Consider the following 56,502-nt stretch of genomic DNA (forward strand, 5'->3'; position numbering starts at 1 on the left):
GGGGATTTGGGTGAGAGGTGGGGGTGGGGTACAGTGGTCATAACCGAAGACCGCTGGTCATCGTGTGCGCGCGAGTGCACAGGATCGAAGCTCTGCATCGCAGGGGCCCGCGCAGGTGTCACGAACTTCCGAGCTCCGTGCGCTTGCGCCGGAGCTCTTCTCTTTTGCAGGGGGTCGGAGGCCGGCGCCCCACCACCGTGCGGCGCCTCGTACACACCAAGGAGTGACCATGGCGCAGAAGGATGCATCGGTCAACGAGCTCACGAAGTCATTCGAGAACTCGAACGCCGTCCTGCTGACCGAGTACCGCGGTCTGACGGTTGCCCAGCTCAAGCAGCTGCGCAACAGCATCCGTCAGGACGCTGAGTACGCCGTGGTGAAGAACACGCTGACCAAGATCGCCGCCAACAAGGCAGGCATCTCCGCGCTGGACGACGACCTCAAGGGGCCGTCGGCTGTCGCGTTCGTGCACGGTGACTTCGTCGCCACCGCCAAGGCTCTGCGTGACTTCGCCAAGGCCAACCCGCTTCTCGTGATCAAGTCGGGCATCTTCGAGGGCAAGGCCCTCACCGCCGACGAGGTCAACACGTACGCCTCGCTCGAGAGCCGCGAGGTTCTGCTGGCGAAGGCCGCGGGCATGATGAAGGCGACGATGGGCAAGGCTGCGGCCACCATCGACGCGCTTCGCGAAAAGCTGGAGACCGCCGAGGCCGCGTAAGCGACCGGCGATCTCGTCTACAAACCCCATCTATCTAGGAGATACATCATGGCGAAGCTTTCCACCGAGGAGCTGCTCGAGCAGTTCGCCGGCCTGACCCTCATCGAGCTCAACGAGTTCGTGAAGGCGTTCGAGGAGAAGTTCGAGGTCACCGCTGCTGCTCCCGTCGCCGTCGCCGGTGCCGCCGGTGGCGCGGGCGAGGCCGCGGCCGAGGAGGAGAAGGACTCCTTCGACGTCATCCTCGAGGCCGCTGGCGACAAGAAGATCCAGGTCATCAAGGCTGTCCGCGAGCTCACCTCGCTCGGCCTCGGCGAGGCCAAGGCCGTCGTCGACGGTGCTCCGAAGGCCGTCCTCGAGGGCGCCAACAAGGAGACGGCCGAGAAGGCCAAGGCTGCTCTGGAAGAGGCCGGCGCGACCGTCACCCTCAAGTAATTCCAGCGCACCAGCGCTTCTGCGAAGGCCCCGGGTTCCGCCCGGGGCCTTCGTGCGTCTGCGGGGTCAGCGCGGCGCCGCGGTCGAGCTGCGGACGACGAGCGCCGAAGCGGCCTCGACGTGCTCGACCGGAGCGTCGGGCTCGCTCATCCGTCGCATGAGCAGGCGCACGGCCTCCCGGCCCTGGTCCCGCGGCGATTGCCCGATGGTCGTGAGGGCGAACATCTCCGCGTGCTCGTGGTCGTCGATGCCGACGACGCTGAGTTCGGTCGGCACCGCGATGCCCAGGCGGCGGGCGGCGATCACGGCGCCGATGGCGGCCTCGTCGCACACGCCGACGATGGCGGTCGGTCGGTGGCGACGGTCGCCGAGGAGTCCCGCCGCCGCGGCATAGCCGCCGGGCATCGTGGGGGCCGCCCCGGCGATGCGCGCGCGCGGAGTCAGCCCCGCCGCGTGCAGCGCCTCCCGGTAGCCGGCCAGGCGTCGGGCGTCGCCGTAACTGAGGTCGGTGTCGTCGGTGGCGCCGCCCACGAAGGCGATGTCGGTGTGGCCGAGCTCGATCAGGTGCTCGGTGGCGATCCGGGCGGCGGCCGCGTCGTCGATCGACACGGCGCTCGATCCGGCGCTGTAGGGCCCCACGCTGACGAGCGGGCGCCCGGTGCGGTGCAGGCGCTCCAGCTCGCGGGCGCTGGGCTGGATGCCGACGGCGATGATGCCGTCGAATCTCCGACCGGGCAGCACGCTCTCGAACAGCCGCTCCCTGGTCTCCGAGCGCTCAGGGACGCCGTACAGCGACAGGTCGTGGTCGCGCACGAGCAGCGCCTCCTGCACGCCCGCCAGCAGCTCCGAGAAGAACCACCGGTCGACCGGTGGCATCACCAGGCCGATGGTGCCGGTGCGCCCGGTCGCCAGGCTGGTGGCGGAGGAGTGCGCGACGTACGCGAGGTCGTGCGCCGCCTCCTCCACGCGCTGTCTCGTCTCCTCCGAGACGTAGCCGCGGCCGCTCAGGGCGCGGCTCGCGGTCGCCTTGGACACACCGGCGCGCGTCGCGACGTCGGCGATCGTGCTCATCGTGTCCTCCTCGACCCGGTTCCACGACGGCGAGCCATCGGGCGCTCGCCGGGAGCCATCGTAGCCGTTCCACACGCGAGGAGGAACCGGTTCCAGACCCGTGGAACTGGGAGCGCTCCCACCACACGGAGGGCACCGACCTCAAACGGTTGTGATCTTGTAACCTTCCCCAGTTGTACGGCGCGAAGGAACCCGAGTAGGTTGGCCTGGAATCGGTTCCCCAATGGATGTGGCGATTGCTCTCCTTGGGCGGACTGAAGATCCACCTGAAGAGGAGAAGTACATGGCTTTGTCACAGCGATACCGCCTGCTCGCCCCCATCGCACTCGTCGGCGTCGCGTCTCTCGCGCTCGCCGGCTGCGCCGAGGGCGGGGGCGATGAGGGCGGAGAGACCAAGGACACCGTCCGGATCTCCGGCGGCATCACGGGCGTCGAGGCCGATGACCTGAACGCCTCCTTCGAGCAGTTCACGAAGGACACCGGGATCAAGGTCGAGTACACCGGCGACAAGGGCTTCGAGGGCAACATCGTCACCAAGGTGACCGGTGGCGACGCCCCCGACATCGCGATCGTCCCGCAGCCCGGTCTGCTCAAGACCCTCGTCGACACCGGCAAGGTCATGCCGGCGCCGGAGGCGGTCGAGTCCGCCGTCGACGAGAACTGGTCCGAGGACTGGAAGAAGTACGGCACGTTCGACGACACCTTCTACGCGGCGCCGATGCTCGCGAACCTCAAGGGCTACGTCTGGTACTCGCCGAAGCAGTTCGCCGAGTGGGGCGTCGAGGTCCCGGAGACCTGGGACGACATGATCGCCCTGACCGACACGATCGTCGAGAAGACCGGCGGTCCCGCCTGGTGCGCCGGCTTCGCCTCCGAGGCGGCGTCGGGCTGGCCGGGGACGGACTGGATCGAGGACCTCGTCCTGCGCCAGTCGGGCCCCGACGTGTACGACGACTGGGTGGCCGGCGACGTGAAGTTCACCGACCCCGAGATCAAGCAGGCCTTCGACGCCGTCGGTGAGATCCTGCTCAACCCGGAGTACGTCAACGCGGGCTACGGCGACGTCAAGAGCATCAACTCGACCGCTTTCGGTGACGTCGCCAACGCGGTGGCCAAGGGCGACTGCGCGCTGACCCACCAGGCGTCGTTCCTGTCGGCGAACTTCCTCGACACGGAGACCGCGGACGGCAACGTCCCCGAGGTCGCGCCGGACGGCGACGTCTACGCGTTCATCATGCCGGGCGAGACCGCCGGTGAGCTCCAGGTCGAGGGTGGCGGCGAGTTCGTCGCGGCCTTCTCCGACGACGAGGCCACCCAGCAGGTGCTCGAGTTCATGGCATCGCCGGAGTTCGCCGACGCCCGTGTCGAGCTCGGTGGCGTCATCTCCGCCAACAAGAACGCCGACCCGAGCCTCGCCTCGAGCGAGTTCCTCCAGGAGGCGATGACCATCATGCAGGACGACGCGACGACCTTCCGGTTCGACGCTTCCGACCTGATGCCGTCGACCGTCGGCTCGGGCTCGTTCTGGAAGGGGATGGTCGACTGGATCGACGGCAAGGACACCGACACGGTGCTCTCCGACATCCAGGCCGGCTACGAGAACTGATCGCCTCGACGCGATCTTCTCAGGCTGAGCGGGGCCGGGCTGCACAAGCCCGGCCCCGCTCCACCCATCCATACTGCGCGGGAACCCAGCACGATCCAGAAGGGGACGTTCATGTCGCACGCGACCATCGAGAAACCCGTCGAGGCTGACGCGCCGCCGACGACGCACGGCACCGACGAGAAGGGGAGGAAGACCACACGCACGATCCTCGCGATCGGCTTCGTGGTCGTCGTCGCGCTGGCTCTCCTCCTCGTCTTCACCGCCCCGACCGAGGAGTCCTCGCGGATCACGATCGGGTTCTCGCTCAACAGCTTCTTCCTGTGGCTGGGCGGTCTGAATCCGCTGGTGCAGATCCCCGCCGTGCTGCTCGTGTTCGGCGTGGTCGTGGCGATCATCCTCGTGCTGATCGAGTTCGCGCCCCGCCCTGGTCGCGGCTACTTCATCATGCGGCTGGTCGCGTGCCTCGTCATCCCGGTGCTCGCGCTGCTGCTGCTCCGTCCCTACGCGAACGCCGTCGTGTACGTCGTCGCGATCGCGCTCCTCGTCGGGGCGCTCCTCTTCTTCGCGGACTTCCGCGCGCGGCAGGGAGCGGGCTATCTCTTCCAGCTCGTGCTGTTCATGGCCCCGGCGGCCATCATGCTGCTGCTCGGCCTCATCTACCCGGCGATCTCGACGATCTTCAAGTCCTTCTTCGACAAGACCGGCGACGAGTTCGTCGGGCTCGAGAACTACATCTGGGTCTTCACCAACCCGGTCGGCACGTCGTCGGTGATCAACACCATCATCTGGGCGCTGCTCGCTCCGGTCATCTCCGTGGTCATCGGCCTCGCCTATGCCGTCTTCATCGACAGGGCCCGCGGCGAGAAGTTCCTCAAGGTGCTGGTCTTCATGCCGGTGGCGATCTCGTTCGTCGGCGCCGGCATCATCTGGAAGTTCATGTACGACGCCCGGCAGGGTGACCAGATCGGTCTCCTCAACGCGATCGTGACCGCTTTCGGCGGCGACCCCGTGCAGTGGCTGGCGATCAAGCCGATCCTCAACACGCTCATGCTGCTCATCGTGTTCATCTGGACCCAGACCGGCTTCGCCATGGTCATCCTCTCGGCCGCGATCAAGGCCGTGCCGGTGGAGCAGATGGAGGCGGCCGAGCTCGACGGCACGAACGCCTGGCAGCGCTTCCGCAACGTGACCGTGCCCGGCATCCGGTCGTCGCTGATCGTCGTGCTCACGACCATCACGATCGCCTCGCTCAAGGTGTACGACATCGTCGCCGTGATGACCGGCGGACGGGACGAGACCAGCGTCCTCGGCTTCGAGATGGTCAACCAGCAGCAGCGGTTCCAGAGCTACGGGCACTCGTCGGCGCTCGCCGTCGTGCTGTTCCTGTTCGTGTTGCCGCTGATCATCTACAACGCCCGATCGATGGCCAAGCAGAGGGAGATCCGCTGATGAGTGCAACGCAGGCCACCGTCGTGGACAACCGCACCAAGCGCCAGGTGGCGCGGGACACGCGCCGCAACGAGGCGACCGCCCACAAGAAGCTGACCTCGAAGGGGGCGACGATCGCGGCCGCGGTGATCGCGCTCTTCTGGACGATCCCGACCTTCGGTCTCTTCGTGACGTCATTCCGCCCGGGCGCCGACACGCAGAACAGCGGCTGGTGGACGGTCTTCTCCAACCCGGAGTTCACGTTCGACAACTACGTGCAGGCGTGGAACTCGGGCGGCACCTCGACGACTCTCGCGACGGCGTTCATCAACTCGCTGGCGATCACGATCCCCGCGACCGTGTTCCCGATCGTGATGGCGTCGCTCGCCGCGTACGCGTTCGCATGGATCGACTTCAAGGGTCGGAACATGCTCTTCATCTTCGTGTTCGCGCTGCAGATCGTGCCGCTGCAGATGGCCCTCGTGCCGCTGCTGAGCCTGTTCTCGGACGGGCTGACGATCAACGACGTGCCGATCTTCCCCGGGTTCGGGCTGAACGAGGTGCAGTACAGCTTCGCCCGCGTCTGGATCGCGCACGCGATCTTCGCGCTGCCGCTGGCGACGTTCATGCTCCACAACTTCATCTCCGAGATCCCCGGCGAGATCATCGAGGCGGCCCGCGTGGACGGCGCCGGACACGGTCAGGTCTTCTTCCGGATCATCCTGCCGCTGGCGGCTCCGGCGATCGCGTCCTTCGCGATCTTCCAGTTCCTCTGGGTGTGGAACGACCTGCTGGTCGCGACGATCTTCGCCTCGCCCGGTGCCCTGCCGATCACGCAGGCGCTGAACTCGCTCTCCGGGACCTGGGGGAACAAGTGGTTCCTGCAGTCCGCGGGAACGTTCATCTCGATCATCGTCCCGCTGATCGTGTTCTTCGCCCTGCAGCGCTTCTTCGTGCGCGGCCTGCTGGCCGGCGCGACGAAGGGCTGACCCTTCGACGGGCTCAGGCCCTTCGACAGGCTCAGGGACCCAGGTTTCTGGGTCGCTGAGCCTGTCGAAGCGGCGCTGAAACACAGCCCCGCAGGCGAGGGCCCGCGCCGTACCCTGAACAGATGAAGTACGCAGACTCGATCGTCGACCTCGTCGGCGACACGCCCCTGGTGAAGCTCCAGCACGTCACCGAGGGCATCGCGTGCACGGTGCTCGTGAAGCTCGAGTACCTGAACCCGGGCGGGTCGGCGAAGGATCGGATCGCCGCACGGATCATCGACGCCGCCGAGGCCGCGGGCGATCTGCAGCCGGGGGGCACGATCGTCGAGCCCACGAGCGGCAACACCGGCGTCGGGCTCGCCCTTGTGGCGCAGCAGCGCGGCTACCGGTGCGTCTTCGTGCTCCCGGACAAGGTGGGCGAGGACAAGATCGACGTGCTCCGCGCGTACGGTGCGGAGGTCGTCGTGACCCCGACCTCCGTCCCGGCGGACAGCCCGGAGTCGTACTACAGCGTGAGCGACCGGCTGGCACGGGAGATCCCCGGGGCCTTCAAGCCGAACCAGTACGAGAACCCGAACGGGCCGCGCAGCCACTACGAGACGACCGGGCCGGAGATCTGGCGCGACACCGACGGGCGCGTCACGCACTTCGTCGCCGGCGTGGGGACGGGCGGCACGATCACCGGTACAGGACGCTACCTGCGCGAGGTGTCCGACGACGCGGTGCGCATCATCGGCGTCGACCCCGAGGGCAGCGTCTACAGCGGCGGCACCGGTCGGCCCTACCTCGTCGAGGGCGTGGGCGAGGACATCTGGCCCGGCGCGTACGACCCCGCCGTCCCGCACGAGATCGTCGCGGTCGGCGATGCGGAGTCGTTCGCGATGACGCGGCGCCTGGCCCGCGAGGAGGGCATCCTCGTCGGTGGCTCCAGCGGCATGGCCGTCGTCGGGGCGCTGCGGGTGGCGAAGGACCTGCCGGCGGACGCGGTCATGGTCGTGCTCCTCCCGGATGGCGGACGCGGCTACCTGGGCAAGATCTTCAACGACGGCTGGATGCGCTCCTACGGGTTCAGCGAGGTGGAGGAGGGGGAGACGGTCGCCGACGTGCTCGCCGCCCGGGCCTCCCGCCACGGCCTCCCCGACCTCGTGCACGCGCACCCCACCGACACGGTGCTCGAGGCGATCGGCATGATGACGGAGTACGAGGTCTCGCAGCTCGTCGTCCTCAGCGCGGAGCCGCCGGTGATGATGGGCGAGGTCGTGGGCACCGTCGACGAGAAGGGCCTTCTCGACCTGCTCTTCCGGGGCGACGCCGAACCGAGCGACGCCGTCGGCGCACACGTGGGGGAGCGGCTGCCGCTCATCGGCATCCACGCGTCGGTCGCGCAGGCACGGGCCGCGCTCGCCGACGCCGACGCCCTCCTCGTCACCGAGGACGGCAAGCCGCACACCGTGCTGACGCGACAGGACCTGCTCGGCTACCTCTCCCGGTGACGCGGGACGTAACAGGCCGGCACCAGTCGGAGGGCCCGGACGTAGGCTGAGGGCATGTCCGACCACGACCTCGACCACGCCTTCGCCACCCGAGCCATCCACGCCGGACAGGCGCCCGACCCGATCACCGGGGCGATCATCCCGCCGATCTATCAGTCGTCGACGCACGTGCAGGACGGCATCGGCGGCTTCCGGGACGGCTACGAGTACAACCGTGCGGGCAACCCGACGCGCTCCTCGCTGGAGACGCAGCTCGCCGCTCTCGAGGGCGGGGTCGGGGCGCTGTCGTTCGCGTCCGGTCTCGCGGCCGAGGACGCGCTGCTGCGCGGCATCCTCAAGCCCGGCGACCACGTTCTCCTCGGAAACGACGTCTACGGCGGCACCTACCGACTGCTCACGAAGGTCCTCGCGCCCTGGGGGATCGACACGACCACGGTCGAGCTCTCCGACGTCGACGTGATCCGCGCGGCGATCCGTCCCGAGACGCGCATCGTGTGGCTGGAGACGCCGAGCAACCCGCTGCTGAAGGTCGTCGACATCGCGCTCATCGTCGAGGTGGCGCACGCGGCCGGTGCCCTCGTCGTGGTCGACAACACGTTCGCCTCGCCGGCTCTGCAGCAGCCGCTCGCGCTCGGCGCCGATCTCGTCGTGCACTCGACGACGAAGTACCTAGGCGGGCACTCCGACGTCCTGGGCGGTGCCGTCGTCTTCGGTGACGACCGCTTCGTCGAGGCCGTGAAGTTCCAGCAGTTCGCGGTGGGTGCGGTCTCCGCGCCTCTGGACGCCTGGCTGACGACCCGCGGCATCAAGACCCTCGCGGTGCGGGTGCGCCAGCACTCCGAGAACGCGCAGGCCATCGCCGAATGGGCCCAGGCGCGGCCGGAGTTCGCGCAGGTGTTCTATCCCGGCCTCGCGTCGCACCCCGGTCACGAGATCGCGGCGCGGCAGATGAGCGGCTTCGGCGGCATGCTGTCGCTCGGTCTCGCCGCGGGTGCGGACGCCGCCCGGGCCTTCGCCGAGAGCACCCGCGTGTTCCAGCTCGCCGAGTCGCTCGGCGGCGTGGAGTCGCTCATCGGCTACCCGCCGGAGATGACCCACGCGTCGGTCCGCGGTACCGAGCTCGCCGTCCCGGAGAACGTCGTGCGTCTCTCGGTCGGCATCGAGGACGTGGCCGACCTCATCGCGGATCTCGAGGAGGGTCTCGCCCGCATCGCCCGCTAACCGGCACGGCGACCCGCGATCGCGGGGGCGTCCGTCACAATGGGACGATGAATCGACGGATGCTGCTGTGGTGGGGCGTCGCCTGCCTCGTCCTCGCCACTGCCCTCGGCGCACTCGTCGTCTTCGTGTATCCGCAGACGCCGGGGCTCGACCAGTGGTGGAACGACACGATCGCCGCGGTCCGCGCGGACTGGATGCTGAGCTTCGCCCTCGCGCTGAACTGGATCGGCGGTGGCTGGGTCGCCATCCTCGCCGTGCCGCTGGCGACCATCGCCGTCCTGGTGCTCCTGCGCCGATGGCGGGGGGCGCTGTTCGCCGCGTTGTGCTTCCTCGTCAGCGCCGGTGCCGTCCAGCTCCTGAAGAACGTCTTCGGCCGCGCCCGCCCGCACGACATGCTCGTCGTGAGCGACTACGGCTCGTTCCCGTCCGGTCACACCGCGAATGCGGCGACCATCGCCCTGGTGCTCTGGGTACTCTTCCCGCGGGTCTGGGTGGCGATCGTGGGGGCGGCCTGGATCGTGCTCATGGCCCTGTCGCGCACCTTCCTGTCGGTGCACTGGGCCACGGACACGCTCGGCGGGGCGTTCGTCGGCGCCGGCGTCGTCCTCGTGCTCGCCGCCTGGCTGGTGCCGTGGGTGCGACGCGACGTCGAGGCGACCGCCCGCGCCGATAGGCTGAGCGGAACCTGACCCGTCCGAGGAGCCCCCGTGTCGCGCATCCGTCCCTACCGTCCGACCGATCGCCCGGCGATGTTCGAGATCTGCCTGCGGACGGCCGACGCCGGGGGAGACGCCACCGGGGTGCTGTCCGATGACGAGCTGTGGGGGAACCTCTTCGCGGTGCCGTACGTCGAGCGGCACCCGGACCTCGCCTGGGTCGTGGAGGCCGAGGACGGGCGCACCATCGGCTACATCGTCGCCACCGACGACACCGACGCCTTCTACGCCTGGTTCCGCGACGAGTGGTGGCCGGGCCTGCACGCGCGCTATCCGCGATCGGCGGACCCGCAGACGCGCGAAGAGAAGCTGATCGAGTACGGCTACACCAGGGAGCCGGGGGTCGAGCCGCATGCCGCCGAGTACCCGGCGCATCTGCACATCGACCTGCTGCCGGAGACCCAGGGGCAAGGACTCGGTCGCGGTCTCATCGAGACGCTCTTCGCCGAGCTGCGTCGGCGCGGTGTCCCGGCGCTGCACCTCGGCATGGACCCCGCGAACTCCGGCGCGGCCGCGTTCTACGAGCGGCTCGGCATGACCGTGCTCCCGTCCGCGCCCGGTGGTCTGACGTACGGGGTGCGCTTCGAGGGCTGACGCCGCCCGAAACGAGAGAAGACCTCCGCGATGCGGAGGTCTTCTTCGTCTGTGGCGGTGACGGCGGGATTCGAACCCGCGGTTGCTTGCACAACACACGCTTTCCAAGCGTGCTCCTTCGGCCGCTCGGACACGTCACCAGGGAACAACCTGTCCATCCTATCCGATGTCCCGGGGGCCTCGTGACATACCGGCGATCCAGGCCTGCGGTCGTGAAAGCTGTTATATTGCACCTCGTATGAGGCCTGGATATCTTCATATGAAGACGCAACGGCGTCAGACGGATCCGGTTCTCTGGGGGGATCATGGGGACGAGTGCGACGACGGCACGGCAGGACGACGGGTCGACGGGCGAGGACCCGCTCCTCGGGCCGCAGGCCCTGCGGGCGTGGGTCACGGGCGGACATGCGGCACGCGGTCGCGTGTTCCTGCGCGAGGCGGAGGCCGGGGCTGAGGCCCTCGCGGCTGCGGCCGACCCCGAGGACGTGATCCTCGAGCCCGCAGGATCGGTGCCTCGGTCGGGGGCGGCGCGGGTCGTCGGCTACGGAGGACGGCTCGCCGACCTCGGCGACGAGCTCTTCCTGGGGGAGCGCGGCGTCGAGCTCCAGGACTACATCGCGGCCTCCTTCGTCCAGATCGTCGGACCGACGGCGATGCGCTTCTTCGACGAGGCGAGCTGGCGTGCCTTCCTCGACGACGCCAACCTCGCGCGCGGCACCGGGGTCTTCGCCGCCGCGATGCTCGACCCCCGGGTGCTGCTCGCGGACCGCTCCGCTCTCGCGCGCCCGCAGGAGGTGGAGGCTCCGCGCGCCCTCCGCATCGACGCGGACGGCGGTGTGCATCTCGGAGTGCAGGGGGAGGCGATCGGCGACGTGGACGACCTCCCCGCCGCCCTCGGGAAGGCCCTGCCCCTGGCGTCGGCGCTGGGCGGCGTGCCCGGCTCGGCGGACCTCATCGTCGAGCTCGACCGCCGGCCGTGGCTCCGCCGGTACCTCGACGCGGCCGATCTCCGGAAGATGCTCCGCCTGCCGAACGGCGCCGCTCGGATCGCGGGCTTCGGGTGGGCGCTCCTCGATGACGACCTCGCGGACGCGGAACCCTTGACCGACGACCCGTTCCTGCTCGACACCGCCGAGGGGTTCCTGCTCGCCGATGTCCGGACGCTCCGCCGGCACCTCCTGTCCCCGCTGACCGCTGCGGTGGTCGACGCGATCCAGACCTCGAGCACACGCGGGCGGGCGGCGGCGCGCGTGGCCCGCGCCTGCGGAGTGCCCGATGCCCGCGCGCGGCACCTGTGCCTGGAGGCGCTCGCCGCGCTCGGCGTCCACCTCGGTGCGCGGACCGAGGACGCCTCGGGGGGAGGAGCACGATGAGCGCGCCGCACGCGCTGTGGACGTCGATGCTCCCCGCCGACACCGCCTTCCCTCCGGATCGGGTGGCGGTCGGCGCCTCCGGGCATCGCCTCTTCTACGCCGACGGCTCCGACCGCCTCTGCGCGACCAGCGGCCTGTGGAACGTGCCCCTCGGCTTCGGCAACCCGGCGGTGACCGAGGCCGTGAGCAGGGCGACCCGCGACGCCTCCTACCTCTCGCTGTTCCGCGCCCCGCACCGTTACGCCGAGGACGCCGCCGATGCCCTCATCGCCCTCGCGGGTTCCGAGCGCTACCGGCGGGTGATCTTCTCCACCTCCGGCGGGGCGGCCAACGACGCCGCCATGAAGCTCGCCCGGCAGTACTGGGCGCAGCAGGGCGCGGGCTCGCGGTCGCTCGTCGTCGGCCTGCGCGGCAGCTATCACGGCACGATGTACGGAAGCCACGTGCTGAGCGGCGACGACCTGCTGCAGTCGGTCTACGGCGTCGACCGGCGCACGGTGCGGCACGTGTCGCACGCCGACGACGGGGCGGAGCTCGAAGCGCTGCTGGAGCGTGAAGGCTCCCGCGTCGCCTCCGTCGTGGTGGAGCCCGTCCTCGGCAGCGGAGCCCATGCCTTGTCCGACGTCTTCGTCCGTCGTCTCCTGGAGCTGAGGGAGCGGCACGGGTTCCTGCTGGTGGCAGACGAGGTGGCGACCGGTTTCGGGCGCACGGGCGCGATGTTCGCCACCGACCGCTGGGCGGCCGCGCCGGACGTCCTCCTCGTGTCGAAGGCGCTGACGAACGGGGCGATGGGAGCGGCGGCGCTCCTCGTCGGCGACCGCATCGCGACGGCGTTCGCCCGCGGCGGATGGACGTTCGTCCACGGGGAGACGCAGGCGGGCACGCCCGCCTGCGCGGCCGCGGTCCTCGCCGTGATCGACGAGCTCCGCCGCATCGACGTCGAGGCCACCACGCAGGCCCTGGCGTCGACGCTGCGCCGCCTCGCGCGGACCTGGCAGGAGGACGGGATCGTCACCGACGTCACCGGCAGCGGCTGCTTCGTCGGGGTGGGGCTCCGCGGCCCGGACGGGTCCCCGCTCTCCGGGACCGACGTCCTGGAGGTGGTGTCCGCCATCGCCGACAGCGGCGTCGTGGTGCACCCCGGTCCGAGCTCCATCCAGCTCATCCCCGGCTACGGCTTCACCCCGGCGGAGGTGGCCGAGACCGACCGGGCCGTGCGAGGCGGCCTGGCACGGGTGCGGGAGGCGGCGGCATGACCGGGCCGTTCACCGCACGCGTCCCCACGCTGTGGCACGGGCCGTGCGCACGAGAGACGATGGCGGGTCTGACAGCGGGACGCGACACGCTGGTGATCGCCGACGCGGCCGTCGCGCACCCCCTTCCCTCCGCAGCGTCCGCCCGGACGATGACGGTGGACGCCTCGGGGGCGGACGAGCTCGGCGTCGTCCTGATCGCCGACGAGCTCGTCCGACGACCGCCCGAGGTCATCGTGGCCGTTGGCGGCGGAAGCGTCCTCGATGCGAGCAAGATCGCGGCCCTCGCGCTCAGCCCCGGACGCCTCCTGGACTTCGCCCTGCGGCACGCGGAGACCTCGGCGCTCACGATCCTGCCCGACGCGCCTCCGCCGGTCGACATCGTCGCGATGCCGACGACGCTCGGCACGTCGTCGGAGACGAACAGCGTCGCCATCCTCCGGAACCGCTGCGGAGCCCGGCTCCTCGTCGGTCGCTCGCTGCGTCCGCGCCACGCCGTCCTCGATCCCGACCAGCTCGCCACGCTCACCCCCGCTGCCGTGCGAGAGGGAGCGCTGGAGGCGTTCCTCCGGGTGGCCGGCGCCTCGACGAGTCCACGGACGGCGCGGGCCGACCGCGACGCGCGGCTCCTCGGCCGGGCGCTGCTCGAGGCGGCCTCGGCTGACGTGATGTCGACGACGGGACGGCTGCGCCTCGCGCGGCTCAGCGCCGCGACCCAGCGCACGGCCGCCCTCCGCGGGCCCGATCCGTACAGCGCCCGCCACTGGTACCTCGCGAACGAGGTCGCCTTCCATCTCGGCGTCCGCAAGATGACGGCCACGGCGGCGGTCATCGCCGCCGTCTGGCGGCGGATCGGTGCGGGCGATCCGCGCTGGGGCGACCGCGCCAGCCTCGACGCCTTCTGGGCCGGCGTCGCGGCGGGGACGGCACTGCCTCGTGACCCGGCCGCCGGCATCGCCGCCGTCGTCGACCAGGGAGGGCTCCCGTCACCGCCGCGCCCGAGCGCACGGGAGATCGATCGGATCGCCGCCGCCGTGGAGACGGCGTGGGGGGATCACCGCCCCATGCTGCGCGGAGTCCGCGCCGCGGACGTCCGCGCTGTGCTCCACGACTCCCGGTGGAGCCCGTCCCCGGTCGGCGATCGCCGGCCCGAGCAGCGGAGAGGAGGTGATGGGAATGAACGAAAGCACGGAGATGAGCATCCGGTTCCAGGAGCTCGACCCGATGGAGGCGCCCAGCTGGGACAGCTTCTACCAGGGCGTGATCGGCGCGCTGGTCCTCATCGGGATCGGTGCGGCAGCCGCCACGTGATGCCGTCCGGCAGCACCCGATCGGAGAAAGGAAGGAGGGACGCATGACCGCAGCACTGCCGGCGCTCGAGTTCACCGAACTCGAGGCCATGGACGCGCCGGGCGATGCCGATGACTACATCCGCGGCTTCGCCGTGGGCGTGATCATCGGAATTCTCGCTCTGACCTAGGAGGTGCACTGTGCAGTCCACGTCGCTGGAGTTCCTGGAACTCGAACAGATCGACACCCCGCTCGAGTGGTGGGAGCACGCGAGCTACATCATCGCGATCATCGGCGGAGCCGCCGCCATCGCGACCTGACAGCGGGTGCGGGCGGGATCGTCCGCCCGCACCCCCCGACCATCCAGCCGAGGAGAGGCGATGCACGGATGACGTCCCTGATCACCGAGACCGTGGCGGCACGGCTCGACCTCGTCGGCGCGACCGCCAGGGCACAAGACCTGTACGCCGGAGCCGGCACCGACTTCTACGACCGGCTCGTCGGCCCGGACCGGGCGGAGATCCGCGAAGTCCTGGCACTCGCGCGTGCGGTCCCCGGACCCGTCCTGGACCTCGCCGCGGGAAGCGGACGGCTGACGATCCCGCTCGCACGCTCGGGGCATCGCGTTACGGCGGCCGATCTCTCCGCGGACATGCACGCGCGCCTCCGCGGCGCCGTGCCGCACGGGGCGACCGTCGAGTGCGTCGTGGCGGACATGCGCGACCTCGCGCTCGGCGAGCACTTCGGCCTCGTCGTCCTCGGGGCGACCTCCATCACGCTGCTCGATCGCGAAGACCGGGCGCGTCTCTACGCGGGCGTTCGACGTCATCTGGCCTCCGCCGGCGTCTTCGCCCTTACCATCGCGGACGGGGCGTCGGCGGACGCTCTCGCTCTCCCGACCGACCGCGAGATCACAGTCCCCGGCAGCGCGGGAGACGAGCCCTACCTCTTCGCGCAGCAGGTCGAGGACGACGGCGCCGTGCGGCTGGTCAACTGGGTCCGCCTCGCGGACATCGCCCCGCGCGCGGAGGTGCCGGTCCTTACGAGTCGCCTGCACGTGCTGAACCCCCGACTCCTGGCCGACGAACTCGTCGAGGCCGGTTTCGCGGCGCCCGAGACGTCCCCGGTGCGGACGCCCGTCGGCGTGGAGATCCTCCTCCTCACCACCACCCGCGCCGAGGATGGAAGGGGCGGGCGATGACGACGGCAGGACCACGAGCCGTGCGGCGACGTCGCGGACGAGGACGGGACGCCCTCACCGCCGAGTCGTGTCCGACCCTGGCCGCCGGCGTCGCGTTCGAGCCGACGGCGGAGGGCTCCGGGTGGCTCGCCACTGTCCAGGGCGTGCCGTCGGCGCGGCTGTCCCGACCGGTCGTCGACCTGCTGACGGCGATGGACGGCCGCACCGCGGTCTCCGCGCTGCGCGCCCGTTTCGCGGCGGGGGAGACCGACGAGAGCGTGCTGCGACTGATGGAGCGCTTCCGCGACAATGGGCTCCTGGACGGGGGTGCGTCCCGGCTGCCCGGCCGGGTCACGTATCGACCGCCGTTCACCGTGCAGTTCGCGACCCTCCGCGCGTCCGCGCTCTTCGCGCGTCTCGACCGTGTGGTCGTGCCCGTCCCGCGCCGTGCGGTCCTCGCGATCGTCGCCGCGGTGGTCGGTGCTGGGATCGTCGGCGCGGCCCTGCACCTCGGCGAGCTGGGTGCCGTGCTCGCCCGTCCGGTGCCGCTCGCCGGCTTCGCCCTCGTCGTCGTGACGCTCGGTCTCGCGACCTTGGTCCACGAGACCGCGCACGGGCTCACCCTCACCCGGCTGGGAGGCCGGCCGCGGCGCGCGGGGTTCATGCTCCTGTACCTCACGCCCGCCTTCTTCGTCGATGTCACGGACGGCTGGCGGCTCCCCGACCGCCGGCATCGTGTGGCGATCGCCCTGGCCGGCCCCGCGGTCCACGCCACGGTGGCGGCGGTGGCGATGCTCGCCGCTCTCGCCCTGCCGTCGTCGGCGGCCCGCGAGACACTGCTGCTCCTCGCGATCTCCTGCACGGTCGTCGTGCTCGTGAACCTGATCCCCTTCGTGCGCTTCGACGGGTACCTCGCCCTGATGAGCGCCCTGGACGAGCCGAATCTCCGGAGGAGGTCGATCCGCGACGGCGCGGGCTTCCTCGCCCGCCTCGTGTTCGGGGCGCCGCGGCAGCCGCGGGCGCTGGAGCGGTGGTGGAGCGTGCCGTTCGGTCTCTGCTGCCTGGCGGCCCCGGTCGTCATGGTGCTGTTCGCCGTCGTCCGGACCGCGCAGCTGCTCGACGGAGCCGGCCCGGCGGCGAGCCTCTTCGTGCTCGCTCTGGAGGCCGTCGTGGTCGTGGCGGGCGTCCTCCTCCTGGTGCGCGCTCTGCTCCAGGTGTGGCGATCCGGTGCCTCGCGGTTCCGCCTCGCCGGCGTGACCGCCGCGCTCGCGGCCGGAATCGTGGCCGCCGGCATCCTCGTCCCGGTCCCGACGGCCGCGGTGCTGGGGTTCTCCGTGGACGACGACCGGGTGGTCCTGGTGCGGGGCGGACGGGATCCCGGCACCCGCATCCCGGACGGCGCCCCGGTCGTCCTGTCGACGCGGGGCATCCTCGCCAGCGAGTACCGCGGCGAGGGGACGATCAGGACCCGACCTGCGACGGAGATCGAGGTGCCGGTCGAGGCGCTCTTCCCGGTCAGGACGCCCGGGGCATCGATCCCGGCGACGGCCGTGGCGGAGGTGGAGGTGTCGGGGGAGCGCAGCGCCCTCCCGGCAGCGGGACAGGCGCGCGTGGAGCTCGGCACGGTGCCGCTCTGGCAGGCGCTCTGGGCGGCGGTCGCGTCGCCGCTGGCAGCTCTCACGAGCGAGGAGGAGAGAGGATGACCATGAATCAGCACGCCATCGAGGTACGCGGCCTCACGAAGAGGTTCGGACGCCGCACCGCTGTCGAGGACCTGTCGTTCGCGGTGCCCCGCGGGGCGATCGTGGGGCTTCTCGGCCCGAACGGCGCGGGGAAGTCGACGACGCTGCGGGCGATCGTCGGTCTCGTGCGGCCGACCGACGGCGAGGCCGTGATCGACGGGGCGCCGTTCGGGGCGCTGGACAACCCGGCCGCGCACGTCGGCGTCCACATGGACGGGTTCGGCTTCGAGCCCGGCATCTCCGGGCGACGGCACCTGGAGATCTGCCGACTCGCAGCCGGTGCGCCGCGCGGCCGCGTCGACGAGGTGCTGGACGAGGTGGGCCTCGCCGCCGATGCGCGCCGTCGTGTGAAGACCTACTCGACGGGCATGGCGCAGCGGCTGGGCCTGGCCGCGGCGTTGATCGGTGCGCCGCGGACGCTCATCCTCGACGAGCCGGCCAACGGTCTCGACCCCGACGGCATCCGCTGGCTGCGCGGGTTCCTCCGCGGCTTCGCCGAACGGGGCGGCACGGTGCTCGTCTCCAGTCATCAGCTCTCCGAGCTCGAACAGGTCGTGGACGAGGTGGTCGTCATCAAACGACGCGCGCTCTTCGCCGGGAGGCTGGACGACCTCGTCACGGGCGGGGCCGACTCGCTCGAGAGCCGGTACTTCGATCTCGTCGAAGGAGCCCCCGCATGAGCGGCGTGATCCGGGGCGAACTGCTGCGCGCGGTGAGCGGGCTGTCGATCCTGGCCGTGTACCTCGTCGCGGTCCTCATGCCGGCCTTCGTGCTCTTCTCCGACGGCTCCCGTCTCGCGGTGGACGGCCTCGACGCGGGCGCGGCGACAGCCCGGCTGCTGGAGCCGCTCGCGTGGTCGGTCATCTCGGCGGCGTTCGTCGGCGCGTACCCCGTGACGCGGGAGTACTACTACGGCTCCATGGACCGGACGCTCACGGCGGTCGGGTTCCGCCGCGCCTTCCCGGGGAAGCTGGTCGCCGGCGTCGTCATCGCCCTCGCGCTGGCCGTGGTGGTCGTCCTGCTGTGGATGCTCGGCATCTCGGTCTTCCTCGCCCGGCACGGGCTCAGCCTCGTGTTCACGGCGGAGGCGGGGCGCATCGTCGCGGGGGCTCTGGGCGGCGTGGTCCTCGGCGCCCTCATCGGCGGAGCGATCGGCTGGATCACCCGGAACTACTACGCGACGGCGATCATCGTCCTCGTCTTCCCGATGGCGCTGGAGTTCGCGATGCTGCGGACGGCCCCCGAGATCGCGCGGTTCTCTCCCGGCATGGCCATCGCGGCGCTGAGCGTGCCGGAGTACCAGGGCCGACTGCTCGCCTTCGCGCCCGCCCTCGCCATCGGGACGGCGTGGGCGGTCGGCCTCGTCGCGCTCGCCGCCGTCCGGGGACGCCGGAGCGTCGCGTGATCGGTCGAGCGTTGCGGGCACAGGCGCGGGGCGCGGCCGGGGACGTCGTCCTCTTCGGGGTCGCGCTGGCGGCCTTCCTGCTGTCCCTCTCCCTGGCGACGAGCATCCCGGCGGAGCTCGCCGAGGCCCCGTCGGCGGCCCGGGAGGAGCTCGTCGCCCCCTTCGACGCCGTGCTCGCGACCTACGCCGGCATCCTCGCGGCCGTCTACGGCTCCTTCCGCTACACGATCGACCGGCGGGACGGCGTCGTCGCGCAGCGGCTGATGCTGGAGTCCCGGTGGGCGATGCTCGTCGTCCGCGTGCCCGCCGCGGCGCTGGGCGGCGCGGTCGTGGCGGTCGCCGCGGTGGTCGGCGGGCACACGGCGCTTCTCGTCACCCTGGGCGGCGTCCCCGTGCACGCGTCGGCCGTCGCGTCGGCTGTCGCCCTCGGTGCGGCCGCGGCGCTGTGGGGTCTGGGGGTCGGCATCGTCGTGCAGGCGCATCTCGCGGCGCTCTTCGTCGCCGCCCTCTCGATGGGGGTGGGCCTCCTCGCGGCGATGTTCTGGAGCGCCGGCGCCGTCTATCTGCCGCTTCCCGCCCTGCTCGACGCCTTCCGGTTCGACGTGGCCGCCCTGGGCATCCCCGCGGGCGAGGGGCTCGGGCCCGCGGCGGTGCCGATCGCGGCGGGCTGGATCCTGCTCGCGGTCGGGGCGGGAGCGGTGGTGTTCCTGCGGCGGGACGTGAGCTAGCGCGACGGGGGGCGACGTAGGATTCCTGGGTGGCCACCCCCAAGATCGTCCTCTTCTACGCGTTCACCCCGCTCGCCGATCCGGAGGCCATCCGCGTCTGGCAGCGTGACCTCGGCGAGGCGCTGGCGCTGCGCGGACGGCTCCTGATCTCGTCGCACGGCGTCAACGGCACACTGGGCGGGGACCTCCCGGCTCTGAAGAAGTGGGCGCGTTCGTTCCGCTCCTACGCCCCTTTCCGGGACACCGACATCAAGTGGAGCGAGGGCACCGGACTGGACGAGGCGGGCCGCAGCCTCGATTTCCCGAAGCTGAGCGTGAAGGTGCGCGACGAGATCGTGTCGTTCGGCGCCCCGGACGAGCTGCGGGTCGACGCGCACGGCGTCGTCGGCGGAGGGGCGCGCCTCACCCCCGACGAGCTGCACGCCCTGGTCGCCGAGCGCGGGGACGAGGTCGTGTTCTTCGACGGCCGGAACGCGCTGGAGGCGGAGATCGGACGCTTCCGCGGCGCCGTCGTGCCGGACACCGAGACCACCAGGGACTTCGTGCGTCTGCTCGACTCCGGCGTGTACGACGACCTGAAGGGCAAGCCCGTCGTCACCTACTGCACCGGGGGCATCCGCTGCGAGGTGCTGTCGAGCCTCATGGTGTCCCGCGGCTTCGGTGAGGTCTACCAGCTCGAGGGCGGGATCGTCCGCTATGGCGAGACCTATGGCGACGACGGCCTCTGGGACGGATCGCTCTACGTCTTCGACGGGCGCGGATCCGTCGACTTCTCGGACCACGCGCGGGTGATCGGCGTCTGCGCGGGATGCGGGGCGGCGACGAAGCGCACCGCGAACTGCCCCGACCCCTCCTGCCGGGCGCAGTTCGTCGTCTGTGCGGACTGCGACGCGGTCGCCTGCCCGACGCACGCGGAGCCGTCCGCCGCGCACCTCTGACCGCGGCGCCTGCCGACCGTCAGACCAGGAGTCGGGAGTCGGAACCCCGCGGCGCATAGAGCGACCGCGGCAACAGCAGCGCCTCGGCCCGAGTCCCCCCGGCGACGTGCGCGCGGAGGCTGACGAGCACGGCCCGCAGGGGGACGGCGAGGTCGTCGGCAGCGGCGGACGTGCGCGCATAGTTCGCGCGCTCCACCGCCGTGACCAACCGGCCCAACGCGGCCTCGTCCGCACCTGCCTCCCTGACGAGCCCGGCGGCACGTATCCGCGGGCTCTCCGCGTCCGAGACGGGGATCCGGAGGTCGATCAGGGTGTCTCGCAGCTCCGCCCACGCCGCGGCGGCGTCTCCGTGGGCGGCGCGACGCATCCGGAGGCGCCGCTCGAGGAGCCGGACGACGGCGGGGAGGAGGAGCACGATCACGACACCGAGTGTCGTGAGGAGGACCGGCGTCGGGTCGAGTCGGCGCAGCTCCCCGGAGTCCGTCGAGCCGGCATCCGCATCCCTCCGGTCGACCTCCGGCCCGGAGGTCTCCTCGGTCTGCGGAGCCGTCGTGGGTGCGGGGGTCGCCGGGCCGCTGCTGCTCCCGGCACCGGTGGTGCCGGCACGGAAGGCCGTGGGGACACCGAGCGAGGCGGTCGGCTCGAAAGGCACCCAGCCGATGCCGGGGAACAGCACCTCGGGCCAGGAGTGCAGCTGGTCGCTCGACACCGAGAAGATCGACTCGTCACCGCGCTTCTCGTCGGTGGGCGAACCGGGGAGGTATCCGACCACGATCCGCACCTGCATGCCCAGGCTCTCGGCCATGAGCGCGAAGGAGCCGGCGAAGTGCACGCAATATCCGGAGCGTTCCTCGAGGAATCGCGCCACGGCGTCGGCGCCGGTGCCGTCGAAGCCCTCGTCGACCGGCGTCTCCAGCGAGTACTCGAACTGCGACCGGAACCAGTCCTGCAGCGCGACGAGCCGGTCGTAGTCGGTCTCCTCGTCCGCGGTCACCTCGGCCGCGAGCTCGGGGATGATGGCCGGGAGCTCCACCTCCTCGTCCTGGTCCGTCTCGCGGGGCGGGGCCGCTTCCGTCGCACGGATCTGCTCCAGCGTCGGCGTCACGCGGAGCGAGGTCACGGTGTAGTCGTTGCCGACCGCGTCGGCGCGGCGGGAGAACAACGTGCGGTTCTCGGGCGAGACGCGCCACGCCGCGCTGAGCCCCTGCACGTCCGTGGCCGGATACGGCACGGGCAGCCAGGAGCTCGACATCCGCAGCACCCGGATCGAGGTCGTCTGCTCGGCGGCGGTCACGTCCTCGCTCCACTCCGCGTCGCCGAACCCGTCCGCCTGGGACTGGAGGTCGCCGCGGTCCGGCTGCCAGACGCGGCCGTCGAACCGGGAGAGCGTCGTGAGGCGGAGGTAGGGAGCGGTATCCGCCTCGGTGGCCACCGTCAGCACCTCGACCGGACTCGGCTGTCGGAGGTCGTCGCCCAGGCGCAGGGAGGCGTCGACCGTGACGCCGACCCCGGTCCCGGCGATGCTGGACGCGACCGGGAGCAGCGGGGTCACGAGGAGCGTGGTCGCGATGGCGGCCGCGCCGACGGGGACCGCGACACCCGCCGAGGCGCGGCGCGGGGACTCGGGGTGCCGTCGCGCCGTGACCCGGAACAGGAGGAGGGCCACGACCGCCGCGATGGCGAACCAGGCCACGTTCGGCGGTCCCAGCGTCACGATCATCGGCACCGCGCCGACGGCCCCCAGCAGGACGGTGGCGAGGACGGCGGCCCGGTGGGCGAGGAGGTGGTCGAGCAGGATCGCGACGAGGGCGAAGCCCGCACCCAGGGCGGCCGCGAGCCCGGGGGAGGCCTCCAGCGGAGCCGAGCCGAACACGATCTCCTGGACCGCTGCGGAGCCGAGGGCCTGGAACAGCGTGAGCGTGTCGGACGTCGGCACCACCCCCGCGACGGCGGTGTCTCCCGCGAGGAGCAGGGTGAGGAGACCGACAGCCACGAGGAGCTGCGCGAGCAGGACGGCCAGCCCGACGACGGTCGCAGGACGGTCGCGCAGCAGATGCCGTACGAGCATGCCGGCGCCGATCACCGCGACGACGACGAGGGTCACGACGAACGACCAGACCCCGGGGGCGATGACCGCGGTGAAGGGCCAGAGCGCGGTGAGTGCGGCGAGGGCGGCGAGGGCACCGAGGGGGAGGATCCCGGCCGGCTCCTCGCGATCGCGGTGCCAGCGCGGGCGGGTGCCGGTGGGCACGGCGGCGGGCCGCGGCCGCTCATCCCGGAACATCGACGGCTCCCGTCCGTGCCGAGAGCGCGTCGTCCCAGGCCTCGGCGACGTCGGTGCCCAGTCGCGCCACGGTCCAGCCGTGCTGTCGGGCGGCCTCCTCGGCGCCCGGCAGCGGGTCGGTGCTGAAAAGGAGCGGTGCGGCGGCGCCGGCGGGGCGGAGCAGCGCGGCGTCCTCCTCGTCCAGTCGGCCGGTCACGTAGACGAGCGGTCCGGGCGGTGTCCCGCCGAGCAGGGCGACGAGGTCGCGACGCTCGCCGCGCGGCGTGACCATCGCCAGCGCGACCAGCAGGCCGTCCCGGTCGTCCTCGTGTCCGCGGAGGGCACCGAGGAGCGTGCCCGCGCTGTCCAGGACGTCGACGCTGTATCCCTCGGCGGCGAGATGGAGGGCGGCGGATGCGCACAGCGAGACCGCGGCCTCGAACGTCGGATCGATCTCCTCGGCATTCGCGGTCCACCCGCTGCCCGAGCGGTCGAGAACGACGACGGCGTCCGGGCTCGACTCCTCCTCCTCCTGCCGGACCATGAGCTCTCCGCGGTGCGCGGTCGCCCTCCAGTGGATGCGGCGCATCGAGTCGCCGGGCGCGTATCCGCGGGGCGAGAGGTTGTCGCTGCCCTGGCCGAGCCGGGTGGAGGAGGTGTGCGCCGTGCCGCCCGCCGCGCCGATGCGGACGGCGAGCGGGGTCAGCGCGAAGACCTCCGGGACCACCGTGATCGTCCGCGTGTCGCCGAACGCCTGCTCCCGCTGCGCCAGACCGAACGGATCGACGGTGCGCAGCAGGAGCGGCCCCAGGGGCCAGACGCCGCGACGGACGCCGGTGACGAGGTAGCTGAGCCGCGGGGTGTCGGCGGGGTATTCGCCTCCCGAGTCGCCGGTGACGGCGGAGGGGAGGACATCGTGCCACAGCCCGTGCGGCACCCGGAGGGCCCGGAGCGTGAAGCGGACCGTCACGCGCGAGGTCTCCGAGACCGTGAGGAGGTCGGTCGAGATCTGCCGGGTGACCGTTCCGGAGCGGCGGGGGAGGCGGACGGCGAGAGCCGCGAACAGCGTGAGCGCGGCCAGCAGGACCCCGAGGTACAGCAGGATCCGCGCACCGAGGATGTTGGCCGCGATCACGCATCCGAGCGCGGCGATGAGCGCACCGGTGCCGCGCGGCGTGAGCAGTCGACGTCGGCGCATGGCGGTGTCCTCAGGAGCGGGTCGCGACGGGCACGCGCACGCGCTCCGCGATCTGGGTGAGCGCCGCCTCGACCGGCTGGGCACCCGCCCGATGCGCGCCGCGGGCGGGGAGCAGCCGATGGGCGAACACGGGGATCAGCAGGTCCGTGATGTCATCCGGGATGACGTAGTCGCGGCCGTCCAGCGCGGCCCAGACCTTCGCCGCGCGGACGAGCTGCAGCGTGGCCCGCGGGCTGGCGCCGAGGTGCAGGCTCGGGTCGGTGCGGGTGGCCTGGGCGAGGGCGACGGCGTACTCCTCGAGTGCGGGCGCCACGTGCACGGCCCGGGCCCAGGCGATGAGCTGCGAGATCGCGGTGGCGTCCGCGACCGGGGTCACGGTCGCCAGCGGGTTCACGACGTCACGCTGCCGCAGCATGAGGGCCTCGGCCGCGGGGTCGGGGTAGCCCATCGAGATGCGCATCATGAACCGGTCGCGCTGCGCCTCGGGGAGCGCGTAGGTGCCCTCCATCTCCAGCGGGTTCTGCGTGGCGACGACGAGGAACGGGTCGGGCAGCCGATGCGTGGAGCCGTCGACCGTGACCTGCCCCTCCTCCATGGCCTCCAGGAGTGCGGACTGGGTCTTGGGGGAGGAACGGTTGATCTCGTCGGCGATGACGATGTGGGCGAAGACGGCGCCGCGCTTGAACTCGAACTCGCGATCGACGGGGTTGTAGACCGAGACCCCCGTGACGTCGCCGGGCAGGAGGTCAGGGGTGAACTGGATGCGCCGGACGGTGGCGTCGACGGTCGCGGCGAGGGCGCGGGCCAGCATCGTCTTCCCGACGCCGGGCACGTCCTCGATGAGCAGATGGCCTTCGGCGAGCAGGCAGACGAGGGCGCTGCGCACGGCCTCGGGCTTCCCGTCGATCACCTGGCTGATCGAGCCGAGGATGGCCGCGGTCCGGGCGGCGAATCCGTCGGCGTCGATCGCGACCGGGCTCAGGGGGGCGTTCTCTGGCATGCGTTCCCTCTCGTCCGGCGCAACGATGCGCCTGCATCGATCGTACGCTCCGCACGGCCCGCGGGACCATGCCGGGCTGCGGTCGTCGGGTCCCGTCGGCGTCGGGTAGAGTGGACGACGGCTCTCCGCGTGGCGGCATCCAGGCCAATTCCCCCAGGGCGGAAACGCAGCAAGGGTAACCGGGCTCTGCTGGGTGCGCGGAGGGTCTTTTCTTTTGCCCGCGTCCAGCCGGCCGCAGGGTGCGCCTGCGAGAATCGAGCGGTGACCGTTCCTCCGCCGGCCAGGCCCGAGCATCCGCTGCGGCGATTCGCGTCGCCCGTGCTCCTGCTCGCGGCGATGTGGGCGGTGCAGTTCGCGGACGCGGTGCTGCCGGGCTCCTTCAGCGGCCTCGGCATCCGCTCGTGGGATCCTGGGGGACTCCTGGGGATCGTCTTCGCCCCGCTGCTGCACGCGAGCTGGGCGCATCTGATCGCGAACTCCGTGCCGTTCCTCGTGCTCGGCTGCCTGGTCGCGGTCGAGGGCACGCGCCGGTTCTGGGCCGTCACCGTGATCGTCGCGGTCGTCGGCGGGCTCGGGACCTGGCTCGTGAACGCCCCCGGCACGCTGACCGTGGGCGCCTCCGGGCTCGTGTTCGGGTACTTCGGCTACGTGGTGATGCGGGTGTTCGCCCCCGGCCGCGTGTCGCACCGCATCCTCTACGCGGTGATCGCCGTCGTCGTGATCGGCCTGTACGGCGGCACCATGCTGGCCGGGGTGTTCGGCGTCGCGGACGGCGTGTCCTGGCAGGGCCATCTGTTCGGCGCCATCGGGGGCGGTGGGGCCGCGCTCGCCGGACGGCGTCCCGACCGGCGCCGCGCCGTCGGACGATGACGGCTCCGCGCACGAGGAGGACGACGGGGACGCGGACCACGTCGACCCGGCGGCCCGCCGCGTCGCGCGAGGCCGCCAACCGCCGACGCCGCGAGGCGCGTCGTCGCGCCGCCCGGCGTGCACAGCGGAAGCGGATCCTGCGCCGCGTCGCCGTGTCCGCCGCCGTGGTGGCCGCGGGGGCGGCGCTGCTCGTGCTCATCCCGCTGGGGCTGGCGAGGGATCCGGCGCCGGTCTGCCTCGACCGTCCGTCGACCTTCCCCCAGGCGGGCGTCGCCGGATGGAGCGGCGAACAGCTCGAGAACGCCGCGACCATCATCCGCACCGCCGACGAGCTCGGGTTCGCGCGGGACGGCCAGATCCTCGGCGTCATGACCGCGATGGGCGAGAGCAGCCTGCGCAACATCGACTACGGGGACTGGGAGACGCGCGGCTGGACCAATCCGGATGGATCGCGCACGACGAGCATCGGCCTCTTCCAGCAGCAGGAGTGGTGGGGGAGCGCGGAGCAGCGGATGGATCCCGCCACCGCGGCCCGCCTGTTCTTCGAGCGCCTGGCCCGGGTCCCCGACTGGCGGTCGATGGCGCCCTCGCACGCCATCCACCGGGTGCAGGTGAACACGGACCGGGACTACTACACGCGATACCAGGAGGATGCCACGGCCGTCGTCGACGTGCTGTCCGGCCCGTGCGAGTGACGCGCGCGTTTGTCACGGCAGCGGCGGGGTGCGGTGTCGGGGTGCCCGCCTAAGCTGGAGCCGTGTCGCGGAGCATCTACATCACCTCGGCCGAAGGCCACACCGGGAAGTCGACGATCGCCCTCGGGGTGCTCGATGCGCTGATGCGCGTGTCGCCGCGCGTGGGCGTGTTCCGCCCGATCGCCCGCGCGGTCGCCGAGCGCGACGAGATCCTCGAGCTGCTGCTCGCCCACGACGGCGTCCAGCTCGACTACGAGGACTGCATCGGCGTCACCTACGACGACGTGCGCGCCGACCCCGAGGGCGCGCTGTCGACCATCGTCGCGCGCTTCAAGGCCGTCGAGGCGCAGTGCGACGCCGTCGTCATCGTCGGCAGCGACTACACCGACGTCGCGAGCCCCGCCGAACTCGGCTTCAACGCCCGGATCGCGGCGAACCTCGGAGCCCCCGTCCTGCTCGTGCTGAGCGGACGCGACCAGCAGCGGCAGGCCGAGCAGCTCGGCACGACCACCGCGCGGGAGGCCGCCGCCGTCGGCCAGATCGCCGCCCTGGCGCTGCCGGAACTCGCCGAGGAGCGCGCGGAGCTGTTCGCGGTGGCCGTGAACAGGGCCGACCCCGACGGGCTCGACGCCATCGTCGACGCGGTGCGGGCCGTCGTCCCTGCCGGCACCCCGGTCTGGGCGCTGCCCGAGGATCGAGCGCTCGTCGCGCCGTCCATCCGCGGCATCGTGTCGGCCGTCGACGGCACGCTGCTCAAGGGCGACGAGGATCGTCTGACCGCGGTCGCGCTGTCGATCGTCGTGGCCGGCATGTCGATGGTGAACGTCCTGCCGCGCCTCACCGACGAGGCCGTGGTCGTGATCCCCGCAGACCGCACCGAGGTGCTGCTCGCCGCCCTCCTCGCCGACTCCTCCGGCACGTTCCCGCGGATCGCCGGGATCATCCTCAACGGGCCGTTCCCGCTGCCGGACCCGATCCTCCAGCTGCTCGACGGCTTCGCCTCCTCGGTGCCGATCATCACCACCGACCTCGGCACCTACGACACGGCGGTGCGGGTGATGGGCACCCGCGGCCGCATCTCCGCCGACTCGCGCGGTCGCTACGACCGGGCGCTCGGACTCTTCCAGGCGCACGTCGACGTGGCCGAGCTCACCGAGCAGCTCGGGCTCGCGGAGGCGCACGTCGTCACGCCGCTCATGTTCCAGTACGGCCTGATGGAACGCGCGCGGTCCGACCGCCGCCACATCGTCCTCCCCGAGGGCGACGACGACCGCATCCTCCGGGCGGCGGCGGCGCTGCTGTCCCGCGAGGTGGCGGAGCTGACGATCCTCGGCGACGACGGGGCGATCCGCGCGCGGGCGGCGGAACTCGGCCTCGACATCGCCGGCGCGCACGTGGTGAGTCCCACCGACCCAGAGCTCGTGGAGCGCTTCGCCGCCGAGTACGCCCGGCTGCGCGCCCACAAGGGGATCACGTTCGCGCAGGCCGCGGACACCGTCACCGACGTCTCCTACTTCGGGACGATGATGGTGCACCTCGGGCTCGCCGACGGCATGGTCTCCGGTGCCGCGCACACCACGGCGCACACGATCCGGCCGTCCTTCGAGATCATCAAGACGAAGCCGGGGGTGAACGTCGTCTCCAGCGTGTTCCTCATGGCCCTCGCCGACCGCGTGCTCGTGTACGGCGACTGCGCGGTCATCCCCGATCCCACGGCCGAGCAGCTCGCCGACATCGCGATCTCGTCCGCCACCACCGCCCGGCAGTTCGGCATCGACCCCCGCGTGGCGATGCTGTCGTACTCCACCGGCGAGTCCGGGTCAGGGGCCGACGTCGACAAGGTCAGGGCGGCGACGGCGCTCGTGCGCGAGCGCGCTCCCGAACTCCTCGTGGAGGGGCCCATCCAGTACGACGCCGCCGCCGACGCGGCGGTCGCCAAGGCGAAGCTGCCGGACTCGGCGGTGGCGGGGCGGGCGACCGTGTTCGTCTTCCCCGACCTCAACACCGGCAACAACACCTACAAGGCGGTGCAGCGCTCCGCCGGCGCCGTGGCCATCGGTCCGGTGCTGCAGGGGCTGAACAGACCGATCAACGACCTGTCCCGCGGCGCGCTCGTCGACGACATCGTGAACACGGTGGCCATCACGGCGATCCAGGCCCAGGGCGACGAGCGAGCGGGGGAGGAGGCATGAGCGCGATCCTCGTCATCAACAGCGGGTCGTCCTCGCTGAAGTACAGCCTCATCGACACGGCGCACGAGGACGAGCTCGCCAGCGGGCTCATCGAGCGCATCGGGCAGGACTCCAGCCCCGTCGCCCACACCGTGCGCCCGGAGCCGGGTGACGGACCGTCGGCGACGATGCTCGACGCCACCTACCGCGACGAACAGTCCATCCCCGACCACGCCGCCGCCTTCGAGGTCATGCGCGCGCAGTTCGCCGCGCATGGCCCCTCCCTCGAGGCGCATCCCCCGGTCGCGGTCGGGCATCGGGTCGTGCACGGTGGTGCGCGCTTCTACGCGCCGACCCTGATCGACGCCGACGTCGAGCGGCAGATCGACGAGCTCGCCGTGCTCGCGCCGCTGCACAATCCGGCGAACCTCGCCGGCATCCGGGCGGCTCGCGCCGTGTTCGACAGCGTCCCGCACGTGGCGGTGTTCGACACCGCGTTCCACCAGACGCTGCCGCCGGCGGCCTACACCTACGCGATCGATGCGGCGCTCGCCGCCGAGCACCGGGTCCGTCGGTACGGATTCCACGGCACGAGCCACCAGTACGTCAGCGAGACCGCCGCGCGTTTCCTCGGGCGCGACCTCGGGACCCTCCGGCAGCTCGTGTTCCACCTCGGCAACGGCGCGTCGGTCACCGCGATCGACGGGGGTCGCTCGGTCGAGACCTCGATGGGCCTCACGCCGCTCGAGGGCCTCGTCATGGGCACGCGGTCGGGCGACATCGACCCGGCCGCTCTCGTGCACCTGTCCCGCCGCGCCGGCTACACCATCGACGACCTCGATGCGCTGCTGAACACCCGCAGCGGACTGGCGGGACTCGCCGGACGCAGCGACATGCGCGACATCCTCGCGGGCGTCGCCGCGGGGGAGGCGGCCGCGACGCTGGCCTTCGACGTGTACGTCCACCGTCTGAGGGCCTACGCCGGCGCGTACATCGCGCAGCTCGGCGGGGTCGACGTCGTGTCCTTCACCGCGGGCGTCGGGGAGAATGCGGCGCCCGTGCGGGCGGCGGCGATGGCGACGCTCGGCTTCGCGGGGATCGAGATCGACCCGGCCCGCAACGAGGCGAAGGAGCGCGGCGTCCGCGTCATCTCGACGGACGCCTCGGCCGTGATGGTCCTCGTCGTCCCCACCGACGAGGAGCTCCAGATCGCCAGGCAGACCGCCGAACTGCTCTGATCGCGGTCCGGGGTTACCCCGCGCGCGCCACCGCCATTACGCTTGCACAGTGGCACGGAGAGGTGCCGACCCGACCCTCGTCCTTCTCCTGGAGGCTCTGTGCCAGACGCGCTGCCCGACCTGTTCCACGCCGACGGTGTGCTGTTCGACCTCGACGGCGTCCTCACGCCGACCGCCGAGGTGCATATGCGCGCCTGGAAGGCGGTCTTCGATGACGTCTTCGCCCGCTGGGACATCACGCCGCCGTACACCGACGAGGACTACTTCGCCTACGTCGACGGCAAGAAGCGCTACGACGGCGTCGCGAGCCTGCTGCGCAGCCGCAACGTCGAGGTGCCCTGGGGCTCGGTGGACGACGACCCGTCCGCCGAGACCATCTGCGGGATCGGCAACCGCAAGAACGCCGCGTTCGCGGCGTCGCTCCGCAGCCAGGGCATCGCTCCGTTCCCCGGCTCCCTCGCCGTGGTCGAGGCGCTGCACGCCGCGGGGATCCCGCTCGGTGTCGTCTCCAGCTCCAAGAACGCCGAGGAGGTGCTGGCGGCCGCCGGCATCCGGTCCTTCTTCCGCGTCGTGATCGACGGCGTCGTCGCCGAGCGCGAGCACCTCGCCTCCAAGCCCGCGGCCGACATGTTCGCCGCCGGCGCCACGGCCCTCGGCGTCGACCCGGCCCGCAGCATCGCCGTCGAGGACGCCACCTCCGGCGCCGCTTCGGCCGCCGCCGCCGGATACGCCGTCGTCATCGGCGTCGACCGCGGCGCCGGCGCCGACGCACTCCGCGCCGCCGGCGCGACCCACGTCGTCGACGACCTCGGCGTCCTGCTTCCCGCCGCCCGCACCGACACCCCGGAGACCGCATGATCGACCGCGACCGCTTCCCCGTCGACCCGTGGCGTCTCATCGAGACGCGCTACTCGGAGGAGGGCGTCGGCGAGACGCTGTTCTCGGTCGGCAACGGCTACCTCGGGCTCCGGGGCAACCACATCGAGGGGCGCGGCGCGCAGGAGCACGGCACCTTCATCAACGGCCTGCACGAGACATGGCCGATCCGGCACGCCGAGCAGGCCTACGGCTTCGCCGAGGTCGGCCAGACGATCGTCAACGCCCCCGACGCCAAGGTGATGCGGCTCTACGTCGACGACGAGCCGATCTCCCTCGACGACGCGGACGTGCGCGAGTATGCCCGCACGCTCGACATGCGCACGGGTGTGCTGGAACGGCGCGTCGTCTGGGAGACCCCGTCCGGCAAGCGGGTACGCATGCGGGATCAGCGTCTCGTGAGCTTCGAGGAGCGCCACCTCGCCGTGCTGCGGCTCGAGGTCGTGGTCGAGAACGCCAACGCCCCGGTCACGATCAGCTGCCAGCTGCTCAACCGTCAGGACGGGGCGGGCGTCTACGCCGGCTCCCCGATGACGACCAAGGGCGCCGCCTTCGACCCGCGCAAGGCCGAGCGCATCGCGGACCGCGTGCTGGAGCCGGCGGAGCACTGGCAGGACGGGCTGCGCTCCGCGCTGTCGTACCGGGTCGCCGCGTCCGGGATGACCGTCGCCGTCGTCGCCGATCACATCATCGAGACGGAGAACGACTACAACGTCCGGACGCTCATCGAGCCGGACATCGCCAAGAACGTCTTCCGCGTCCAGGCGAAGGCCGGCGTCCCCATCACGATCACCAAGCTCGTCAGCTACCACTCGTCCCGCGGCGTGCCCCCGCGGGAGCTCGTCGACCGCTGCCGTCGCTCTCTCGACCGGGCAGCGGACGAGGGCGTGGAGACGGTCTTCCGTCGTCAGCGCGAGTGGCTCGACGCGTTCTGGGAGCGCAGCGACGTGCAGATCGGCGGGCGCGACGACCTGCAGCAGGCCACCCGGTGGTGCCTGTTCCAGCTCGCTCAGGCCTCGGCCAGGGCGGACGGCGCCGGCGTCCCCGCGAAGGGACTCACCGGCTCCGGCTACAGCGGCCACTACTTCTGGGACACCGAGATCTACGTGCTCCCGTTCCTCACCTACACGACGCCGCGCTGGGCGTACAACGCTCTCCGGGCCCGGGTGAAGATGCTCCCCGCGGCGCGCCGCCGGGCCGCTCAGCTCAACGAGGCCGGAGCGCTCTTCCCGTGGCGCACGATCAACGGCGAGGAGGCCTCGGCGTACTACGCCGCCGGCACCGCGCAGTACCACATCAACGCCGACATCAGCTTCGCGCTCGGCAAGTACGTGCGGGCGACCGGGGACGAGGCCTTCCTGCGGCGCGAGGGCGCCGACGTCGCGATCGAGACCGCGCGGCTCTGGGCCACCCTCGGCTTCTGGCGGGGATCGCGGCTCGTGGAGCAGTCCGGCGCCGGCGACGGCCTCCAGACGTTCCACATCCACGGCGTCACCGGCCCGGACGAGTACACGACCGTCGTGAACGACAACCTGTACACGAACGTCATGGCGCGGTACAACCTCCGGTACGCGGCCAAGGTCGTGCGGGAGATCCGCGACAGCTACCCCGAGGACTACGCGGCCCTCGTCGAGCGCACGGGCCTCGGCTCCGGTGAGGCGGAGTCCTGGGAGCGGGCCGCGGAGGCGATGTACATCCCGTACAGCGAGAGCCTCGGCATCCACCCGCAGGATTCGCTGTTCCTGGAGCGGGAGGTCTGGGACCTCGCGAACACCCCGGCCGACCAGCGCCCGCTGCTGCTGCACTTCCACCCGCTCGTGATCTACCGCTTCCAGGTGCTCAAGCAGGCCGACGTCGTGCTGGCGCTGTTCCTCCAGGGCAACCACTTCTCGCCCGAGGAGAAGAAGGCCGACTTCGACTACTACGACCCGCTGACGACGGGCGACTCGACCCTCTCGGCGGTCGTGCAGTCGATCCTCGCGGCCGAGGTGGGCTATCAGGACCTCGCGCAGAAGTACTTCGAGCAGTCGCTGTTCGTCGATCTGCACGACCTGCACCACAACGCGGCGGACGGCGTGCACGTGGCCTCGGCCGGTGGCGTGTGGACGGCCCTCGTCTGCGGCTTCGGCGGCATGCGCGACTACGGCGGCGACCTCAGCTTCGACCCGCGGCTCCCCGAGTCCTGGCCGTCGTTGTCGTTCCCGCTGCAGTGGCAGGGGACGGCGATGCAGGTGACCGTCACGCGGCACGAGCTGCGCGTCGAGGTACGCAGCGGACCTCCGGTGCCGTTCAGCGTGCGGGACAACGCGTACATCGCGACGCTGGAGGACGAGGTCATCGTCCCGCTCGCGAACCAGGGACCCGTGATCCCCGGACGCCCGACCCTGCAGGAGTTCGCCGACGCCCGCCGCGACGACGGCACGCGGCTTTCGGCCTCGGTCCCGGTGATCACGAGCGCGATCCCCGTCATCGAGAACCTCGACTGACCGCCGACCCACCCCTCTGCGTGCGTCCCACCCCGTTGCGGACGCACGCAGAGGGGTGGCTCGCGTGAAAGGGGCCGGGTCGACCGGGAGGGGAGCAACGTCGGTGGCACGCCGTAGGCTGGAGGGGTGACCACAGCCCTCTACCGCCGCTACCGACCCGAGACGTTCGGCGAGATGATCGGGCAGTCGCAGGTGACCGATCCGCTCATGACCGCGCTGCGTGGCGACCGCGTCGGCCACGCCTACCTGTTCTCCGGCCCGCGCGGTTGCGGCAAGACCACCTCGGCGCGCATCCTCGCCCGGTGCCTGAACTGCGCGGAGGGACCGACCGACACCCCCTGCGGGACCTGCCCGAGCTGTGTCGAGCTGTCCAGGGCGGGCGGCGGATCGCTCGACGTCGTCGAGATCGACGCGGCGAGTCACAACGGCGTCGACGACGCGCGCGACCTGCGCGAGCGGGCGACCTTCGCCCCGAGCCGCGACCGCTTCAAGATCTTCATCCTCGATGAGGCGCACATGGTCACCCCGCAGGGCTTCAACGCGCTGCTGAAGCTGGTCGAGGAGCCCCCGCCGCACGTCAAGTTCATCTTCGCGACGACGGAGCCCGAGAAGGTGCTCGGCACGATCCGCTCGCGCACCCATCACTACCCGTTCCGGCTGGTCCCGCCCGCCGCGATGCTCGACTACGTCGAGAAGCTCTGCGCGGAGGAGGGGGTCATCGTCGAGCAGGGCGTCCTCCCGCTCGTCGTCCGCGCCGGGGGTGGCTCGCCCCGCGACACCCTGTCGCTGCTGGACCAGCTCATCGCGGGATCAGACGCCCCTGCCGGCTCGGAGACTGTCACCGTCGGCTACGCGCGCGCGGTCGCGCTGCTCGGGTACACCCACGGGGCCCTCCTCGACGAGATCGTCGATGCGCTGGCGGCGGGCGACGCCGCGACCGCCTTCCCGGCCATCGACCGCGTCGTGCAGACCGGACAAGACCCGCGTCGCTTCGTCGACGACCTCCTGGAGCGCCTGCGCGACCTCATCGTGATCGCCGCCGTGGGCTCCGGTGCCTCCGCCGTGCTCCGCGGGATCGCCGAAGACGAGCTCGACCGCATGCGCCGCCAGGCAGAGTCGTTCGGCGCCGCGCGGCTCTCCCGTACGGCAGACGTGGTCAGCGCGGCTCTCGACGACATGTCCGGAGCCACGTCGCCCCGCCTCCACCTCGAGCTCATGGTGGCCCGCGTCCTCGCCGCATCCGGGGGGTCGACCTCGTCCGGAGCGCCCGCGTCGGGCGCGCTGCAGCCGCCGGCCACGACGCCCCCGCCGGTGATCCCGCCCGCGGCCGCGGCGCCGTCTCCCACGGCTGCGCCCGGCACGGAGACCGCGCCGGCAGTGCCCTCGACGCCCGCGGCACCGGCTCCCTCCGCGCCGGCCGTCTCCGCCCCGGTGGCCGCCGCTGAACCCGAGCGCTCCCCGGAGCCCGAGCCGGCGCCGGAACCCGCCCGTCCCGCGGAGCCCGACCCCACGCCGGCTCCGGCCCCGGCGTCGTCCGCGCCGTCCGCCCCCGTCACGTTCGACCGCGTCCGCGACGCCTGGCCTGCCGTGCTGAAGCGCCTCGAAGGCATCAGCCGCACGTCCTGGCTGCTCGCCACCGCCGTGCAGCCGCTGGCCTACGACGGCGACTCCGAGGTCCTGACCCTCGGATTCACGAGTCAGCACGACGTCGCGAAGTTCAAGGGGACCACGCCCGGCTCCGGACCGTCCGACCACCTCCGCACGGCCATCGAGCAGGAGGTCGGGGTGCGGGTCAAGTACCTGCCGGCCCCGATGCCGCCCGGCGGTGCGCCGCGGCAGCCCGCCTCCTCGGGATCCGCCGCCCCGGCCGACACCGCTCCCGCATCGGAGCCTGCGTCAGCGCGTCCCTCCCGCCCGCAGACCCGCGCCGCCGCGGCCCCCGTGACGGAGTGGGCGGTCGCACCCATCCCGACGACAGCGGCCGCCGCGCCCGCAGCGCCCCTCGCCGTCGACGACGAGCCGGAGGAGGTCGAGGCCGCCTCCGCCGCCCCGACCCCGCCGGCCGACGGCAGGATCGATCGCGGTGAGCCGCCGCTGCCCGGCGACGACGACGCTCCCGCGTTCGACGAGGAGCCGCCGTACGATCCGGCCTACGAGCCCTCGGCTCCGTACGACCGCCCTCCCTCCCCACGCGCGACTCCGGCGGCGGCCCCGCAGGCGGCCGCCCGTACGGCCCCCGCGGCCGCTCCACCGGTCGTCGTCGAGCGGACCCCCGCCGCCGGCGGCGTGCAGCGCTACGGAGAGGCCGTGATCCGCCAGGTGCTCGGCGCGACGTTCCTTCGCGAAGAGCCCTATGAGCCCCCCACGAGGTTCTCCTGATGTACGACGGCATCGTCCAAGAGCTGATCGACGAGTTCGGCCGCCTTCCCGGCATCGGCCCGAAGTCGGCGCAGCGTATCGCGTTCCACATCCTGCAGACGCCGACGTTCGACGTCGCCCGGCTCGCCGAGCTGCTGACCGAGATCCGCATCCGGGTCCGCTTCTGCGAGATCTGCGGCAACGTCGCGGAGCAGGAACGCTGCGCGATCTGTCGCGACCCTCGCCGCAACCAGGCGCTGATCTGCGTGGTCGAGGACGCGAAGGACGTCGCGGCGATCGAGCGCACGCGGGAGTTCCGCGGCCTGTACCACGTGCTCGGCGGCGCGATCAGCCCCATCGCGGGCATCGGGCCGGACGACCTCCGGATCGCGCAGCTCATGACGCGGCTCGCCGACGGCACCGTGCAGGAGGTCATCATCGCCACGAACCCCAATCTGGAGGGCGAGGCGACGGCGAGCTACCTGAGCCGGCTCCTGACGACGATGCAGATCACGGTCTCGCGGCTCGCCTCGGGCCTCCCGGTCGGCGGCGACCTCGAGTACGCAGACGAAGTGACGCTCGGCCGGGCCTTCGAGGGCCGGCGGGTGCTGTGACCCCGCAGTCCGGCTTCTCCCGCCGGGGCTGGCTGCTCTTCGGGGCCATGGCCCTGCTCTGGGGCGTTCCCTACCTCTTCATCAGCGTGGCGGTGGATTCGATCTCCCCGCCGGCGATCGTGGCGGGACGGACGCTGATCGCCGCCCTCCTCCTGCTGCCGTTCGCCCTGCGCAGCGGCGCCCTTCGCGCGGCGCTCCGGCACTGGCCGTGGGTGCTGGCCTTCGGGGCCGTGGAGATGGCCGGACCGTTCCTCCTCCTCGGGCATGCCGAGATGACGCTGCCCTCCGGCATGACCGGACTCCTCGTCGCGACCGTGCCGCTGTTCGCCGCCCTCATCGCGCTGGGCGGTGGCGACCGCGGCGTGCTGCGTCCCGCCCGCGGCATCGGCCTGCTGGTCGGCTTCGTCGGCGTCGCCATCGTCGTGGCGGGGCCGGGGCTCTTCGGGGGAGAGGTGAGTCTGCTCGCGGCCGGGGAGGTGCTGCTCGTCGCGGTGCTGTACGCGATCGCGCCGTTCATCGTGGCGCGCAAGCTGAACGACGTGCCCTCGCTCGGCACGATCACGCTGTCCCTGCTCATGATCGGCATCTTCTATCTCCCGATCGGTCTGCTCACGCAGCACGAGGTGCCGACGCTCCCGTCGATCGGCGCCCTCCTCGCCCTCGCCGTCATCTGCACGGCGCTGGCGTTCCTGGCCTTCTTCGCGCTGATCCGCGAGGTCGGACCGGTCAGGGCGCCGCTGTTCACCTACGTGAACCCCGTCGTGGCGATCGTGCTCGGCGCCATCGTGCTCGCCGAGCCCCTCACCCCGGGGCTCCTCCTCGGATTCCCGCTGATCATCGTTGGCTGCTGGTTCGCCGCCACCGGAGGGCGCCTGCGCCCGGTGACGCCCGTCACGCACGCCCCCGCCTGAGCCGTCACATGCGCGGGGCGGCATGCGCGCCGATCGTAGAATGACCGTGGGCGGATCCGCCCGACATCCCAGGGAGTGAACGTGGCCCTCATCGTGCAGAAGTACGGCGGCTCGTCCGTCGCCGACGCAGAGAGCATCAAGCGCGTCGCCAAGCGCATCGTCGACACCCGTCGCGCAGGTCACGACGTCGTCGTCGCCGTGAGCGCCATGGGCGACACGACCGATGAGCTGCTCGACCTCGCGAACGAGGTCGCGCCGATCCCGGCGCCGCGCGAACTCGACATGCTCCTCTCCAGCGGCGAGCGGATCTCGATGGCGCTGCTGGCGATGGCGATCCACTCGATGGGCTTCGAAGCGCGGTCGTTCACCGGCAGCCAGGCCGGCATGATCACCGACTCGCAGCACGGCGCGGCGCGCATCGTCGACGTCACGCCCGTGCGACTCCGCGAGGCGCTCGACGAGGGCGCCATCGTCATCGTCGCCGGCTTCCAGGGGTTCAACCGCGACACCCGCGACATCACCACGCTCGGCCGTGGCGGATCGGACACGACGGCCGTCGCGCTGGCGGCCGCGCTGTCGGCGGACGTCTGCGAGATCTACAGCGATGTGGACGGCATCTTCACCGCCGACCCGCGCGTGATTCCGAAGGCGCAGAAGCTCGACCACGTCTCCAGCGAGGAGATGCTGGAGCTCGCAGCCAACGGCGCCAAGGTCCTCTACATCCGTGCCGTGGAGTACGCCCGCCGGCACGGCGTCCTCATCCACGCCCGGTCGACGTTCTCGTCGGCCGAGGGCACATACGTTCTGGGCGAGGGTATGAAGAACCCTCGCGAAGCCGAGGGAGCAGTCATGGAAGAACCGATCGTCGCCGGCGTCGCCACCGACTTCAGCCAGGCCAAGATCACCGTCGCCGGGGTGCCCGACGTCCCGGGCAAGGCGGCCGAGATCTTCAAGATCGTCGCGAAGTCCGGCGCCAACGTCGACATGATCGTGCAGAACGTCTCCGCCACCGGGCGCACGGACATCTCCTTCACGGTCCCCAAGGCCGACGCCGCTGCCGCGCTCAAGGCCCTCGCCGGTGAGCAGACCGAGGTCGGCTTCCAGAACCTCGTCCACGACGACCAGATCGGCAAGCTGTCCGTGGTCGGCGCGGGGATGCGCACGCACTCCGGTGTCTCGGCGACCCTGTTCGAGGCCCTGTCCGCCGGCGGCATCAACATCGAGATGATCTCCACCTCGGAGATCCGCATCTCGGTCGTGCTGCGCGACACCGACCTCACCGAGGCCGCCCGCACCGTGCACACCGCCTACGGTCTCGACGGCGACGCGGAGGCCACGGTCCACGCCGGCACCGGCCGCTGACCCCACGCCAGCACGCCACGCCAGCTCAGGCGTTCGCGCGGGTTCAGGCGGCCCTGTCCACGCGTGCGTGTTGTCCCGCGTTCGCCTGATGTACCGGGGGCGCGTGCCTTCGTGAAACGGACGGGCTTCGGGGTGGTCGTGGCGCGATAGACTCGCGGAAACCCTGACACCGGCGCCAGGCGCAGCATCAGCATCCCGACGCCGCGCCCGAAGCCTCGTACGCCGTACCGCACGAAGCCAAGGAACATCATGACCCGCATCTCCGAATCAGGACTCTCCGTCGCCATCGTCGGCGCCACCGGCCAGGTGGGCACCGTGATGCGCGAGATTCTCGCGGAGCGTTCGTTCCCGATCCGCGAGCTGCGGCTGTTCTCGTCGGCGCGTTCCGCGGGCACGGCGATCGAGTTCGGCGGACAGACGGTCATCGTCGAGGACGTCGAGGCCGCCGACCCGTCCGGGATCGACATCGCGCTGTTCTCCGCCGGTGCCACCGCCAGCCGCGCCTACGCCCCCCGCTTCGCCGAGGCCGGCGCCGTGGTCGTCGACAACTCCAGCGCCTGGCGCATGGACCCCGAGGTCCCCCTCGTCGTCAGCGAGGTCAACCCGCACGCGATCGACGACCGGCCCAAGGGCATCATCGCGAATCCGAACTGCACCACGATGGCGGCGATGCCGGTGCTGAAGGTCCTCGACGCCGAGGCCGGCCTGGAGCGCCTGATCGTGTCGACCTACCAGGCGGTGTCCGGCTCCGGACTCGCCGGCGCCCAGGAGCTGCTCGGCCAGGTCGAGGGCGTGCTCGCGCAGGGCGACACCCTCCGCCTCGTGCACGACGGCTCCGCGGTCGACTTCCCCGAGCCCGAGAAGTACGTCGCGCCGATCGCCTTCGACGTGATCCCGTTCGCGGGGAACCTCGTGGACGATGGCGACAACGAGACCGACGAGGAGAAGAAGCTCCGCAACGAGAGCCGGAAGATCCTCGAGCTGCCCGACCTCCGCGTCGCCGGTACCTGCGTCCGCGTGCCGGTGTTCACGGGCCACTCGCTGTCGATCCACGCCGAGTTCTCCCGCGACCTGACGCCCGAGCGCGCCACGGAGGTGCTGAGCGCGGCGCCCGGCGTCGTGCTCGACGAGGTGCCGACCCCGCTGCAGGCCGCGGGCAAGGACCCGAGCTTCGTGGGCCGCATCCGTGCCGACCAGTCGGCTCCGGAGGGCAAGGGTCTCGTGCTCTTCATCAGCAACGACAACCTCCGCAAGGGGGCGGCGTTGAACGCGGTGCAGATCGCCGAAGTGCTCGCCGAGCGCCTCGCCCCGGTGTCCTGACCGCCCGGTGGTCGGCGGGGTCCTGCCCGCGAACTAGACTGTTCGGGTGACTGAAAACGTCGATGTCGTCCTGATCGGCGGTGGCATCATGAGCGCCACCCTGGGAACCCTGCTGCACGAGCTGCAGCCGGACTGGAAGATCGTCGCCTTCGAGCGGCTGTCGGACGTGGCGCAGGAGAGCTCGAACCCCTGGAACAACGCCGGGACCGGGCATGCCGCCCTGTGCGAGCTGAACTACATGCCGCAGCAGGGCGACGCTCCGCTCGACCCCGCCAAGGCGATCTCGATCAACGAGCAGTTCCAGCAGAGCCGCCAGTTCTGGTCCTCCCTCGTGGAGAAGGGCGTGCTGGACGAGCCGACGACCTTCATCAACGCGACGCCGCACATGACGTTCGTGCGGGGTGAGAAGGACGTGGCCTACCTCAAGAAGCGCTATCAGGTGCTCAAGGAGCAGCCGCTGTTCGCCGGCATCGAGTACAGCGAAGACTCCCGCGTCATCAACCAGTGGGCGCCGCTGCTCATGCAGAAGCGGCGGAAGGGCGAGCCGTTCGCGGCCACCCGGGTGCCCGCCGGCACCGACGTCGACTTCGGCGCGCTCACGCATCAGCTCTTCGATCACCTGCGTGACTCGGGCGTCGCCGTGCGCACGAACCACGAGGTCAAGTCGCTCAAGCGTCAGAAGGACGGCACCTGGCTCATCAAGTACCGCACGACGGTCGGCCGCACCCCGAACGAGATCAAGGCGAAGTTCGTGTTCGTCGGGGCCGGGGGCTGGGCGCTGAAGCTCCTGCAGAATTCCGGCATCCCTGAGATCAAGGGCTACGGCGTCTTCCCGATCGGCGGCCAGTTCCTCAAGACGACGAACCCGAAGATCGTCGCGCAGCACAAGGCGAAGGTCTACTCGCAGGCCTCGGTCGGCGCGCCGCCAATGTCGGTCCCGCACCTCGACACGCGTGTCGTCGACGGCGAGGCATCGCTGATGTTCGGGCCGTTCGCGACGTTCAGCCCGAAGTTCCTCAAGAACGGCTCGATGCTCGACATCGTCACGCAGGTCCGGCCGCACAACCTCTGGCCGATGCTGCGGGTCGCCTTCGCCAATCCCGACCTCATCACGTACCTCATCAGCGAGCTGATGAAGAACCACCGCAAGAAGGTCGACAGCCTCCGCACGTTCATGCCGACGGCCAAGGACGAGGACTGGACGCTCATCGACGCCGGTCAGCGCGCGCAGGTCATGAAGAAGGACCCGAAGAAGGGCGGCGTGCTGCAGTTCGGCACCGAGGTGGTCGCCTCGGGCGACGGCTCGATCGCCGGTCTCCTCGGTGCATCCCCCGGGGCTTCGACCGCCGTGCCGATCATGCTCGACCTGCTGAAGAAGTGCTTCCCCGGCGAGTACCCGGGGTGGGAGTCGCAGCTGCGTGAGCTCATCCCCACCTTCGGCCGGAAGCTCAACGGCGACGCGGAGCTCGCGGAGGAGTCGACCGCCGCGACTGCCGCCGTCCTCGGCATCAACGTCTGACCTGGGCCCGTGGCGAAGCTCTACTTCCGCTACGGCGCGATGAACTCGGGCAAGTCGACCGCTCTGCTGCAGGTCGCCTACAACTACGAGGAGCGCGGCCAGCACGTGCTCCTCGCCAAGCCCGCGATCGACACCAAGGGCGCGGGGCAGATCGAGAGTCGCCTCGGCGTCACGCGGCCGGTCGACTTCCTCGTCGGTCCGGACGATGACGTGCGCGCGCTCTTCGCGGTCCACCGCGAGCGGATGCAGCGGTCCACGGAGGAGGAGCTCCTCCCGACCGGCCCGATCGACGTGGCCTGTCTCCTCATCGACGAGGCGCAGTTCCTCACGCCGACACAGATCGACGACCTGTTCCGCATCGCGGTGGAGGACGGCATCCCGGTGATGGCCTACGGCATCCGCAACGACTTCCGCACCCACGCGTTCCCCGGCTCCGCCCGGCTCCTGGCCATCGCGCACTCCCTGGAGGAGCTCAAGACGATCTGCCGCTGCGGGCGCAAGGCGGTGTTCAACGGCCGCGTGGTCGGCGGACGCTTCGTGTTCGACGGCGACCAGGTCGCGATCGACGAGGGCGCCGACGGTTCCGCCTCGCCCGAGCTCACGACCTACGAGTCGCTGTGTGGCACCTGCTATCTGGAGGAGTCCGGCGGCCGTCTCGGCTGACCCGCCGACCCACCCCCTTCCGGTCGCCCCACCCCTCTGCGTGCGTACGCACCGGGCCGGGACGCACGGAGAGGGGTGGCTCGCGCGCGCCGCATCGCCGCATTGCGTGGTCTGACCACACGCGCTAACCTGTGGTCTGACCACAGGAGGCGGGATGACGGAGCAGCCGGCGCGTGCATGGCGACTCGTGCTCGAGCACATCGAGCGTGACCTGCTCGACGGTCGTCTCGGCCCGGGGGACCGGCTGCCGTCCGAACGGGACCTCGCGAGCGACCTCGGCGTCGGGCGGTCGAGTGTGCGAGAGGCGTTCCGGGTGCTCGAGGTGCTCGGCCTCATCCGCACCGCAACCGGCTCCGGGCCGCAGGCGGGCGCCATCGTCATCGCGACCCCCACCGGCGGGATGTCGGCGCTCCTGCGGCTCCAGGTGGCCGCGCAGGGCTTCCCGCTCGATGACGTCGTCCGCACGCGGCTCGTGCTCGAGGACGCGGTCGTCGACGCCATGGCATCAGCCGCCCACCGGGACACCGTCCGGGCGCACGAGCTGCTCACGGCCATGGACGACGGCGCCCTCACTCCGGCCGAGTTCCTGGCCCTCGACGCGCAGCTGCACCTCTCCCTCGCGGAGGGCAGCGGCAACACCGTCATCGCGGCGATGATGGCGGGCCTCCGCTCCGCCATCGAGTCGTACGTGCTCGCGGGCGCGGCGACCGTCGACGACTGGGACCGCATGGCCGACCGCCTGCGGTCCGAGCACCGTGCACTGGTCGCGGCGATCGACGCGGGCGAGGTCGACACCGCCCGGCGCCTGGTCCGCGCCCACATCACCGGCTACTACACCGCCGCGGGCCTCACCCGCGCTATCACCCCGCAGAACTGAGAGGCAGAACATGGTCCAGCGCCAGCTCCCCAACCCCGCCGAGCTGTTGGAGCTCATGAAGTTCAAGAAGCCCGAGCTCGACGGGCGCAAGCGCCGTCTCGACGCCGCGCTCACCATCGACGATCTGCGCACGATCGCCAAGCGCCGCACACCGAAGGCCGCCTTCGACTACACGGACGGCGCGGCCGAGGGCGAGCTCTCGCTGAGCCGCGCCCGTCAGGCGTTCCAGGACGTGGAGTTCCACCCCGGCATCCTCAAGCCGGCGCCGGACGTCGACACGGCCGTCGAGATCCTCGGCGGTCCGTCCGCGCTCCCGTTCGGCATCGCGCCGACCGGCTTCACCCGGCTCATGCAGACCGAGGGCGAGGTCGCGGGTGCCGGAGCCGCGGCCGCCGCGGGCATCCCGTTCACGCTGTCCACCCTCGGGACCACCTCGATCGAGGACGTCAAGGCGGCGACGGTCCGGGAGCCGCAGGGCCCCGTGCCCGGTCGGAACTGGTTCCAGCTCTACGTCATGCGCGACCGCGAGATCTCGTACGAGCTCGCCCGCCGCGCCGCCGCCGCGGGCTTCGACACCCTGCAGTTCACCGTCGACACACCGGTCGCCGGCGCCCGTCTCCGCGACAAGCGCAACGGCTTCAGCATCCCGCCGCAGCTCACCCTCGGCACGATCATCAACGCCATCCCGCGGCCCTGGTGGTGGTTCGACTTCCTGACCACCCCGAAGCTGGAGTTCGCGTCGCTGAGCACGACCGGCGGCACCGTGGGCGAGCTCCTCGACGCGGCGATGGACCCGACGATCAGCTACGACGACCTCGCCGTCATCCGCGACATCTGGCCCGGCAAGATCGTCATCAAGGGCGTGCAGAACATCGAGGACTCCGTGCGCCTGCGGGACGCGGGTGTCGACGGCATCGTGCTGTCGAACCACGGCGGGCGCCAGCTCGACCGCGCCCCGATCCCGTTCCACCTCCTGCCCGAGGTCCGGCGTGCGGTCGGCGACGACTTCACGGTCATGATCGACACCGGCATCATGAACGGCGCCGACATCGTGGCGTCCGTCGCGCTCGGTGCCGACTTCACGCTGATCGGCCGTGCGTACCTCTACGGCCTGATGGCGGGAGGTCGTCAGGGCGTCGACCGCACGATCGCCATCCTGCGCGGCGAGATCGAGCGCACGATGCGGCTGCTGGGCGTGGCCTCGCTCGCGGAGCTCGAGCCCGGGCACGTGACCCAGCTCACCCGTCTGGTGCCCGTCTCCCGCGCGGCCGGCGTCGAGGTGCACTGACCCCTCTGCACGACCAGACCACGCCTGCACGACGGATTCGATCCTCCCGTCGTGCAGGCGGGTCGACGTCGTGCGAACCTGCGCGTCAGACCCGGGTGGAGAGGGTCGGCAGGAGAGCCTCGAGGCGGGCCGCCGTGTCCTCCCAGCCCTCGACGGCCACCGACGGCACGCCCAGCGCGAGGACGGGGTAGTCGTTGCCGCCCTCGTCGAGACGGTCGCCGTAGAACAGCATCGCCGTGAGCTCGATCCCGGTGTGCGTGGCGAGCTGTCGCATGCCGAACGCCTTGTCGATGCCGGCGCGGGTGATGTCGATGGAGGTCGAGCCGCCGGAGCGCACCTCGAGGCCAGGAAGCCGCGCGGCGACGGCATCGCGCAGGGCGCCGCGCTTCGCGCCGGTCGGATCCCAGGCGTGCTTGGCGTCACGCGGTGCCTGCTGGCCGAGGGCCGAGAACGTGATCTGCGAGCCGCGGTCCTCGAGGATCTCGCCCCAGGGCTCGGCCTCCCAGAGCCCGAGGCGCTCCGCCTCCTCGCGGAGGGCCGTGAGGGCGGCGGACTTCTCCTCGTCGCTCAGATCGTGGGCGTACACGGCTACGAAGTCGCTGCCGTCATGCCGCAGGTATCGCGTGCCGCACGTCGGAAGCAGGTGCAGGCGGGCGAGCGCCTCCGGGTCGGCGTCCGCGAGCTGCGCGACGACCTGCGTGCGGAACTGCGCCTCGTTGCCCCCGGAGATGATGGCGACGTCGACGGATCGGAGCAGCTCGTTCAGGAGCGCGGCGATCCGCGGGTCGATCGTGCCCTTGGACGGCGCGAGCGTGTCATCGAGGTCGAAGGCGACGAGAGAGGGCGATGTCATGATGCCTCCACTGTAGGTGTTCGCGGCCGGGAGGAGGGTGTGGTGGCGAGCAGCGTGCAGAACACCGCGATGACGATGCCGATCGTCGCCCCAGTGGAGTTGGCCAGCACGTCGCTCACGGTCGCGGCGCGGTGGGGGAGTGCCAGGTACTGCGCCGTCTCGATCACAAGCGAGAGGGTCGGGCCCACGAGCAGCGACAGCGGCCAGAGCCGACGGGGAAGGAGCAGGAACGCGAGGATGCCGACGGGGACGAAGACGATGACGTTCGCGAGGATCTCGAGGCGCGTGAAGTCGAGGCCCGTCCAGCCGACGCGGTGGAGTGCGCCGAGGGCGAGGTCCACCACGGAGGGCATCGTCTGCTCCACCCGCGCGGGCGTGAGCGTGAGGAACGCGATGCCGGCGAGGAACGGCAGCCCGAGAGCGAGCGCCCAGATGCGCGTCGAACGACGCGGCGGCGGCAGGAGCCTCCCCATGCGTTCCCCTCTCGCACGACATCCCGATACAGAGAAGGCCGCCCCTGCGGGCGGCCTTCTCGTGTCACTGGTCGGGGTGACAGGATTTGAACCTGCGACCTCTTCGTCCCGAACGAAGCGCGCTACCAAGCTGCGCCACACCCCGTTTTGCAACCCTCCGAGTCTACAGCGAAATGCCTCCAGCACCGAATCGAGCGCGCACATCCGCGTGGCGCGCCGTGCGGGAGCCCTCGGCACGGGGATCCGCGCCCGTGTCGTACGGGCTCAGGCGCGCGGGGTCAGGGTGAGCAGCGTCGCCTCGGGGCGGCACGCGAAGCGCACGGGGGCGTAGATCGAGTGTCCGCAGCCGGCGCTCACGTTCAGCGGCGCCGAACGCCCGTCGTGCGTCCAGGTGCTCAGCCCCTTGGCCTGCTTGAGGGGGATGTCGCAGTTGGCGACGAGCGCGCCATACCCGGGGAGGCACACCTGGCCCCCGTGCGTGTGTCCGCCGAGGATCGCGTCCGCGCCGAGGTCGACGAAGCCGTTGAGCACCCGCTGATAGGGGGCGTGCGTCACCCCCAGCACGGGAGCACCGCCCGGGCGGGGACCGAGGCCGGCCAGGGCGTCGGGGAGCAGGTCCAGCCGATCCCAGTCGCGATGCGCGTCGTTCACGCCGAACAGGTCGACGGGCGCTCCGCGGACGGTCAGCCGAGCCGCGGCGTTGTTCAGATCGGCCCAGCCGAGCTCGTCCGTGAAGTAGTCGTCCATCGCGGCGGTGTCGAGCAGAGCCGGCTGTCGGATCTTCTGAGACGGGCCCGCGAAGTAGCGCAGCGGATTGCGCGGCGTGGGGACGTTGACGTCGTTCGACCCGTGCACGAACACACCGGGGATGCCGGCGAGGGGAGCGAAGGCGCGACGGATCCCCTGCAGCCCGTCCTCGTGACCGAGGTTGTCGCCGGTGTTGACGATGAGGTCGGGCTGAAGCTCGGCGAGCGAGGCGAGCCAGTCCTGCTTCCGACGCTGCCAGGGCGCCATGTGCGCATCGGACAGGTGCAGGATGCGCAGCGGCTCCGCGCCGGCGGGAAGGGCCTCCGCCGTCACCTCCCGCACGGTGAACAGGTAGCGCTCGATCCCGATGCCCCACACCGCGGCGGCCGCACCGACGGCCCCCACCGCGCCGAGCGCGATGAGGGCCGGGTGTGCCGCGCGGGGCGCGCCTACTTGCACGTCACCCTGATCGGCGTGGACTTCGTGGCCGCGGTGTTCGCGGCCGGGTCCGTCGAGGTCACCTTGGCATCGTCCGCGTTGCACGATCCGGCGCGCTCGACCGACGTGAAGCCGGCTGCGATCAGCGCGGCGTTCGCGGCGGTCGGAGACTGGCCGGTGACGTCGGGGACGGTCGCTCCGTCACCGTTGCTCGGCGAGATCGTGATGGTGGCGCCCGACGGAGCCTGACCACTGGGATCCTGCGCGACGACGATGTTGGTCGCCTTGTCGCTGTCGACGGGATCGCCCACCGAGACGGTGAACCCGGCACGCTCGAGGGTGGCCGTCGCCTCCTCCACCGTCTGTCCGACCACATCGGGCACGTCCACCCGGATCTGCCGGATGAGGTTGCCGTCGGGCTGTGGGAAGGCGTCGCCGCCGTAGACCATGTTGGCCGCGTGCTGAGCCGCCCTCGCCAGCGGATAGCGCACCTCGTTGAGGAGGTGGCTGCCGGTCCAGACGTTGAAGACGTTGTCGTGGTTGCCGTTCGACCGGCCGGCCCAGACCGCGGTCGCGACCTTGGTGCTCGACTCGATCATCATCGTCGACCAGAGGTCGTGGGTACCGGTCTTGCCGATCAGCGGCGTGCCGTCGAACGGGTTGGCCCTGGCACCGGTGCCTCCGCCGGCCATGACGCCCTGGAGCGCGTAGGCGGCGGTCGCGGCGACCTCCGGGGCGAGCACGCCCTCGGTGCACGAGGCCTTGGGAAGCTCGCGCTCCTTGCCCTCCGCGTCGATCACCTTGTCGATCGCGCGCGGCGTGCAGTACGTGCCGCCGCTCGCGACGGTGGCGTACGCGTTGGCCATCGCGATGGGGGAGATGTTCTTCGGGCCGAGCACGTCGTACGGCACGTTCTCCTCGGTGACCTTGTTGCCGTTGGCCAGCGTGACGCCCATCTTGTCGGCGACCTTGTTGATGTCGCAGACGTCGAGCTTGGCCGCCATGGCGAAGTAGCCACTGTTGAGCGACTGGGCCGTGAAGGTCATCGGGGTGCCGGGGTAGCCGCGGCTGCGGCCGAAGTTGCCGATCTCCGCCGTGTTCGTCGCCTGCGGGCTGCCGCAGACGGGGATCCGCAGATTGGTCTGCACGGTGCCGTTCAGGTTCTCCCGGACGGAGTGCCCCTTCTCGAGCCAGTCGATGAGGGTGAACAGCTTGTACGTCGATCCCACCTGGAAGCCGCCGGACTTGCCGTACTTCTGGTCACCGGCGAACACGAGGGAGGAGTACGCCTGATCGGTGGTCGGCGTCTCCGAGAACATCGTGTTCTGGGTGATCGAGAGGATGCGACCGGTGCCGACCTCGATGGAGACACCCGCGGCGCCGAAGTACTTGTTGTCGAAGTTGGCCGGGACGACGTTGGCCATCTCCTCGGCGGCCGGGTCCTGCACACGGAAGTCGAGCGACGTGTAGATCTTCAGGCCACCGCGGCGGAGCAGATCCCGACGGTCCTGGATGTCCTCGCCGAAGGCCTCGTCGTTCTCGATGATCGACTTCACGTACTGGCAGAAGTAGGCGTTGCGCCCGGCCGCCGCACAGCCCTGGACGGGAACGGTGATCGCCGGCTCGATCGCCGAGGCCATCGCCTCGTCGTACTGGGCCTGGGTGATCTTCTTGTCGGCGAGCATGCGCCCGAGGACGTAGTCACGACGGTCCTTGGCGTCCTTGTAGCCGTCCTCCGCGGAGTTGTGGGCGACGCCGTCCTTGGTCGTGTACGTGCCCTCCGGCTTGTCGATCCGGTAGGTGTTCGGGTTCTGCACGATGCCGGCGAGGGTCGCGGCCTGGGCGACGCTGAGCTTGCTGGCGGACGTGGAGAAGTAGTAGCGCGACGCGGCCTCGATGCCGTAGACCGTGCCGCCGAAGTTCGCGATGTTCAGGTAGCCGAGGAGGATCTCGTTCTTCGAGTAGTCCTTCTCGATCTGGATGGCGTAGCGCATCTCCTGGAGCTTGCGCTCGATGCCGTCGACGCCCGACGCGTTGGTGGCGTCCTGCCAGCACTGCTGCAGCTCGTCCGCATAGGTCTCGGAGGCGGTGCTGACGTTCTGCTCGCACTGCTGGATGCGGACGTTCTTCACGAACTGCTGGCTGATGGTCGAGGCGCCACGGCTCGAGGTGCCGCGCACGTTGTCGACGAGGGCCTTCACCGTCGCGCCGAGGTTGACCCCGCCGTGGGTGTAGAAGTTCTTGTCCTCACTCGAGAGGATCGCGTCGTAGAGGACCGGCGAGACTTCCTCGTACTTCACCGGGACGCGGTTCTGCTCGTAGAACGACGCCAGCACGACCGGCTTGCCCTCGGGGTTCGTGGCGTAGATGGTCGACTGCTCCATGGGAGTGTCGACCTTCAGCACCTCGGGAAGCTCATCGAAGATGGTCAGCGCCGTGGTGCCGGCGACGCCGGTCATCGCGAGGACGGGGGTGACGCTGGCGGTGACCAGCAGACCGGCGATGGCGCTCAGTCCGACGAGCCCGACGAGACCGCCGAGCACGCCCTTCACCGTGCGGTTCTTTTGGGGCATACGCTTGATCGTAGGGGAGTTCCCTGAATACCGGCTTTGACGAGCGCGGCCCGGTCTGCCCTGGACGCGCCCTGATCGACAGGAGTGCCATGACCACGTGGGAGTACCTCACCACGCCGCTGCTGATCCACAACACCGCGGCCATCCTCAACAACTGGGGCAAGCAGGGCTGGGAGCTCGTCCAGGTGGTGCAGGGCCCCGAAGGCGGTCTGGTCGCCTACTTCAAGCGCCCCGTGACCACGGACGGCTCGACCAACGCCGGTCTCGCCGCCGCCGCCGAGGCCTCGCGCCAGTTCGAGGGAGGCCAGGCATGAGCATCGCCGCCCGCCTCTCCGAGCTCGGCATCGAGCTGCCCGCCGTCGCCGCTCCGGTCGCCGCCTACGTGCCGGCCGTCGTGCACGGCGGCCTCGTCTACACGTCGGGCCAGCTCCCGTTCGTCGACGGCGCCCTCCCCGCGACCGGCAAGGTCGGCGCGGAGGTGTCCGCCGAGGACGCGAAGGCGTACGCGCGGACGTGCGCTCTGAACGCGCTGGCCGCCGCGGCCGACGTCGCGGGCGGCGTGGACCGCATCGCGGGCGTCGTCCGGGTAGGCGGGTTCGTCGGCTCGGCGGAGGGCTTCACCGGACAGCCCGGCGTCATCAACGGCGCGAGTGAGGTGCTCGGCGAGATCTTCGGCGAGGAGGGCCGGCACGCGCGTGCCGCCGTCGGCGTCGCCGAGCTCCCGCTCGGCAGCCCCGTCGAGGTCGAGGTCACGTTCCGCCTCGCATAGTTCCCGCGCCCGGCACGCCGAGACCCCGGGCACACGTCGAGACCCCCTGCTGCAGACGTCTGCAACAGGGGGTCTCGACGTGAACCCGGGGTCTCGCGTTACTTGACCTGGGCGGAGATGATGCTCATCACGGCCGTGTCCGCGAGCGTCGTCGTGTCGCCGACCTCGCGACCCTCGGCCACGTCGCGGAGCAGGCGCCGCATGATCTTCCCGGAGCGGGTCTTCGGCAGCTCGCCGACGATGTAGACGTCACGCGGACGGGCGATCGCGCCGATCTGCTCGCCCACCCAGAGCCGCAGCTGCTGCGCGAGTCCCGCCGGGTCGTGCGCGGAGAGGTAGCTCTCCTTGATGATCACGAACGCCACGACCGCCTGACCCGTGGTCTCGTCCGAGGCGCCGACGACGGCGGCCTCCGCGGTGGCCTCGTGCGCGACGAGCGAGGACTCGATCTCCGCGGTCGACAGGCGGTGACCCGAGACGTTCATCACGTCGTCGACGCGTCCGAGCAGCCAGAGCTCGCCGTCCTCGTCGAGCCGCGCGCCGTCGCCGGCGAAGTAGTAGCCCTGCTTCTCGAACTTCTCCCAGTAGGTCTCGCGGAAGCGCTCCGGGTCGCCCCAGATGCCGCGCAGCATGCTCGGCCACGGTTCGGTGATGACGAGGAGCCCGCCGTTGCCGTTGCCGACCTCGACGCCCTGCTCGTCCACCACGTCGATCGAGATGCCGGGCAGCGGCACCTGGGCGGAGCCGGGCTTCGTCGCGGTGATGCCGGGGAGCGCCGACACCATGATCGCGCCGGTCTCGGTCTGCCACCACGTGTCGACGATCGGGGTCGTGCCGGCGCCGATGACCTCGCGGTACCACATCCAGGCCTCGGGGTTGATGGGCTCGCCCACTGAGCCGAGCACGCGCAGCGAGGACAGGTCGAACTTCTGCGGGACGCTGCGACCGATCTTCATGAACGAGCGGATCGCGGTCGGGGCCGTGTAGAAGATCGAGACCTTGTACTTCTCGATGAGCTCCCACCAGCGGCCGGGGTGCGGGGTGTCGGGCGTGCCTTCGTAGAGCACCTGGGTCGCGCCGTTCGCGAGCGGACCATAGGTGACGTAGCTGTGTCCGGTGATCCAGCCGATGTCGGCGGTGCACCAGTAGACGTCGGTCTCCGGCTTCAGGTCGAAGACGTTCTTGTGCGAGTACGCCGCCTGGGTGAGGTAGCCGCCGGAGGTGTGCAGGATGCCCTTCGGCTTCCCCGTCGTGCCCGAGGTGTACAGGATGAAGAGGGGGTTCTCGGCGGGGAACGCCTGCGCCGTGTGGTCGGCCGAGGCCGCGGGGACGACGTCGTGCCACCAGAGGTCGCGGCCTTCCGTCCACTCCACCTCGTTCTCGCCGCGCTTGACCACGAGCACGTGCTCGACGGTCTGCTGCTCGCCCTCGCCGCGGTCGGCCAGCGCCTGGTCCACCGCCGGCTTCAGCGCGGAGACGCGGCCCTTGCGGTACCCGCCGTCCGCGGTGATGACGAGCTTGGCGCCGGCGTCGTCGATCCGGGAGCGCAGGCTGTCCGCGCTGAACCCGCCGAAGACGACCGAGTGGATGGCGCCCACGCGCGCCACGGCGAGCATCGCGGCGATCGCCTCGGGGATCATCGGCAGATAGATCGCGACGCGGTCGCCCTGCCCGATGCCGAGACCCTCGAGCACGTTCGCGACGCGCTTGACCTCGTCCGTCAGCTCGGCGTAGGTGATGCGGCGGCTGTCGCCGGGCTCGCCCTCCCAGAAGAGCGCCACGCGGTCTCCGTTGCCGGCCTCGACGTGCCGGTCGAGGCAGTTGTAGGCCACGTTGAGCTCGCCGTCGTCGAACCACTTGGCGAAGGGCGGGTTGCTCCAGTCGAGGACCTGGGTGAAGGGCTTGTGCCAGTGCACGAGCTCGCGCGACTGATCGGCCCAGAAGCCCTCGCGATCCGCGGCGGCGCGCTCGTAGAGCTCTTTCGAGGCGACGGATTGGGCGGCGAACTCCTCCGACGGCGCGAAGCGCCGGGTCTCGTCGAGAAGGTGATCGATCTGACTGCTCATCGGCAGGCGCTCCTTTGCGGCGTTCGGGTCGTGCAGGCATGGCCGCAGGGGGAGTGCGACCAGGTCAGGGTGAATCTATCCCCGGCCCCCACCGTCGAATACTGCCGAAAGTCAGTAGTCGGGTGGGTTTTGTCAGGACGGTCGCCTTGCGTACACTCGACGACAGCCGAAATCTCATTCCGGCCTTGGCGTGCCCGATTCCCCCGATCGAGAGCCGCCGTGGGCGGCACCTCATTCCCCCCGTGAGGTGCCGCCCTTTCTCATGGGAGCGCTCCCGATTCGCGCTCGCTTCGCGATCGGCTCCTCCACTGCGGGAGACGGCGCCGGCTTGTGCACACGCGCCGCGGGAGCCCGGGCACCGCGCGGTCCAGGTGGGCGGCTGCGGCCTACCGTCGCCGTATGCCTGACCGATTCGTCATCCAGCCGCGCTCGTCCGAGACGCGCGCGGCGCCACGCTCGCCGCAGGAGGCTCTCCGGAGCGAGCCGGCTTTCGCCCCGCTCGCGCCGTTCATCGACGACGAGGTCACGGACGTGTTCCTGAACGGCGCGGACGCGCTGTTCGTGGACAGGGGGAGGGGCGCGGTACGTGTTCCGGAGTGGCGGGCGACGGAGCGGGAGGTCCGGGAGCTCGCCGTGGCGCTCGTCGCGATCGGCGGGCGACACCTCGACGATCAGACGCCGTGCGTCGACGTCCGCCTCGGGTCCGGGGTCCGGGTGCACGCCGCGCTGGCTCCGGTGTCGGCGCGAGGCACAGCCCTGTCGATCCGCGTCCCTCGCGTGCATGCCGCCGACCTCGATGCGCTCGCGGCGCGCGGAGCGTTCGATCCGCGCCAGCGGCGATGGCTCGGCGCGCTGGTCCGCGACCGGGCGAACCTCCTCCTCACCGGGGGCACGGGCTCCGGCAAGACGACGCTGCTGTCGGCCCTGCTGTCGGAGGTCCCGCCCGAGGAGCGCATCGTCACCATCGAAGACGTCGCGGAGCTGCGGCCCCGGCATCCGCACCATGTCGCTCTGGAGGCCCGGCAGGCCAACCTCGAAGGCGCCGGTGAGATCGATCTGGCGCGGCTGGTGCGGGAGTCCCTGCGCATGCGGCCCGACCGCCTCGTGGTGGGCGAATGCCGAGGAGTGGAGGTGCGGGAGCTGCTCACCGCGCTCAACACCGGGCACGACGGCGGCGCCGGCACTCTGCACGCCAGCGGTCTGGCCGACGTCCCCGCGCGGTTGGAGGCCCTGGGAGCGCTCGCCGGCATGGACGCGGTAGCGCTCGCGCGTCAGGCGGTGAGTGCCTTCACCATCGTGTTGCACCTGGAGCGGGCTCGGGATGGCATCCGACGCATCGCGAAGGCCGGCCGTCTCGCGCTCGCGGGCGACCGCCTGACGATCGAGGAGGTCGAGCCGTGGTGACGCTCCGTGTGCCGCGTCCGGCGTCGGCGGCCGGTCCGCATGTCGCCGATTCCGTCCAGACGCTCGCGGTGCTCCTGCAGGCCGGGGCGATCCCCCTCGTCGCCTGGAGGCACCTCGCGGGCACGGGAGACCCCGCCGCGACGGCGGTGCTCGAACGAACGCGCGAGGGCATGCCGCTGGTGTCCGCGATCGAGGCGCAGGGTGGCATGTGGACGGAGCTGGCGGCGGCGTGGGAGGTCGCCACGACGGTGGGGGCACCGCTGGCCGACGTGCTCCGCACCATCGCCGAGGCGCTGCGCGATGCCGCGTCGGCGGCCGACGATGTCCGAGTGGCTCTCGCCGAGCCTGCGGGGACGGCGCGACTGCTGCTGTGGATGCCGCTGGCCGGTCTGCTGCTCGGCGCCGCGCTGGGATTCGACACCCTGGGCGCGATCATCGGTAACCCGCTCGGGGGCGTATGCGTCGTCGCGGGGCTGCTGCTGGTCGCGGCCGCTCGGCTCTGGATACGGCGGCTGCTGCGCCAAGCACGCCCAGCGCCGGGCACGCCGGGCATGGCCGCGGAACTCGTCGCGGTGGCGCTCGCCGGCGGCGCACCGATCGACCGCGCCGTCGCGCTCGTCACCGAGACCGGCGTCGTCGACCCCGCCGAGCGCGACCGCGTCGGCCAGGTGCTCGAGCTCTCCCGCGCGGCCGGCGTCCCCGCCGTTGAGCTGCTGCGCGCGGCGGCGGCGCAGGACCGGCATCGCGCCAGGGTGCACGGGCGTCTCCGCGCCGCGCGTCTCTCCACGCGCCTGCTGCTTCCGCTCGGCGTCTGCACGCTGCCGGCGTTCCTCCTGCTCGGTGTGGCGCCCCTCCTGCTCAGTGTGCTCGCCTCCACGCCGCTGCCGACCTGACCCTTCCGTGATCACCGACAAAGAAAGAGGTACGAAGATGAACGACACGCTCCCCACCCTGGACCGGCGCCGCGCCAGGGCGCTCTTCGGAGACGACACCGGCGCGGCGACCGCCGAATACGCCATCACTACCATGGCCGCGGTCGCCTTCGCCGGTCTGCTCGTGGCGATCATGCGCTCGGACGAGGTGCGGGGCATCCTCACCGGTCTCGTCCGTCGAGCCCTGACCGTGTCATGACGCACGGCGGACACGACGCTCGCGCGACCGCGGCACCGGCAAGGTGGCGGGGCGACCGCGGTGCCGTCGCGGCGGAGCTCGCCCTGGCGCTGCCGGCCATCGTGCTGGTGCTGCTGCTGGGGGCGGGAGCTCTCCTGGCGGCGTCGCGGCAGGTCGCGCTGCAGGATGCTGCCGCCGACGCCGCCCGACTGCTCGGTCGTGGCGAGGACGCGGCGGCGGCTGCCCGGGTCGTCCACGAGGCGATCCCGGGTGCCGGTACCGCGTTCGCCCCTGCCGGCGACCTCGTGTGCGCCACGGCGACGCTCCGGGTGTCGCTCGGAGCGGTCATCAGCGTCCCGCTGCGTGCCTCGAGCTGCGCCCTGGACGGGGGCCGCTGATGGCGGGGTCGGCGCTCGCGGCCGCGCTCCTCGTGGTGAGCGCCACGCTGTCCGTCGGTCTCGCGGCGGTGGGCGGTGCGGCGGTCACGGCACAGCGTGCGGCGGGCGCGGCCGACGCCGCCGCGCTCGCCGCCGCCGATGCCGCGAGCGGCGCGGTGCCGACGCCGGACGAGCCCTGTGCGTTGGCCGCCAGGGTCGCCGCGGCGAGCGGGGCGGCCCTGACGAGCTGTTCGCTGGAAGGGTATGTGGCGACCGTGTCGGTGGAGGCGGCGTACGCTGGACTCGCTGCCGTCTCCCGCGCTCGTGCCGGGCCACCCGAGGAACCATGACGGCGGCTCTACCCCTCGCCCGCTGTGAACGACCCCTGATAGCGGTGTGTATGGTGTGCTTCGAAGAAAGGACGCCCCTTGGCTGAAGGCAAGAAGCTCGTCATCGTCGAGTCCCCGACGAAGATGCGGTCTATTCAGGGATACCTCGGCGACGGTTACGAGGTGCTCAGCTCCGTCGGCCACATCCGCGATCTCGCCGACAAGAAGGACATCCCGGCCGAGGACAAGAAGGCGTACGGCAAGTACTCCATCGACATCGACAACGGCTTCGACCCTTACTACGTGGTGTCGGACCGCAAGACCAAGACGGTCGCCGAGCTCAAGCGCGCGCTCAAGCACGCGGATGAGGTCCTGCTCGCCACTGATGAGGACCGCGAGGGCGAGGCCATCGCCTGGCACCTGCTGGAGACGCTCAAGCCCAAGGTGCCGGTCAAGCGCATGGTCTTCCACGAGATCACCAAGGACGCGATCCAGGCCGCTGTCGGCAACACCCGTGAACTCGACCACGCCCTCGTCGATGCGCAGGAGACCCGCCGCATCCTCGACCGCCTCTACGGGTGGGACGTCTCGCCCGTGCTCTGGTACAAGGTCAAGACCGGGATCTCGGCCGGCCGCGTGCAGTCCGCCGCGACCCGCCTGATCGTCGACCGCGAGCGCGAGCGCATGGCCTTCGTCTCCGCGGAGTACTGGGACGTCGACGCCGATGCGGCCGCGACCGGCACGTCGTTCCGCATCCGCCTGGTGCGCGTGGACGGCGGCCAGCTCGCCCGCGGCTCCGACTTCGACGACACCGGGAAGCTCAAGAAGGCGGTCGTGGTCCTCGACGAGGCGAAGGCGGCGACCCTTGCGCGCGCCGTCGACGCCGCCGGGGCGGGAACCGTCACCAAGGTCGAGGCCAAGCCGGGAACCCGCAGCCCCTACGCGCCCTTCACGACCTCCACCATGCAGCAGGAGGCGGGCCGCAAGCTCTCGATGAGCGCGAAGCAGGCGATGAGCGTCGCCCAGCGCCTCTACGAGAAGGGGTACATCACCTATATGCGTACCGACTCCACGGCGCTGAGCACCCAGGCGGTGCAGGCGGCCCGGAGTCAGGCCGTGGCTCTCTACGGCGACAACGCGGTGCCGCTCAAGCCGCGCGTCTACAAGTCGAAGAGCAAGAACGCCCAGGAGGCGCACGAGGCGATCCGCCCGTCGGGGGAGAACTTCCGCACGCCGTCCTCGCTGTCCGGCGAGCTCGACCGCGAGGAGCAGCGGCTGTACGACCTGATCTGGAAGCGCACCGTCGCGAGCCAGATGTCGGACGCCAAGTACGAGACGACGACCGTCACCATCGCGGTCGAGGCGGACGGCCAGACGGCGGAGTTCACCGCCTCCGGCACGGTCTACACGTTCAAGGGTTTCCTCGAGGCGTACGAGGAGGGTCGCGACGAGAAGCGCAGCGACGCCGACGCCGCGG

At 71.3% G+C, this 56,502-nt stretch carries 52 protein-coding genes, 2 tRNA genes, 1 other RNA gene and 1 pseudogene (1 of these 56 only partly in view); 45 read left to right on the top strand and 11 right to left on the bottom strand.

Going from position 1 to position 56,502, the window contains the following annotated elements:
- Positions 1 to 229: 229 nt before the first annotated feature.
- On the top strand, positions 230 to 718 hold the full coding sequence (gene rplJ, locus BV453_RS03275; protein ID WP_025104226.1) for a 50S ribosomal protein L10: 489 nt from the start codon (positions 230 to 232) through the stop codon (positions 716 to 718).
- Positions 719 to 766: 48 nt separating this feature from the next.
- Positions 767 to 1,150 (top strand): 50S ribosomal protein L7/L12, encoded by a 384-nt coding sequence (gene rplL / locus BV453_RS03280; protein ID WP_025104227.1) that lies wholly within the window; start codon positions 767 to 769, stop codon positions 1,148 to 1,150.
- Between the two features lie 66 nt (positions 1,151 to 1,216).
- Here rplL and BV453_RS03285 read toward each other — a convergent pair whose 3' ends face one another.
- A complete protein-coding gene (locus BV453_RS03285) occupies positions 1,217 to 2,221 on the bottom strand; it encodes a LacI family DNA-binding transcriptional regulator (RefSeq protein ID WP_025104228.1) in 1,005 nt (334 codons plus the stop codon).
- A gap of 283 nt (positions 2,222 to 2,504) precedes the next feature.
- Between BV453_RS03285 and BV453_RS03290 the strand changes: the two genes are divergently transcribed.
- The 7 genes from BV453_RS03290 (at position 2,505) to BV453_RS03320 (ending at position 10,268) form a co-directional block, all read left to right on the top strand.
- On the top strand, positions 2,505 to 3,827 hold the full coding sequence (locus BV453_RS03290) for an ABC transporter substrate-binding protein (RefSeq protein ID WP_249520874.1): 1,323 nt from the start codon (positions 2,505 to 2,507) through the stop codon (positions 3,825 to 3,827).
- A 111-nt stretch (positions 3,828 to 3,938) separates the two neighbouring features.
- The gene (locus tag BV453_RS03295) at positions 3,939 to 5,276 is read left to right on the top strand and encodes a carbohydrate ABC transporter permease (protein ID WP_025104230.1); all 1,338 of its coding nucleotides are present in this window, start codon (positions 3,939 to 3,941) and stop codon (positions 5,274 to 5,276) included.
- Positions 5,276 to 6,244 carry a carbohydrate ABC transporter permease gene (locus tag BV453_RS03300; protein WP_025104231.1) on the top strand — a complete coding sequence of 323 codons (969 nt, stop codon included), beginning with the start codon at positions 5,276 to 5,278 and terminating at the stop codon, positions 6,242 to 6,244. The genes BV453_RS03295 and BV453_RS03300 overlap by 1 nt, the downstream gene beginning before the upstream one ends.
- A gap of 122 nt (positions 6,245 to 6,366) precedes the next feature.
- Entirely contained in the window at positions 6,367 to 7,737 is a 1,371-nt protein-coding gene (locus BV453_RS03305; RefSeq protein WP_062765045.1) for a cystathionine beta-synthase, read from the top strand.
- Positions 7,738 to 7,791: 54 nt separating this feature from the next.
- Positions 7,792 to 8,958 carry a cystathionine gamma-synthase gene (locus BV453_RS03310; RefSeq protein ID WP_249520875.1) on the top strand — a complete coding sequence of 389 codons (1,167 nt, stop codon included), beginning with the start codon at positions 7,792 to 7,794 and terminating at the stop codon, positions 8,956 to 8,958.
- Positions 8,959 to 9,005: 47 nt separating this feature from the next.
- Positions 9,006 to 9,647: a phosphatase PAP2 family protein gene (locus tag BV453_RS03315; protein ID WP_231729495.1), complete on the top strand. Its 642-nt coding sequence runs from the start codon at positions 9,006 to 9,008 to the stop codon at positions 9,645 to 9,647.
- Positions 9,648 to 9,665: 18 nt separating this feature from the next.
- Complete coding sequence (locus BV453_RS03320) at positions 9,666 to 10,268, top strand: GNAT family N-acetyltransferase (protein WP_157544377.1); 603 nt, start codon at positions 9,666 to 9,668, stop codon at positions 10,266 to 10,268.
- 52 nt (positions 10,269 to 10,320) lie between these two features.
- Here BV453_RS03320 and BV453_RS03325 read toward each other — a convergent pair.
- Positions 10,321 to 10,408 (bottom strand) — tRNA-Ser (locus BV453_RS03325).
- A 165-nt stretch (positions 10,409 to 10,573) separates the two neighbouring features.
- Between BV453_RS03325 and mpaB the strand changes: the two genes are divergently transcribed.
- The 12 genes and pseudogenes from mpaB to BV453_RS03370 all read left to right on the top strand — a co-directional run bounded on the left by mpaB (position 10,574) and on the right by BV453_RS03370 (position 20,177).
- Complete coding sequence (gene mpaB, locus BV453_RS03330) at positions 10,574 to 11,641, top strand: daptide biosynthesis RiPP recognition protein (RefSeq protein WP_249520876.1); 1,068 nt, start codon at positions 10,574 to 10,576, stop codon at positions 11,639 to 11,641.
- A complete protein-coding gene (mpaD, locus tag BV453_RS03335) occupies positions 11,638 to 12,897 on the top strand; it encodes a daptide-type RiPP biosynthesis aminotransferase (protein WP_249520877.1) in 1,260 nt (419 codons plus the stop codon). Before mpaB ends, mpaD begins: the two co-directional genes overlap by 4 nt.
- A 59-nt stretch (positions 12,898 to 12,956) precedes the next feature.
- Positions 12,957 to 13,997 (top strand): annotated as a pseudogene (gene mpaC, locus BV453_RS03340) (daptide-type RiPP biosynthesis dehydogenase); the annotation flags it as partial.
- 121 nt (positions 13,998 to 14,118) lie between these two features.
- Positions 14,119 to 14,205, top strand: coding sequence for an MpaA1 family daptide-type RiPP (gene mpaA1 / locus BV453_RS16955; RefSeq protein ID WP_374209022.1), 87 nt, complete (start codon positions 14,119 to 14,121; stop codon positions 14,203 to 14,205).
- A gap of 43 nt (positions 14,206 to 14,248) precedes the next feature.
- Positions 14,249 to 14,374 (top strand): MpaA2 family daptide-type RiPP, encoded by a 126-nt coding sequence (gene mpaA2, locus BV453_RS16550; RefSeq protein WP_257721411.1) that lies wholly within the window; start codon positions 14,249 to 14,251, stop codon positions 14,372 to 14,374.
- A gap of 10 nt (positions 14,375 to 14,384) precedes the next feature.
- Positions 14,385 to 14,504, top strand: coding sequence for an MpaA3 family daptide-type RiPP (gene mpaA3 / locus BV453_RS16715; protein WP_301178377.1), 120 nt, complete (start codon positions 14,385 to 14,387; stop codon positions 14,502 to 14,504).
- Between the two features lie 68 nt (positions 14,505 to 14,572).
- Positions 14,573 to 15,385 carry a daptide-type RiPP biosynthesis methyltransferase gene (gene mpaM, locus BV453_RS03345; protein WP_249520879.1) on the top strand — a complete coding sequence of 271 codons (813 nt, stop codon included), beginning with the start codon at positions 14,573 to 14,575 and terminating at the stop codon, positions 15,383 to 15,385.
- Positions 15,382 to 17,067 (top strand): daptide biosynthesis intramembrane metalloprotease, encoded by a 1,686-nt coding sequence (gene mpaP, locus BV453_RS03350; RefSeq protein ID WP_249520880.1) that lies wholly within the window; start codon positions 15,382 to 15,384, stop codon positions 17,065 to 17,067. Before mpaM ends, mpaP begins: the two co-directional genes overlap by 4 nt.
- A 2-nt stretch (positions 17,068 to 17,069) precedes the next feature.
- On the top strand, positions 17,070 to 17,786 hold the full coding sequence (locus tag BV453_RS03355; protein ID WP_249520881.1) for an ATP-binding cassette domain-containing protein: 717 nt from the start codon (positions 17,070 to 17,072) through the stop codon (positions 17,784 to 17,786).
- Positions 17,783 to 18,511 (top strand): ABC transporter permease, encoded by a 729-nt coding sequence (locus BV453_RS03360; protein ID WP_126893322.1) that lies wholly within the window; start codon positions 17,783 to 17,785, stop codon positions 18,509 to 18,511. The genes BV453_RS03355 and BV453_RS03360 overlap by 4 nt, the downstream gene beginning before the upstream one ends.
- Positions 18,508 to 19,239: a hypothetical protein gene (locus BV453_RS03365; protein ID WP_062765034.1), complete on the top strand. Its 732-nt coding sequence runs from the start codon at positions 18,508 to 18,510 to the stop codon at positions 19,237 to 19,239. The genes BV453_RS03360 and BV453_RS03365 overlap by 4 nt, the downstream gene beginning before the upstream one ends.
- Positions 19,240 to 19,268: 29 nt before the next feature.
- Positions 19,269 to 20,177, top strand: a complete 909-nt coding sequence (locus BV453_RS03370; protein WP_249520882.1) for a rhodanese-related sulfurtransferase — start codon at positions 19,269 to 19,271, stop codon at positions 20,175 to 20,177.
- A 19-nt stretch (positions 20,178 to 20,196) separates the two neighbouring features.
- Here BV453_RS03370 and BV453_RS03375 read toward each other — a convergent pair whose 3' ends face one another.
- The 3 genes from BV453_RS03375 to BV453_RS03385 are packed head-to-tail and all read right to left on the bottom strand — an operon-like array spanning position 20,197 to position 24,638.
- Positions 20,197 to 22,461: a DUF3488 and transglutaminase-like domain-containing protein gene (locus BV453_RS03375; RefSeq protein ID WP_249520883.1), complete on the bottom strand. Its 2,265-nt coding sequence runs from the start codon at positions 22,459 to 22,461 to the stop codon at positions 20,197 to 20,199.
- Complete coding sequence (locus BV453_RS03380; RefSeq protein WP_249520884.1) at positions 22,448 to 23,638, bottom strand: DUF58 domain-containing protein; 1,191 nt, start codon at positions 23,636 to 23,638, stop codon at positions 22,448 to 22,450. Before BV453_RS03380 ends, BV453_RS03375 begins: the two co-directional genes overlap by 14 nt.
- A 10-nt stretch (positions 23,639 to 23,648) precedes the next feature.
- The gene (locus tag BV453_RS03385; protein ID WP_025104247.1) at positions 23,649 to 24,638 is read right to left on the bottom strand and encodes a MoxR family ATPase; all 990 of its coding nucleotides are present in this window, start codon (positions 24,636 to 24,638) and stop codon (positions 23,649 to 23,651) included.
- Positions 24,639 to 24,754: 116 nt separating this feature from the next.
- Between BV453_RS03385 and ffs the strand changes: the two genes are divergently transcribed.
- The 16 genes from ffs (at position 24,755) to BV453_RS03465 (ending at position 43,886) form a co-directional block, all read left to right on the top strand.
- An RNA gene (gene ffs, locus BV453_RS03390) (signal recognition particle sRNA small type) lies at positions 24,755 to 24,851 on the top strand.
- 48 nt (positions 24,852 to 24,899) lie between these two features.
- Positions 24,900 to 25,508 carry a rhomboid family intramembrane serine protease gene (locus BV453_RS03395; RefSeq protein WP_249520885.1) on the top strand — a complete coding sequence of 203 codons (609 nt, stop codon included), beginning with the start codon at positions 24,900 to 24,902 and terminating at the stop codon, positions 25,506 to 25,508.
- Positions 25,505 to 26,203 (top strand): hypothetical protein, encoded by a 699-nt coding sequence (locus BV453_RS03400; RefSeq protein ID WP_249520886.1) that lies wholly within the window; start codon positions 25,505 to 25,507, stop codon positions 26,201 to 26,203. Before BV453_RS03395 ends, BV453_RS03400 begins: the two co-directional genes overlap by 4 nt.
- A gap of 62 nt (positions 26,204 to 26,265) precedes the next feature.
- Positions 26,266 to 28,395: a phosphate acetyltransferase gene (gene pta, locus BV453_RS03405; protein WP_249520887.1), complete on the top strand. Its 2,130-nt coding sequence runs from the start codon at positions 26,266 to 26,268 to the stop codon at positions 28,393 to 28,395.
- A complete protein-coding gene (locus tag BV453_RS03410; RefSeq protein ID WP_249520888.1) occupies positions 28,392 to 29,612 on the top strand; it encodes an acetate/propionate family kinase in 1,221 nt (406 codons plus the stop codon). Before pta ends, BV453_RS03410 begins: the two co-directional genes overlap by 4 nt.
- 99 nt (positions 29,613 to 29,711) lie before the next feature.
- A complete protein-coding gene (locus tag BV453_RS03415; RefSeq protein ID WP_025104252.1) occupies positions 29,712 to 30,470 on the top strand; it encodes a beta-phosphoglucomutase family hydrolase in 759 nt (252 codons plus the stop codon).
- Positions 30,467 to 32,974: a glycoside hydrolase family 65 protein gene (locus tag BV453_RS03420; RefSeq protein ID WP_025104253.1), complete on the top strand. Its 2,508-nt coding sequence runs from the start codon at positions 30,467 to 30,469 to the stop codon at positions 32,972 to 32,974. Before BV453_RS03415 ends, BV453_RS03420 begins: the two co-directional genes overlap by 4 nt.
- Positions 32,975 to 33,100: 126 nt before the next feature.
- Complete coding sequence (locus BV453_RS03425) at positions 33,101 to 35,353, top strand: DNA polymerase III subunit gamma and tau (protein ID WP_249520889.1); 2,253 nt, start codon at positions 33,101 to 33,103, stop codon at positions 35,351 to 35,353.
- The gene (recR, locus tag BV453_RS03430) at positions 35,353 to 35,946 is read left to right on the top strand and encodes a recombination mediator RecR (RefSeq protein ID WP_025104255.1); all 594 of its coding nucleotides are present in this window, start codon (positions 35,353 to 35,355) and stop codon (positions 35,944 to 35,946) included. The genes BV453_RS03425 and recR overlap by 1 nt, the downstream gene beginning before the upstream one ends.
- Positions 35,943 to 36,857 (top strand): DMT family transporter, encoded by a 915-nt coding sequence (locus BV453_RS03435; RefSeq protein ID WP_249520890.1) that lies wholly within the window; start codon positions 35,943 to 35,945, stop codon positions 36,855 to 36,857. The genes recR and BV453_RS03435 overlap by 4 nt, the downstream gene beginning before the upstream one ends.
- Positions 36,858 to 36,938: 81 nt before the next feature.
- On the top strand, positions 36,939 to 38,219 hold the full coding sequence (locus BV453_RS03440; RefSeq protein WP_085606491.1) for an aspartate kinase: 1,281 nt from the start codon (positions 36,939 to 36,941) through the stop codon (positions 38,217 to 38,219).
- A gap of 249 nt (positions 38,220 to 38,468) precedes the next feature.
- Complete coding sequence (locus tag BV453_RS03445; RefSeq protein WP_249520891.1) at positions 38,469 to 39,539, top strand: aspartate-semialdehyde dehydrogenase; 1,071 nt, start codon at positions 38,469 to 38,471, stop codon at positions 39,537 to 39,539.
- Positions 39,540 to 39,585: 46 nt separating this feature from the next.
- Entirely contained in the window at positions 39,586 to 41,058 is a 1,473-nt protein-coding gene (locus BV453_RS03450) for a malate:quinone oxidoreductase (protein WP_374209021.1), read from the top strand.
- Positions 41,059 to 41,067: 9 nt separating this feature from the next.
- Positions 41,068 to 41,721, top strand: coding sequence for a thymidine kinase (locus BV453_RS03455; RefSeq protein WP_062636208.1), 654 nt, complete (start codon positions 41,068 to 41,070; stop codon positions 41,719 to 41,721).
- A gap of 154 nt (positions 41,722 to 41,875) precedes the next feature.
- Positions 41,876 to 42,598 carry a FadR/GntR family transcriptional regulator gene (locus BV453_RS03460; protein ID WP_025104261.1) on the top strand — a complete coding sequence of 241 codons (723 nt, stop codon included), beginning with the start codon at positions 41,876 to 41,878 and terminating at the stop codon, positions 42,596 to 42,598.
- 10 nt (positions 42,599 to 42,608) lie between these two features.
- Positions 42,609 to 43,886, top strand: a complete 1,278-nt coding sequence (locus BV453_RS03465; RefSeq protein WP_025104262.1) for an alpha-hydroxy acid oxidase — start codon at positions 42,609 to 42,611, stop codon at positions 43,884 to 43,886.
- An 85-nt stretch (positions 43,887 to 43,971) separates the two neighbouring features.
- Here BV453_RS03465 and BV453_RS03470 read toward each other — a convergent pair whose 3' ends face one another.
- The 5 genes from BV453_RS03470 to BV453_RS03490 form a co-directional block, all read right to left on the bottom strand.
- Positions 43,972 to 44,739: an HAD-IIB family hydrolase gene (locus BV453_RS03470; RefSeq protein ID WP_126894485.1), complete on the bottom strand. Its 768-nt coding sequence runs from the start codon at positions 44,737 to 44,739 to the stop codon at positions 43,972 to 43,974.
- A complete protein-coding gene (locus BV453_RS03475) occupies positions 44,736 to 45,212 on the bottom strand; it encodes a VanZ family protein (RefSeq protein ID WP_126894486.1) in 477 nt (158 codons plus the stop codon). Before BV453_RS03475 ends, BV453_RS03470 begins: the two co-directional genes overlap by 4 nt.
- 68 nt (positions 45,213 to 45,280) lie before the next feature.
- Positions 45,281 to 45,357, bottom strand: a tRNA-Pro gene (locus BV453_RS03480).
- A 119-nt stretch (positions 45,358 to 45,476) separates the two neighbouring features.
- Positions 45,477 to 46,418: a metallophosphoesterase gene (locus BV453_RS03485; protein WP_126894487.1), complete on the bottom strand. Its 942-nt coding sequence runs from the start codon at positions 46,416 to 46,418 to the stop codon at positions 45,477 to 45,479.
- The gene (locus BV453_RS03490; protein WP_025104266.1) at positions 46,409 to 48,970 is read right to left on the bottom strand and encodes a transglycosylase domain-containing protein; all 2,562 of its coding nucleotides are present in this window, start codon (positions 48,968 to 48,970) and stop codon (positions 46,409 to 46,411) included. Before BV453_RS03490 ends, BV453_RS03485 begins: the two co-directional genes overlap by 10 nt.
- An 89-nt stretch (positions 48,971 to 49,059) precedes the next feature.
- Between BV453_RS03490 and BV453_RS03495 the strand changes: the two genes are divergently transcribed.
- Positions 49,060 to 49,284, top strand: a complete 225-nt coding sequence (locus BV453_RS03495; protein WP_025104267.1) for a hypothetical protein — start codon at positions 49,060 to 49,062, stop codon at positions 49,282 to 49,284.
- Complete coding sequence (locus BV453_RS03500; RefSeq protein ID WP_025104268.1) at positions 49,281 to 49,739, top strand: RidA family protein; 459 nt, start codon at positions 49,281 to 49,283, stop codon at positions 49,737 to 49,739. The genes BV453_RS03495 and BV453_RS03500 overlap by 4 nt, the downstream gene beginning before the upstream one ends.
- 98 nt (positions 49,740 to 49,837) lie before the next feature.
- On the opposite strand, the gene acs is transcribed toward BV453_RS03500, so the two are convergent.
- On the bottom strand, positions 49,838 to 51,805 hold the full coding sequence (gene acs / locus BV453_RS03505; protein WP_249520892.1) for an acetate--CoA ligase: 1,968 nt from the start codon (positions 51,803 to 51,805) through the stop codon (positions 49,838 to 49,840).
- Positions 51,806 to 52,204: 399 nt separating this feature from the next.
- On the opposite strand from acs, the gene BV453_RS03510 reads away from it, so the two are divergent.
- The 6 genes from BV453_RS03510 to topA form a co-directional block, all read left to right on the top strand.
- On the top strand, positions 52,205 to 53,209 hold the full coding sequence (locus tag BV453_RS03510) for a TadA family conjugal transfer-associated ATPase (RefSeq protein ID WP_249520893.1): 1,005 nt from the start codon (positions 52,205 to 52,207) through the stop codon (positions 53,207 to 53,209).
- Entirely contained in the window at positions 53,203 to 54,102 is a 900-nt protein-coding gene (locus BV453_RS03515) for a type II secretion system F family protein (protein WP_249520894.1), read from the top strand. The genes BV453_RS03510 and BV453_RS03515 overlap by 7 nt, the downstream gene beginning before the upstream one ends.
- 37 nt (positions 54,103 to 54,139) lie before the next feature.
- Complete coding sequence (locus tag BV453_RS03520) at positions 54,140 to 54,340, top strand: DUF4244 domain-containing protein (RefSeq protein ID WP_025104272.1); 201 nt, start codon at positions 54,140 to 54,142, stop codon at positions 54,338 to 54,340.
- Positions 54,337 to 54,717, top strand: coding sequence for a TadE family type IV pilus minor pilin (locus BV453_RS03525; protein WP_249520895.1), 381 nt, complete (start codon positions 54,337 to 54,339; stop codon positions 54,715 to 54,717). The genes BV453_RS03520 and BV453_RS03525 overlap by 4 nt, the downstream gene beginning before the upstream one ends.
- Positions 54,717 to 55,046 carry an Rv3654c family TadE-like protein gene (locus BV453_RS03530; RefSeq protein WP_249520896.1) on the top strand — a complete coding sequence of 110 codons (330 nt, stop codon included), beginning with the start codon at positions 54,717 to 54,719 and terminating at the stop codon, positions 55,044 to 55,046. Before BV453_RS03525 ends, BV453_RS03530 begins: the two co-directional genes overlap by 1 nt.
- Before the next feature lie 78 nt (positions 55,047 to 55,124).
- Positions 55,125 to 56,502, top strand: the 5' end (the start) of a protein-coding gene (topA, locus tag BV453_RS03535) for a type I DNA topoisomerase (RefSeq protein WP_249520897.1). The gene runs 1,484 nt beyond the window's last position; the window shows 1,378 of its 2,862 coding nt (coding positions 1–1,378); it begins with the start codon at positions 55,125 to 55,127; its stop codon lies beyond the right edge, outside the window.

The organism is Microbacterium sp. ER1 (assembly GCF_023383675.1).
GTDB lineage: Bacteria > Actinomycetota > Actinomycetes > Actinomycetales > Microbacteriaceae > Microbacterium.

Bases quoted from the DNA above. Each gene is read 5' to 3' on its own strand.
- rplJ (WP_025104226.1), top strand. From the start codon at position 230: ATGGCGCAGAAGGATGCATCGGTCAACGAGCTCACGAAGTCATTCGAG.
- rplL (WP_025104227.1), top strand. From the start codon at position 767: ATGGCGAAGCTTTCCACCGAGGAGCTGCTCGAGCAGTTCGCCGGCCTG.
- BV453_RS03285 (WP_025104228.1), bottom strand. From the start codon at position 2,221: ATGAGCACGATCGCCGACGTCGCGACGCGCGCCGGTGTGTCCAAGGCG.
- BV453_RS03290 (WP_249520874.1), top strand. From the start codon at position 2,505: ATGGCTTTGTCACAGCGATACCGCCTGCTCGCCCCCATCGCACTCGTC.
- BV453_RS03295 (WP_025104230.1), top strand. From the start codon at position 3,939: ATGTCGCACGCGACCATCGAGAAACCCGTCGAGGCTGACGCGCCGCCG.
- BV453_RS03300 (WP_025104231.1), top strand. From the start codon at position 5,276: ATGAGTGCAACGCAGGCCACCGTCGTGGACAACCGCACCAAGCGCCAG.
- BV453_RS03305 (WP_062765045.1), top strand. From the start codon at position 6,367: ATGAAGTACGCAGACTCGATCGTCGACCTCGTCGGCGACACGCCCCTG.
- BV453_RS03310 (WP_249520875.1), top strand. From the start codon at position 7,792: ATGTCCGACCACGACCTCGACCACGCCTTCGCCACCCGAGCCATCCAC.
- BV453_RS03315 (WP_231729495.1), top strand. From the start codon at position 9,006: ATGAATCGACGGATGCTGCTGTGGTGGGGCGTCGCCTGCCTCGTCCTC.
- mpaB (WP_249520876.1), top strand. From the start codon at position 10,574: ATGGGGACGAGTGCGACGACGGCACGGCAGGACGACGGGTCGACGGGC.
- mpaD (WP_249520877.1), top strand. From the start codon at position 11,638: ATGAGCGCGCCGCACGCGCTGTGGACGTCGATGCTCCCCGCCGACACC.
- mpaA1 (WP_374209022.1), top strand. From the start codon at position 14,119: ATGGAGGCGCCCAGCTGGGACAGCTTCTACCAGGGCGTGATCGGCGCG.
- mpaA2 (WP_257721411.1), top strand. From the start codon at position 14,249: ATGACCGCAGCACTGCCGGCGCTCGAGTTCACCGAACTCGAGGCCATG.
- mpaM (WP_249520879.1), top strand. From the start codon at position 14,573: ATGACGTCCCTGATCACCGAGACCGTGGCGGCACGGCTCGACCTCGTC.
- mpaP (WP_249520880.1), top strand. From the start codon at position 15,382: ATGACGACGGCAGGACCACGAGCCGTGCGGCGACGTCGCGGACGAGGA.
- BV453_RS03355 (WP_249520881.1), top strand. From the start codon at position 17,070: ATGAATCAGCACGCCATCGAGGTACGCGGCCTCACGAAGAGGTTCGGA.
- BV453_RS03360 (WP_126893322.1), top strand. From the start codon at position 17,783: ATGAGCGGCGTGATCCGGGGCGAACTGCTGCGCGCGGTGAGCGGGCTG.
- BV453_RS03375 (WP_249520883.1), bottom strand. From the start codon at position 22,461: ATGTTCCGGGATGAGCGGCCGCGGCCCGCCGCCGTGCCCACCGGCACC.
- BV453_RS03380 (WP_249520884.1), bottom strand. From the start codon at position 23,638: ATGCGCCGACGTCGACTGCTCACGCCGCGCGGCACCGGTGCGCTCATC.
- BV453_RS03385 (WP_025104247.1), bottom strand. From the start codon at position 24,638: ATGCCAGAGAACGCCCCCCTGAGCCCGGTCGCGATCGACGCCGACGGA.
- BV453_RS03400 (WP_249520886.1), top strand. From the start codon at position 25,505: ATGACGGCTCCGCGCACGAGGAGGACGACGGGGACGCGGACCACGTCG.
- BV453_RS03410 (WP_249520888.1), top strand. From the start codon at position 28,392: ATGAGCGCGATCCTCGTCATCAACAGCGGGTCGTCCTCGCTGAAGTAC.
- BV453_RS03420 (WP_025104253.1), top strand. From the start codon at position 30,467: ATGATCGACCGCGACCGCTTCCCCGTCGACCCGTGGCGTCTCATCGAG.
- recR (WP_025104255.1), top strand. From the start codon at position 35,353: ATGTACGACGGCATCGTCCAAGAGCTGATCGACGAGTTCGGCCGCCTT.
- BV453_RS03445 (WP_249520891.1), top strand. From the start codon at position 38,469: ATGACCCGCATCTCCGAATCAGGACTCTCCGTCGCCATCGTCGGCGCC.
- BV453_RS03460 (WP_025104261.1), top strand. From the start codon at position 41,876: ATGACGGAGCAGCCGGCGCGTGCATGGCGACTCGTGCTCGAGCACATC.
- BV453_RS03465 (WP_025104262.1), top strand. From the start codon at position 42,609: ATGGTCCAGCGCCAGCTCCCCAACCCCGCCGAGCTGTTGGAGCTCATG.
- BV453_RS03470 (WP_126894485.1), bottom strand. From the start codon at position 44,739: ATGACATCGCCCTCTCTCGTCGCCTTCGACCTCGATGACACGCTCGCG.
- BV453_RS03475 (WP_126894486.1), bottom strand. From the start codon at position 45,212: ATGGGGAGGCTCCTGCCGCCGCCGCGTCGTTCGACGCGCATCTGGGCG.
- BV453_RS03490 (WP_025104266.1), bottom strand. From the start codon at position 48,970: ATGCCCCAAAAGAACCGCACGGTGAAGGGCGTGCTCGGCGGTCTCGTC.
- BV453_RS03495 (WP_025104267.1), top strand. From the start codon at position 49,060: ATGACCACGTGGGAGTACCTCACCACGCCGCTGCTGATCCACAACACC.
- BV453_RS03500 (WP_025104268.1), top strand. From the start codon at position 49,281: ATGAGCATCGCCGCCCGCCTCTCCGAGCTCGGCATCGAGCTGCCCGCC.
- acs (WP_249520892.1), bottom strand. From the start codon at position 51,805: ATGAGCAGTCAGATCGATCACCTTCTCGACGAGACCCGGCGCTTCGCG.
- BV453_RS03510 (WP_249520893.1), top strand. From the start codon at position 52,205: ATGCCTGACCGATTCGTCATCCAGCCGCGCTCGTCCGAGACGCGCGCG.
- BV453_RS03520 (WP_025104272.1), top strand. From the start codon at position 54,140: ATGAACGACACGCTCCCCACCCTGGACCGGCGCCGCGCCAGGGCGCTC.
- BV453_RS03525 (WP_249520895.1), top strand. From the start codon at position 54,337: ATGACGCACGGCGGACACGACGCTCGCGCGACCGCGGCACCGGCAAGG.
- BV453_RS03530 (WP_249520896.1), top strand. From the start codon at position 54,717: ATGGCGGGGTCGGCGCTCGCGGCCGCGCTCCTCGTGGTGAGCGCCACG.